The sequence below is a fragment of the Aeromonas sp. genome (assembly GCF_051657805.1).
Lineage (GTDB): Bacteria > Pseudomonadota > Gammaproteobacteria > Enterobacterales > Aeromonadaceae > Aeromonas.
Map to the genome: position 1 here is coordinate 230,686 of NZ_JBOFLJ010000021.1, position 57,671 is coordinate 288,356.

The 57,671-nt window shown below is 62.2% G+C and carries 49 protein-coding genes, 1 tRNA gene and 1 pseudogene (2 of these 51 only partly in view); 22 read left to right on the forward strand and 29 right to left on the reverse strand.

From position 1 onward, the window contains the following. From ycfP to ACRCYW_RS08300, 4 genes are all read right to left on the reverse strand, one after another. A protein-coding gene (gene ycfP / locus ACRCYW_RS08285) for an alpha/beta hydrolase YcfP (RefSeq protein ID WP_438549637.1) crosses the window boundary here: on the reverse strand, positions 1–154 show its start. The gene continues 386 nt to the left of window position 1, outside the view; 154 of the gene's 540 nt are visible here — the first part of the coding sequence; the start codon lies at positions 152–154; the stop codon falls past the left edge of the window. 294 nt (positions 155–448) lie between these two features. Beyond that, a complete protein-coding gene (locus ACRCYW_RS08290; protein ID WP_438549638.1) occupies positions 449–2,257 on the reverse strand; it encodes a M3 family oligoendopeptidase in 1,809 nt (602 codons plus the stop codon). Between the two features lie 134 nt (positions 2,258–2,391). Then, positions 2,392–4,170 carry a M3 family oligoendopeptidase gene (locus ACRCYW_RS08295; RefSeq protein WP_438549639.1) on the reverse strand — a complete coding sequence of 593 codons (1,779 nt, stop codon included), beginning with the start codon at positions 4,168–4,170 and terminating at the stop codon, positions 2,392–2,394. Positions 4,171–4,314: 144 nt separating this feature from the next. Then, positions 4,315–5,226 carry a DUF808 domain-containing protein gene (locus tag ACRCYW_RS08300; protein WP_438549640.1) on the reverse strand — a complete coding sequence of 304 codons (912 nt, stop codon included), beginning with the start codon at positions 5,224–5,226 and terminating at the stop codon, positions 4,315–4,317. Positions 5,227–5,436: 210 nt separating this feature from the next. Between ACRCYW_RS08300 and ACRCYW_RS08305 the strand changes: the two genes are divergently transcribed. Next, positions 5,437–6,039: a DUF924 family protein gene (locus ACRCYW_RS08305; protein WP_438549641.1), complete on the forward strand. Its 603-nt coding sequence runs from the start codon at positions 5,437–5,439 to the stop codon at positions 6,037–6,039. A gap of 73 nt (positions 6,040–6,112) precedes the next feature. On the opposite strand, the gene secF is transcribed toward ACRCYW_RS08305, so the two are convergent. From secF to hinT, 9 genes are all read right to left on the reverse strand, one after another. Further along, a complete protein-coding gene (gene secF / locus ACRCYW_RS08310) occupies positions 6,113–7,030 on the reverse strand; it encodes a protein translocase subunit SecF (protein WP_438549642.1) in 918 nt (305 codons plus the stop codon). Positions 7,031–7,133: 103 nt separating this feature from the next. After that, the gene (gene secD / locus ACRCYW_RS08315) at positions 7,134–8,936 is read right to left on the reverse strand and encodes a protein translocase subunit SecD (RefSeq protein ID WP_438549643.1); all 1,803 of its coding nucleotides are present in this window, start codon (positions 8,934–8,936) and stop codon (positions 7,134–7,136) included. 146 nt (positions 8,937–9,082) lie between these two features. Further along, positions 9,083–9,550, reverse strand: coding sequence for a hypothetical protein (locus ACRCYW_RS08320; RefSeq protein WP_438549644.1), 468 nt, complete (start codon positions 9,548–9,550; stop codon positions 9,083–9,085). 68 nt (positions 9,551–9,618) lie between these two features. After that, positions 9,619–10,479, reverse strand: coding sequence for a DUF6279 family lipoprotein (locus tag ACRCYW_RS08325; protein WP_438549645.1), 861 nt, complete (start codon positions 10,477–10,479; stop codon positions 9,619–9,621). A gap of 93 nt (positions 10,480–10,572) precedes the next feature. After that, positions 10,573–11,457, reverse strand: coding sequence for a phosphotransferase (locus ACRCYW_RS08330; protein WP_438549646.1), 885 nt, complete (start codon positions 11,455–11,457; stop codon positions 10,573–10,575). Further along, the gene (gene lpoB, locus ACRCYW_RS08335) at positions 11,447–12,043 is read right to left on the reverse strand and encodes a penicillin-binding protein activator LpoB (protein ID WP_438549647.1); all 597 of its coding nucleotides are present in this window, start codon (positions 12,041–12,043) and stop codon (positions 11,447–11,449) included. Before lpoB ends, ACRCYW_RS08330 begins: the two co-directional genes overlap by 11 nt. Continuing rightward, positions 12,043–12,444 (reverse strand): YcfL family protein, encoded by a 402-nt coding sequence (locus tag ACRCYW_RS08340; RefSeq protein ID WP_438549763.1) that lies wholly within the window; start codon positions 12,442–12,444, stop codon positions 12,043–12,045. The genes lpoB and ACRCYW_RS08340 overlap by 1 nt, the downstream gene beginning before the upstream one ends. Positions 12,445–12,516: 72 nt before the next feature. After that, complete coding sequence (locus ACRCYW_RS08345; protein WP_438549764.1) at positions 12,517–13,938, reverse strand: COG3014 family protein; 1,422 nt, start codon at positions 13,936–13,938, stop codon at positions 12,517–12,519. Next, complete coding sequence (gene hinT, locus ACRCYW_RS08350) at positions 13,938–14,288, reverse strand: purine nucleoside phosphoramidase (RefSeq protein ID WP_033129807.1); 351 nt, start codon at positions 14,286–14,288, stop codon at positions 13,938–13,940. Before hinT ends, ACRCYW_RS08345 begins: the two co-directional genes overlap by 1 nt. A 256-nt stretch (positions 14,289–14,544) precedes the next feature. On the opposite strand from hinT, the gene ACRCYW_RS08355 reads away from it, so the two are divergent. After that, on the forward strand, positions 14,545–16,557 hold the full coding sequence (locus ACRCYW_RS08355; RefSeq protein ID WP_438549648.1) for a methyl-accepting chemotaxis protein: 2,013 nt from the start codon (positions 14,545–14,547) through the stop codon (positions 16,555–16,557). 158 nt (positions 16,558–16,715) lie between these two features. Next, positions 16,716–17,348 carry a LysE family translocator gene (locus tag ACRCYW_RS08360; protein WP_438549649.1) on the forward strand — a complete coding sequence of 211 codons (633 nt, stop codon included), beginning with the start codon at positions 16,716–16,718 and terminating at the stop codon, positions 17,346–17,348. A 74-nt stretch (positions 17,349–17,422) separates the two neighbouring features. On the opposite strand, the gene ACRCYW_RS08365 is transcribed toward ACRCYW_RS08360, so the two are convergent. Continuing rightward, positions 17,423–18,298, reverse strand: coding sequence for a 6-carboxytetrahydropterin synthase (locus tag ACRCYW_RS08365; RefSeq protein ID WP_438549650.1), 876 nt, complete (start codon positions 18,296–18,298; stop codon positions 17,423–17,425). Between the two features lie 79 nt (positions 18,299–18,377). Here ACRCYW_RS08365 and ACRCYW_RS08370 point away from each other — a divergent pair, with 79 nt between their 5' ends. The 4 genes from ACRCYW_RS08370 to ACRCYW_RS08385 all read left to right on the forward strand — a co-directional run bounded on the left by ACRCYW_RS08370 (position 18,378) and on the right by ACRCYW_RS08385 (position 22,206). Next, complete coding sequence (locus tag ACRCYW_RS08370) at positions 18,378–19,721, forward strand: dihydroorotase (protein ID WP_438549651.1); 1,344 nt, start codon at positions 18,378–18,380, stop codon at positions 19,719–19,721. Positions 19,722–20,073: 352 nt separating this feature from the next. Further along, positions 20,074–20,150 (forward strand) — tRNA-Pro (locus ACRCYW_RS08375). Positions 20,151–20,271: 121 nt separating this feature from the next. Then, entirely contained in the window at positions 20,272–20,748 is a 477-nt protein-coding gene (locus ACRCYW_RS08380; RefSeq protein ID WP_438549652.1) for a CC0125/CC1285 family lipoprotein, read from the forward strand. 198 nt (positions 20,749–20,946) lie between these two features. Beyond that, positions 20,947–22,206 carry a dicarboxylate/amino acid:cation symporter gene (locus tag ACRCYW_RS08385; protein WP_438549653.1) on the forward strand — a complete coding sequence of 420 codons (1,260 nt, stop codon included), beginning with the start codon at positions 20,947–20,949 and terminating at the stop codon, positions 22,204–22,206. A 55-nt stretch (positions 22,207–22,261) separates the two neighbouring features. Here the strand turns inward: ACRCYW_RS08385 and ACRCYW_RS08390 are convergent, their stop codons facing one another. Beyond that, a complete protein-coding gene (locus ACRCYW_RS08390) occupies positions 22,262–22,708 on the reverse strand; it encodes a methyltransferase family protein (protein WP_438549654.1) in 447 nt (148 codons plus the stop codon). 173 nt (positions 22,709–22,881) lie between these two features. Here ACRCYW_RS08390 and alr point away from each other — a divergent pair, with 173 nt between their 5' ends. Then, positions 22,882–24,108, forward strand: coding sequence for an alanine racemase (gene alr, locus ACRCYW_RS08395; RefSeq protein WP_438549655.1), 1,227 nt, complete (start codon positions 22,882–22,884; stop codon positions 24,106–24,108). Positions 24,109–24,165: 57 nt separating this feature from the next. Here the strand turns inward: alr and ACRCYW_RS08400 are convergent, their stop codons facing one another. From ACRCYW_RS08400 to ACRCYW_RS08430, 7 genes are all read right to left on the reverse strand, one after another. Next, positions 24,166–25,122 (reverse strand): TerC family protein, encoded by a 957-nt coding sequence (locus ACRCYW_RS08400; protein ID WP_438549656.1) that lies wholly within the window; start codon positions 25,120–25,122, stop codon positions 24,166–24,168. Positions 25,123–25,411: 289 nt separating this feature from the next. Further along, on the reverse strand, positions 25,412–26,407 hold the full coding sequence (gene oppF / locus ACRCYW_RS08405) for a murein tripeptide/oligopeptide ABC transporter ATP binding protein OppF (protein WP_349921833.1): 996 nt from the start codon (positions 26,405–26,407) through the stop codon (positions 25,412–25,414). Further along, positions 26,408–27,403, reverse strand: coding sequence for an ABC transporter ATP-binding protein (locus ACRCYW_RS08410; protein ID WP_438549657.1), 996 nt, complete (start codon positions 27,401–27,403; stop codon positions 26,408–26,410). 54 nt (positions 27,404–27,457) lie between these two features. After that, positions 27,458–28,369 (reverse strand): oligopeptide ABC transporter permease OppC, encoded by a 912-nt coding sequence (gene oppC / locus ACRCYW_RS08415; protein ID WP_438549658.1) that lies wholly within the window; start codon positions 28,367–28,369, stop codon positions 27,458–27,460. 14 nt (positions 28,370–28,383) lie between these two features. After that, positions 28,384–29,304, reverse strand: coding sequence for an oligopeptide ABC transporter permease OppB (oppB, locus tag ACRCYW_RS08420; protein WP_438549659.1), 921 nt, complete (start codon positions 29,302–29,304; stop codon positions 28,384–28,386). 97 nt (positions 29,305–29,401) lie between these two features. Then, positions 29,402–31,021 carry an ABC transporter substrate-binding protein gene (locus ACRCYW_RS08425; RefSeq protein ID WP_438549660.1) on the reverse strand — a complete coding sequence of 540 codons (1,620 nt, stop codon included), beginning with the start codon at positions 31,019–31,021 and terminating at the stop codon, positions 29,402–29,404. A gap of 279 nt (positions 31,022–31,300) precedes the next feature. After that, on the reverse strand, positions 31,301–31,936 hold the full coding sequence (locus ACRCYW_RS08430) for a YchE family NAAT transporter (RefSeq protein ID WP_438549661.1): 636 nt from the start codon (positions 31,934–31,936) through the stop codon (positions 31,301–31,303). 1,014 nt (positions 31,937–32,950) lie between these two features. Between ACRCYW_RS08430 and adhE the strand changes: the two genes are divergently transcribed. The 5 genes from adhE (at position 32,951) to ACRCYW_RS08455 (ending at position 41,304) form a co-directional block, all read left to right on the forward strand. Next, a complete protein-coding gene (gene adhE, locus ACRCYW_RS08435) occupies positions 32,951–35,626 on the forward strand; it encodes a bifunctional acetaldehyde-CoA/alcohol dehydrogenase (RefSeq protein WP_438549662.1) in 2,676 nt (891 codons plus the stop codon). A gap of 110 nt (positions 35,627–35,736) precedes the next feature. Continuing rightward, positions 35,737–36,969 carry an HD-GYP domain-containing protein gene (locus tag ACRCYW_RS08440; RefSeq protein ID WP_438549663.1) on the forward strand — a complete coding sequence of 411 codons (1,233 nt, stop codon included), beginning with the start codon at positions 35,737–35,739 and terminating at the stop codon, positions 36,967–36,969. Positions 36,970–37,322: 353 nt separating this feature from the next. Further along, positions 37,323–39,014 (forward strand): LytS/YhcK type 5TM receptor domain-containing protein, encoded by a 1,692-nt coding sequence (locus ACRCYW_RS08445; RefSeq protein WP_438549664.1) that lies wholly within the window; start codon positions 37,323–37,325, stop codon positions 39,012–39,014. Beyond that, positions 39,011–39,715 carry a two-component system response regulator BtsR gene (gene btsR, locus ACRCYW_RS08450; protein WP_438549665.1) on the forward strand — a complete coding sequence of 235 codons (705 nt, stop codon included), beginning with the start codon at positions 39,011–39,013 and terminating at the stop codon, positions 39,713–39,715. The genes ACRCYW_RS08445 and btsR overlap by 4 nt, the downstream gene beginning before the upstream one ends. 164 nt (positions 39,716–39,879) lie before the next feature. Further along, a complete protein-coding gene (locus ACRCYW_RS08455) occupies positions 39,880–41,304 on the forward strand; it encodes a carbon starvation CstA family protein (protein WP_438549666.1) in 1,425 nt (474 codons plus the stop codon). Between the two features lie 64 nt (positions 41,305–41,368). On the opposite strand, the gene ACRCYW_RS08460 is transcribed toward ACRCYW_RS08455, so the two are convergent. After that, positions 41,369–43,027, reverse strand: coding sequence for a mechanosensitive ion channel family protein (locus ACRCYW_RS08460; RefSeq protein ID WP_438549667.1), 1,659 nt, complete (start codon positions 43,025–43,027; stop codon positions 41,369–41,371). A 223-nt stretch (positions 43,028–43,250) separates the two neighbouring features. Here ACRCYW_RS08460 and ACRCYW_RS08465 point away from each other — a divergent pair, with 223 nt between their 5' ends. From ACRCYW_RS08465 to ACRCYW_RS08485, 5 genes are all read left to right on the forward strand, one after another. Next, on the forward strand, positions 43,251–43,583 hold the full coding sequence (locus ACRCYW_RS08465) for a DUF3302 domain-containing protein (protein WP_438549668.1): 333 nt from the start codon (positions 43,251–43,253) through the stop codon (positions 43,581–43,583). 10 nt (positions 43,584–43,593) lie between these two features. Continuing rightward, positions 43,594–44,631, forward strand: a complete 1,038-nt coding sequence (locus ACRCYW_RS08470; protein ID WP_438549669.1) for an HlyD family secretion protein — start codon at positions 43,594–43,596, stop codon at positions 44,629–44,631. Between the two features lie 160 nt (positions 44,632–44,791). After that, on the forward strand, positions 44,792–46,552 hold the full coding sequence (locus tag ACRCYW_RS08475; RefSeq protein WP_438549670.1) for a DEAD/DEAH box helicase: 1,761 nt from the start codon (positions 44,792–44,794) through the stop codon (positions 46,550–46,552). Between the two features lie 85 nt (positions 46,553–46,637). After that, a complete protein-coding gene (gene dacB / locus ACRCYW_RS08480) occupies positions 46,638–48,092 on the forward strand; it encodes a D-alanyl-D-alanine carboxypeptidase/D-alanyl-D-alanine endopeptidase (RefSeq protein WP_438549671.1) in 1,455 nt (484 codons plus the stop codon). 254 nt (positions 48,093–48,346) lie between these two features. Further along, positions 48,347–48,604: a GrxA family glutaredoxin gene (locus tag ACRCYW_RS08485; RefSeq protein ID WP_349921817.1), complete on the forward strand. Its 258-nt coding sequence runs from the start codon at positions 48,347–48,349 to the stop codon at positions 48,602–48,604. Between the two features lie 63 nt (positions 48,605–48,667). Here ACRCYW_RS08485 and ACRCYW_RS08490 read toward each other — a convergent pair whose 3' ends face one another. Further along, positions 48,668–48,877, reverse strand: coding sequence for a DUF1653 domain-containing protein (locus ACRCYW_RS08490; RefSeq protein WP_438549672.1), 210 nt, complete (start codon positions 48,875–48,877; stop codon positions 48,668–48,670). Positions 48,878–49,223: 346 nt separating this feature from the next. On the opposite strand from ACRCYW_RS08490, the gene ACRCYW_RS08495 reads away from it, so the two are divergent. Further along, entirely contained in the window at positions 49,224–50,438 is a 1,215-nt protein-coding gene (locus ACRCYW_RS08495; protein WP_438549673.1) for a pyridoxal phosphate-dependent aminotransferase, read from the forward strand. Positions 50,439–50,498: 60 nt separating this feature from the next. Here the strand turns inward: ACRCYW_RS08495 and ACRCYW_RS08500 are convergent, their stop codons facing one another. From ACRCYW_RS08500 to ACRCYW_RS08520, 5 genes are all read right to left on the reverse strand, one after another. Beyond that, the gene (locus ACRCYW_RS08500; protein WP_438549674.1) at positions 50,499–51,974 is read right to left on the reverse strand and encodes a YfcC family protein; all 1,476 of its coding nucleotides are present in this window, start codon (positions 51,972–51,974) and stop codon (positions 50,499–50,501) included. Between the two features lie 161 nt (positions 51,975–52,135). Next, positions 52,136–53,329: an enoyl-ACP reductase FabV gene (fabV, locus tag ACRCYW_RS08505; RefSeq protein WP_438549675.1), complete on the reverse strand. Its 1,194-nt coding sequence runs from the start codon at positions 53,327–53,329 to the stop codon at positions 52,136–52,138. Between the two features lie 330 nt (positions 53,330–53,659). Beyond that, positions 53,660–54,082 carry an arsenate reductase (glutaredoxin) gene (gene arsC / locus ACRCYW_RS08510; RefSeq protein WP_438549676.1) on the reverse strand — a complete coding sequence of 141 codons (423 nt, stop codon included), beginning with the start codon at positions 54,080–54,082 and terminating at the stop codon, positions 53,660–53,662. A 35-nt stretch (positions 54,083–54,117) separates the two neighbouring features. Beyond that, positions 54,118–55,182 carry an ACR3 family arsenite efflux transporter gene (gene arsB, locus ACRCYW_RS08515; protein ID WP_438549677.1) on the reverse strand — a complete coding sequence of 355 codons (1,065 nt, stop codon included), beginning with the start codon at positions 55,180–55,182 and terminating at the stop codon, positions 54,118–54,120. A 34-nt stretch (positions 55,183–55,216) separates the two neighbouring features. Then, positions 55,217–55,573 (reverse strand): ArsR/SmtB family transcription factor, encoded by a 357-nt coding sequence (locus tag ACRCYW_RS08520; protein ID WP_438549678.1) that lies wholly within the window; start codon positions 55,571–55,573, stop codon positions 55,217–55,219. A 312-nt stretch (positions 55,574–55,885) separates the two neighbouring features. Here ACRCYW_RS08520 and ACRCYW_RS08525 point away from each other — a divergent pair, with 312 nt between their 5' ends. From ACRCYW_RS08525 to ACRCYW_RS08535, 3 genes and pseudogenes are all read left to right on the forward strand, one after another. Beyond that, positions 55,886–56,338, forward strand: coding sequence for a DUF4124 domain-containing protein (locus tag ACRCYW_RS08525; RefSeq protein ID WP_438549679.1), 453 nt, complete (start codon positions 55,886–55,888; stop codon positions 56,336–56,338). Positions 56,339–56,818: 480 nt separating this feature from the next. Beyond that, positions 56,819–57,526: pseudogene (locus tag ACRCYW_RS08530) on the forward strand (PAS domain-containing protein); the annotation flags it as partial. 141 nt (positions 57,527–57,667) lie between these two features. After that, on the forward strand, positions 57,668–57,671 hold the 5' end (the start) of the coding sequence (locus tag ACRCYW_RS08535) for a methyl-accepting chemotaxis protein (RefSeq protein WP_438549765.1). It continues 395 nt past the right edge of the window; the window shows 4 of its 399 coding nt (coding positions 1–4); the start codon lies at positions 57,668–57,670; the stop codon falls past the right edge of the window.

A 57,671-nucleotide genomic window follows, 5' to 3' on the forward strand; every position in this document is an offset into this window, starting at 1 on the left:
TCTTCACCTCCTTGAGCAGGTGACTCATGTCGTGGCGGGGGTGAACCGTGCTGTAGTGCACGAAACGCACATCATCATCGATAAACTGCAACTGCAGCACTTTCTCATGATTGCCAGGGCTGGTGGCATCAAAACCATGCAGATAGATGATCATGGGTAAGACCTCGGAAACTGTGTCGGTTCTATCGAAACTACTCCAGCGGCGGGGCCCGGCGCCACCAAAACATCCAACTTTCTTGCTTTGGATCACGCCCGCTGCCGCCGGAAAAACCGTTTTCCTCCGGATCCGGCCAGACGAGGTGCAACAAAGCGCCACCCTGTCCCGCCTCTCCAGACGAAGATCCCGCCAGAGGGCGGTATCGCGCTCACTCCCCCAGAGTCAGTTCGATGCACTCGATCACATCAGTCATCGGGAACAGATCCCGGCCCAAAGACGGATCCTGTTCACTCAACCCAGGGCCTGCTCGAAGCGCGTCACGGCCTCCTCGACCAGGGCCAGACTCCCTTGCCAAAACGCCGCCTCCCGGATGTCCTGTCCCAGGTGCTTCTCCACCAGGGCCTCGGCGCTCATGCGGCCGGTATCCCGCAGCAGGGCGCGGTAGGCCTGGGCGATGTCCGTTTCCCCTGCGGCCTTGCGCGCCATCAGCTGGTGATAGACCCCCAGGCTGAACAGGTAGCCGAACAGATACGGATAGTTGTAGAAGCCGAAGCCCGCGATGGAAAAGTGCGCCTTGGCGGCCCAGAACAGGGGGTGATAACGCTCCAGGCTCCCCTCGTACCAGCGGCCCCAGGCCTCGTCGGTCAGGGCGCTGAGCCTGGCAGCCGACACATAGCCCCCCTTGCGCTCCGCCACCAGGGCCTGCTCAAAGTCGAAGCGGGCCGGGATGTTGACCAAGAAGGTGGCGGCCCCGTCCGCCTCGGCCCAGGCGATGGCCAGCTGCTCCTCCTGGCTCTGCGCCTGCTCGAACAGGGCGCGGCGCACCAGGGTCTCGGCGAAGATGGAGGCGGTCTCGGCGAGCGTCATGGGATAGCTGCGCTGGCTCATGGGCAGATCGCGAATGAGCCAGTTGTGCCAGGCGTGGCCAAGCTCGTGAGCGAGCGTGATGACGTTGTCCATGGTGCCCGCATAGGTGATGAAGACCCGCGGCTCCACCGGGGAGGCAAACTTGGTGCAGTAGGCACCGGTGCGCCGGTTCGGGGTGGGGGCGGCGTCAATCCAACCCTTTTCCGCCATCATGCGGGCAAAGGTCCCCATCTCGGGATCGAAGGCGGCGAAGGCCCGGGCGATGAGTTCGATGGCCTCCTCGAAGGGGATGGCGCGGCTACTGGTCGCGGGGGGCGGTGCGAACAAGTCCTCCGGCCCCGGCGCAGCAATGCCAAGCCTGCCAGCCATCAGCGTCAGCGCCCGTTGACCCAGGCCACGGGCTTGGTAGGTTTCGGCCATCAGGGTATCCAGGGTGGCGCGCTCTATGTGGCTCTGGTGGCAGGAAAGGTCCAGGGCATCGAGCAGGCGCGTCTTGCCGCGTTGGCGCGCCAGCTCGAGGCGCCAGCCATTGAGGGCATTCAAGATGGCGGCCACCGTCTCCTGCTCCCCCGCCCAGCCGTCGCTGATGGCATCGAACGCCTCCCGGCGCAGGGCCCTGTCCGGGCTCGACAGCAGGTTGCTCGCCTGTGCCAACCCCATCTCGCGGCCGGCTATGGTCAGGCGAATTTTGCCCACCAGATCGTTGTAGAGGTTGCCCCAGCCGTGCAGGCCGTCGGTGCCAAGGCCTATCACCAGCTGCTCCGCCGCCACCGGCAGGCGCTGATCCTGCAGCCGCCGCTCGTGGCGCAGACGATAATCCTCCTCGCCGAGCAGGGGGTCTTGCATCAGGTGCTCAAACTCGGGCTCAGGCATCCCCAACATCAGTTCCTCCACCGGCGCCAGGGCCTTGAAGAGATCGGCGTTGAGGGCGCGGGCGCGGGAGGCCAGCTGCTTGGCCAGGGGATCCAGAGCATCCTGGCTACCCCTCGAGGCCGCCAGCACCGCCACGTTCCAGCCGATGTCGCGGATGCGCTGGGCACGCAGGCGTACCTCCCGCAGGAAGTCCTGCAGGGCATCCCCCTGATCGCGCACCGCGGCCAGCTGGCCGATGAAGGCATCGAGTTCAGCCAGGCTGGCGCGGGCCAGGCTCATGTCCGCCTCCAACACGCTGCTGTCGAGGGAGGGGTAGATATGCTGGTTTTGCCACTGCTGCGGGTATTGGATGGGTTGCATCGTCGACTCGTGTTGATCCGTTATCAAAAAATGGCGTGACCCGGCGTGCCGGACCACGAATAAAGGGGTTTGGGGGCGCAAGAGGGCGCCCCCTGCTCAGCGGGGACTTACCGGCCAGCCCGGCAGCGGATGGATCACACCAGCCGCTCGAGGCGGCTCACCGCCTCTTCCACCTGGCGCAGGCTCTCCTGCCAGAAGGCAGGCTCGCGAATGTCGATCCCCAGGTGCTTCTCCACCAGATCCTCGGCGCTCATGCGCCCTGTGTCCGTGAGCAGCGCCCGGTAGGCCTCGACGAAGTCGCCGCCGGCCCGCTCCTTCTGGGCATGGAGCCCCAGGCTGAACAGGTAGCCAAACAGATAGGGGTAGTTGTAAAACCCGAACTCGGCGATGGAGAAGTGACCCTTGTTGGCCCAGAACAGCTCGTCGTACTGACAAAGGCTGTCACCATACCACTGCTCCTTGGCGGATTTCATTATGACTCTGAGCTGGCTCGCCCCCACATAGCCCTCTCCCCGCGCCGCCACCAGCGCCCGCTCGAACGCAAAGCGGGACGGAATGTCCAGCAGCATGCTGGCGGCCCGCTCCCCGTCCATCCAGGCGATGTCCCGCCGCTGCTCCCGGGTCTCCATGCGGGCAAGCAGCGCCTCCCGCACCAGGGTCTCGGCAAACAATGAGGCCGTCTCGGCGAGCGTCATGGGGTAGTCCCGCTGCTCCAGCGGCAGCTCCCGCAGCAACCAGCTGTGCCAGGCGTGGCCGAGCTCGTGAGCGAGGGTGATGACGTTGTCCAGGGTGCCCTCGAAGGTCATGAACACCCGAGGCTCGGCGGGATGGGCATACTCGGTGCAATAGGCACCGCTGCGGCGGTTCTCGCTCGGGTTGGCATCGATCCAGCCCCGCTCCGCCATCAGGCGCACGAAGGCCCCCATCTCGGGGTCGAAGTTTTCGAAGGCCTCCGCCACCAGGCGGAGGGCCTCTGCCAGGCTGATGGCGACCGAACTCGTCGCGGGGGGCGGTGCATAGAGATCCCAGGGGGCGAAATCGTCGATCCCCTGGGCGCTCGCCATGGCGCGCAGGGCTCGCCTGCCGAGCTCCTTGTGCGCATCTGCCTCCCCCATCAGGGTCTCCAGGGTGCAGCGCTCGAGGTGCCCCTGATGGCAGGAGACGTCCAGGGCATCGAGCAAGCGCTCCTTGCCGCGCTGGGTGGCGAGCTCGTTGCGCCAGCCGTTGATGGCATTGAGGATGGCCGCCACCGTCTCCTGCTCTGCGGCCCAGGCGGCCTGAATGCCGTGCCAGGCGTGGGCGCGCCGCGCCCTGTCCGGGTGGGAGAGCAGGTTGTCCGCCTGCGCCAGCCCCATGATCTCTCCCTCCACCCGGGGGCTGAGCCTGCCCACCAGGCTGTCGTAGAGATCCCCCCAGGCCTGCAGGCCATCCACTGCCAGCCCCTCGATCAGCTGCTCCGACGCGAGCGAGAGGCGCTGATCCCGCAGGCGGCGGGCGTGGCGAATGTCGTAGGCCAGCTCGAACAGCTCGGGATCCTGCAGCAGCAGCCGCAACTGCGCCTCAGGCACATTTATCCAGAACAGGGTCACGGGCTTGATGAGCTGGGCCAGGCTTGCCTGCAACTGCTGGCCACGGGAGAGCAGCACCTTGGCGGGCTCATCGCGACCATTGCGGCTCAAGCGGTTGTAGCCATAGGTCTGGGCATTCCAGGCCAGCCGCGTCACCTCTTCGGCCTGCCGCCGTATGGTGCGAAGGAGGTGTCGCAGCGCATTGGTATCCCGGGTGGTTGGCAGTTCGTCCAGCAGCGGTTTCAGGCTGCTCAGGATCTGCTGTGCATGGTGGAAACCGGCTTCAACGGCCGGGCAGTCGGGGGCGGCGAAGATGTGATCATCCTGCCAGATGAGTGGCGTCATAACAGTCCTTGTTTGTCTGCGTCCAAATCGGGTGGCGCTGCCTCTGGTGGGCAGTCGCCACCCGATAGTACGAAGGGGGCAGGCCGTTGCCTAGCCCCCATTCTGGTCAACCAACAAGGCGTCTGGCAAATGGTGCGCTGCGCCCTATTTGGCGGGCTTGAGTCGGCTCACCAGCGTCATGGCCAGCACCAGTACCAGGCCTGCCAGCACCCCCACCAGGGCGTTGAGCAGGGTCGGCGTCACGGCGGCCAGTACGGCGCCCACACCGGCCAGGGGAGCCAGGCTCGCGGCCGCCCCTTCGATGAGGTGGTGAACGAAGGGCCAGCCGTGGACCAGGATGCCGCCACCCACCATGAACATGGCGATGGTGCCGACCAGCGCCAGCAAGTGCATCAGCTTGGGGGCCGTCACCAGCAAACCCCGCCCGAACGCGCGACGCAGGGCGCTTGCATCCGGTTTTTGCAGCAGGTGCAGACCGATGTCATCGAGCTTGACGATGAGCCCCACCAGGCCGTATACCCCCACCGTCATCAACAGGGCGATGCCCGCCACCACGGCGATCTGCAGACCGAGGCTCGAGCCCTGTACGGTGCCGAGGGCGATGACGATGATCTCCGCGGACAGGATGAAATCGGTACGAATGGCTCCCTTTATCTTCTGCTGCTCGAAGGCCACCAGATCGTCCGGGATGGGGCCATGGTTCCCCTCCTCGGCCTCATGGGGCAGGAACTTGTGGGCCAGCTTCTCGGCCCCCTCGAAGCAGAGGTAAGCGCCCCCCAGCATCAGCAAGGGGGTGATGAGCCAGGGCACCAGGGCGCTGATGGCGATGGCGGCGGGCACCAGGATGAGCTTGTTGCGAAAGGATCCCTTGGCCACCGCCCACACCACCGGCAGCTCCCGTTCCGCCCGCACCCCGGATACCTGCTCCGCGTTGAGGGCGAGATCGTCCCCCAACACACCGGCGGTCTTCTTCGCCGCCATCTTGGTCATCAACGCCACGTCATCGAGCACGCTGGCAATATCGTCGAGCAGGGCCAACAAACTGGTTCCGGCCATATCAGGTATTCCTCATCTGGGTAGCGAGCAAGCAACCGTCACGAGCACCAGGCAGATCATTGGGATCCGCCAGATAGTACAGGCGAGGGACTTCCTCATTTCGGGCAAAAGATGGCACAGTGTAGCGAGAAGCCGCCGTTTCGGCAGCCCCCATGACAGGGCCAATTGGCCTTGTTTCACCCGCAAGCCCTTCTGGCCCAAGGAGTTTCCATGCAGCCCTGGCAACCTCTGCTCGATTTCTGGTTTGGCGATGACGCCGACGATGTCACCCGCGCCCGGCGCCAATCCTCACTCTGGTGGGGCAAAAGCAGCGAGACCGACGCCCTCATCCAGCGCCGCTTCGGCGAGCTGGCCGAGGCGGCCGCCACCGGCAAGCTCGACGACTGGGCCGAGGTGCCCACCGGGCGTCTCGCCCTCATCCTGCTGCTGGATCAGGTGCCGCGCAACATCCACCGGGGCACCCCGGCCGCCTTCGCCCAGGACGCCAAGGCGCGGGAGCTCTGCCTCAAGGGGCTGGTGCTGGGGGCGGACAAGGGGCTCTCGCCGCTGGGTCGGGTCTTCTTCTACCTGCCGCTGGAGCATGCGGAGTCCGGCGAGCAGCAGGCCAGAAGCGTGGCCCTGTTCGAGGCGCTGGCGGCGGAGCAGGCCAGCGGCGAGGCCCGGGACACCTTCGAGGGCTTCGCGGATTTCGCCCGCCGCCACAGGGTGATCGTCGATCGCTTCGGCCGCTTCCCCCATCGCAACGCCATCCTGGGGCGCCCAGATCAGGGGGAAGAGACCGCCTTCTTGCAGCAGCCAGGCTCGGGATTCTAGCCAGGGGCCATAAGCCAAGGCATAAAAAAACGGGCCAGCTGGCCCGTTTTGCATAGGGAGTGAACGAAGGACGTCAGGCCGCCTCGGCCAGGCTCTCCTCCTCTTTCTTCTGATAGGCCTGGGGCGAGAGCCCCAGCAGCTCCTGCACGGTGGAGGCCACAGTGATGGAGGAGACAGTCCCCACCAGGATGCCGGCGAACAGGGTGAAGGAGAAGCCGTAGAGGGCATCCCCCCCAAACAGCAGCAGGGCCCCCACGGTGAACAATGTGGTGCCCGAGGTGATCATGGTGCGGCTGAAGGTCGCCTTGATGGCCACATCCGAACACTCGTGGATCCCCATCTGGGTACGCGAGCCGAGCAGGTCTCGCAACCGGTCGGAGATGACGATGCTGTCGTTCAGGGAATACCCGATCACCGCCATCAGGCCCGCGATCACGTTGAGGTCAAACTCGATGTTGAACAGCGACAGCAGCCCGATGGCCACCAGGCCGTCGTGCAGCACCGAGACCAGGATGCCGATGGCCTGACGCCACTCGAAACGCATCGCCAGGTAGGCGGAGATGGCCAGGGAGGCCACCAGCACCGCCAGCATCCCCTGCTGGAACAGCTCGGCGCCCACCTGGGGCCCGACGATAGTGGTGCGCAGCAGCTCCACCGGCAGATTCAGCTGCTGGCCCAGCATGGTCGCCAGCTCCTCCGCCGGCCAGGGCAGCTCGTGGGGGGGCAGCTTGATGAGCCACTCGCCGGGCACGCCGGCCGAGCTCAGCTCCACCACCCCGGCCAGGGGGGCACTCAGCAGGGCGTTGAGCTCATGGGCCTCCTTCAGGGTCTGGATCCGAAACTCCAGCAGTATGCCGCCGGTAAAGTCGAGGCCGAGGGAGAGCCCCTTGATGGCCAGCACGGCGATGCTGGCGACGGTCAGCAGCACAGAAATCCACAAACCTATGTAACGCCAGCGGGTCAGACCCATGGCAACGATCATTCTCAGCATTGTTCTTCCCTCGACGGCAGATGGCTCGGGCTTCCCTCGGGGAAGCGGATGGCGCGGAGCAGGCTCGGACGCGCGGCAACGTGGTACACACGATGGCTCATGCTCATACCCTCAGCAGCTTGGCGCGGCTCGCGCCCCACAGGGGATTGATGATGGCGCGCGTGCCCCAGATCCCGGTCACCATGCTGGAGATGAGCCCCAGGATCAGGGTGATGGAGAAGCCCTGCAGCGGCCCCGAGCCGATGGAGTAGAGCACCACGGCGCAGATCAGGGTGGTGAGGTTCGCATCGAAGATGGTCCTGAACGCCGAGCGATAGCCAAAGTCGATGGCATTGGCCAGAGTCCCCCCCTCCCGCAGCCTGTCCTTGATCCGCTCAAAAATCAGCACATGGGTATCCACCGCCATGCCGACGGTGAGCACCAAGCCGGCGATCCCAGGCAGGGTCAGCACGGCCCCCGGCAGCACCGCCAGCATGCCCACCTGCATCAGCAGGTTGCCGATGAGCGCCGTGATGGCGACCCAGCCGAACTTGCGATACCAGGCCATCATGAACAGCATCATGCCGGCCATGCCGAACGCCAGGGCGGTGAAGCCCGCCTCTATGTTCTGAAGACCCAGGGTCGGGCCTATGGAGCGCTCCTCCAGGATCTTCAGCGGTGCGGTCAGGGCGCCGGCCCGCAGCAGCATGGCGAGCTCCTGGGCCTCCGGTACGCTGGCGAGCCCCGTGATGCGGAACTGGTTGCCGAGCGCCGTCTGTATGGTGGCGACGTTGATCACCTCGCTCTGGGCCCGCAGCTTGCCCTGGGCATTGGTCTTGTACTCGGTGAAGACGGTGGCCATGGCGCTGCCCACGTGCTGGCGGCTGAACTGGTTCATCTTGCTGCCACCCAGGCTGTCGAGCACTATGCTCACCTGGGGCTGACCCATCTCCCCCATGCCGGCGCGGGCATCGACGATGTGCTCACCGGTCAGCACCGGCTTGCGGGCCATGCCCACCGCCTGACCGTTGCGATCCGCCATGAAGAAGTGGCTATCCGGCTTGGCCTGATAGAAGGCGAGCGACGCGGTGGCACCTATCACCTCCTTGGCCTGCTTGGGGTTGTGCACCCCGGGCAGCTCGATGCGGATGCCGTCCTGCCCCTGACGCTGGACCGAGGCCTCGACGATGCCGAGTTCGTTGATCCGCTTCTTCAGGATGGAGAGGTTCTGGGTCACGGCGTTGTTGGCCAGCAGGGTACGCTCGGCCTCGCTCATCACCAGTTTCAACTCGTTGCCGCTGCGCTGCTGGGTCCACTGATCCAGCCGGGTACCGGCGGTATCCCGGATGATGGTGAGCCAGGGCCCCTGCTCCATTCCCGCCGGCAGAATGACCCGCACCTCTCCGGTCGCGATCCGCGCCACGTTGGCCCCCCTCAGGTGCGCCTCCCTAAACTGGGTGCGCAGCATGTCCACCAGGTTCTTGGTCTGGTTGTCGATGACGAAGTCGAGATCTACCCCGATGAGCAGCTGGGAGCCACCGCGCAGATCCAGCCCGAGCTTGATGGGGGCGGCGCCGAGCTGGCTTATCCAGGTCGGGGCGTTGGAGTAGAACTCCAGGGTCAGGGCCGCGCTCTCGAAGCCCTGCTGCTCCAGCAGCTGCTTGGCCCGCTGCTGATCGGCCTGGCTCTCGAACACCAGCTCCACCCGCTCCCGTTGCTGCACCTCCTTGAGCAAGGGGATCTTGTGCTGCTCGAACAGGGTGCGCTGGGCCTCGGTCAGGGTGCGCTGGCCGTGCAGGCCGAGGGAAGGCTGCTCACCGAAGAAGGTGGGCAGGGAATAAAACGTGAAGGTGAACAACATGAGCAGCAGCAGGGCGTACTGCCACAGGCTCATGCGGTTCAGGATGAGATGACTCTTTTTTCTCATGAAATCGGCCTCTGTCAGGCGAAAGCGACGGATGTGACCACGCACACCGCGTAAAAAAACGAAACAAGACAGCCTAACCGTTCAGTAACACTGAACAGTTACGGAGAGACGATGAGGCGACAGATGGCAGTCTGACCCCATCGGAGTCAGGCGAGGAAACTCTGGGAGAAGCGGTATTGCAGGTGTCGGCGCTGCAAGCGCCGGCTATGCAGGGTGGCGAAGTGATGCCGGAAACTCTGCTTGGGGTAATGGAGGGCGAGGTGGAGCAGCAGGCCGCACAGCAGCAACAAGATGGCCTGCTGGGACCAGCTCTGCACCAGCTCGTAGACCACCTTGCCCGGGGCGTTGTCACTGCGCAGTGAGTGTTCGAGGCGCAGCAGGTGAGTCTGGTTGGTGCCGACAAACTTGACCACGCCGTCATCGCTCTGGCTGGCAAGGTGCGCGATCTGGCTCTGCTCGCTGCCCTGCTGCGCCGCGGACAGGGCGACGCCCCCCACCGGCAGGGTAGAGAACAGCAGGGTGAGCGCAATGAGCAGTGCCATCGCGGCCAGTTTCACTTTATCCAAACGACTCAAACAGTTAATTCCTGAGTAACAGAGGGGGCAAGCTACCACAGCGCCCCCATAAGGACAAGGGCGGCAGGCCTTGCAGCCTGCCGCCCTCGTGGGGTGGATGAGGATGATCAACGGCCCCGGGTCATCTCCTCGAAGTCCTCGGCATAGTCCTTGAGCAGGGTGTAGAGGTGTGCCCGCTGGGAGAGATCCATGGACTGGCTGAGATCGCTGAGCCACTTGATGGTGCGCTGGCGGGACTGATCGGTGTAACCGGTGAAGCGGCCATCCATCAGGCCATCCCCCTGCTGCAGCAAGCGGGTCAACTCCTTGCCGAAGTCCGGGCTCTGGCGCTGCTTCATCAGCCTGTCCAGCTCCTTGGTCCAGGCCCCCTGAAACTCGAGCCAGGGGCCCATCATCTCGTATTGCCACTCGGCCCACTGGGCGACGAGCGGGGCCTGGGCCGGCTTGACCTTGCCAATCCAGAACACCAGCCGCTCGTTCATCTTGTCCCTGAAACCCTTGAGCATTTCTTCTTTCGACTCGGTGGCAAAGTCGTGCTGACGCTCCTGCTGGCGCTTCACCCTGTCCCCCATGAAGTGGGCCACCTGAGCGTCCGTCAGGGTGCGGGCGAGGCGCACGGTGCGGGGAATGGCGTTCTCCAGGGTGCGGGTCAGGCTGGCCTGGGTCTTGTCCAGATGCAGGGAGACCTGCTCCGGGGTCATGGGGCTCGCCACCGCCCTGGCCAGGGCGTCGAGATCCCTGGCGTAGATGGGCAGCTCGTGCTGACGATGCCAGGCCATCAACCCCTTCACCTCGGTATCCAGCAGCTTCTTCTGGCTGCGATCCAGAGAGAAGTAGTCGTCCAGCTGCCAGACGATGGCGGAGTCGAGCCAGTAGTAGATGACCCGGGTGGCGCAGCCCGTCAGCAGCAGGCAGAGCAGCAGCAGGCTCCAGCTACGGGGTTGACGCCATGAGAGGGTGGTTCGCATGCATGCCTCCAATCGTTGAGAAACTAGCGTCGTGCAGGGCTTGTTGTTCGGCTGTGGCACCGGGGGCCATCCGCCGCAATCCAGAGGCCAGCGCTATTCCAGGCGCTGGCGGTTCTTGTCGATCAGGGCCTGATAGTCGGGCCCTGTCTGCTGTTCGGCCATCAAGAGTCCCCACAGCAGGCCGATGTAATCGACCCATGGCAGGAAGGCTTCGGCTTGAAATCCCTTGCCATTGAGCAGCTTATGAGCAGCTTCCCTGCCTTCAAGATAGCAGTTCTCCAACTGGCGCTGCTGTTCTTCGCACCAGTCGTGAGTGCGCACTATGCTGGCGAGCTCGAAGCCAGGATGACCGGCGGCGCCGTACTCCCAGTCGATGACCCAGGGCTTGGGTCCCAACAAGTTAGCCGGATTGAGATCGTGATGACAAGGGAGCCAGCAGTCGTCCGGCTCCCGGCTCGCGAGCAGAGCCCGCTCAAGGGCCGGCAGCCAGCCCGGCACCTGGGCCAGGCGGTCGCGATACCCCTTCGCATGGGCCCGCACCGCCATCACCACCTTGGGCACTGGCAGGCGATGCATGCGGCCGAGCACCTCGGCCAGCAGCCTGGGTTGCTCGTCCGGCGGTGGGGGGGACAAGGCCCAGTTTGGCTCGTCGCACCAGTCCAGCAACATCAGGCCAGAGGCCGGATCGCTGTGATGACAGGGCAAGGCGATGCCCTGCCCCATGGCGCCCCGGTAGAGCTGCCACTCGGTGGCACGGTCGATGCCGAGGCGCACCGGATCCGGGTGACCGCGGCGCAAGAAACCGCTCCGCCCAGAGGGCAGGGTCAGCCGGTAGTTGCAGTTGGTGAGCCCCTCCCCCAGGGGCTCGAGGCGCCCCTGACACCAGGGGGCCGGCAGGCTGGCGAGCAGGGAGAGCTCGGCGAGATCGCCCCGCAGATCCTTCGCACCGTCCCACCCCTGAGACGACTTACCAGCCAAAGGTGGAGGTCTTCGCCTGCTTGCGGATCTCTTTCTGATCGGCCCAGAGCAGCTCGCCGTTTTCCAGATCCATCAGGTTCATGGTCATCTGGTAGTAGACGTCCTTCACCTTGCCGTTGTCCTTGACGATGCTGGCGAGGTTGCCATAGACCATGTAGCGGGCGCCGGTCTGCTTGCCGAGGCGCACCATGGTCGCGGGATCCACGATACCGCTGCCCTGCTGGTACTCGAGCTGCTGCTTGACCGCACTCACCTTGCTCATGTCGACGAAGCGGAACTTGCCGGAGCGCAGCAGCTTGGTGCGCAGGGTATCTGTGATGGCCTCGGTGTCGATGTGCTCCGAGGTCTTGTTGCGGATGGAGTCCATGAACATCACGGGACGGCCCCCCGAGGTGATCTCGCTGGTGGCCGGCGAGCCCAGCATGGAGTCCGCCATCTTGTCGGCGATGGCCTGCAGATCGCTTGAGCCGTAATCCACTGTCACCGTCTCGGTTTCGGTCGGATCGCCATAGCTGACGGTGGTGCTGGAACAGCCGCCGAGCAGCAGGGCGCCACTCAAGGCAAGCAGGGCAGGATTCATTTTCATCAGTTCGATTCCTCAATCACTTCGCGTACATAGACCCTGTAACCCTGGGCGCTCTCATTGGGTGCCAGGGCTGACAGGGTACGGCTCTGGTGGCCGTGGAGCTTGATGGGGGTCCAGCCGCGGCCATCGCTGGCCACCTCCTGGCCGCTGCCATCGTACCAGTAGAACAGGTATTGCAGGTGGTTGTCCCCGGACCGGGTGTTGGCCAGGATCACGTTGACCTGCAGCAGACCGTTCTGCTGGCGGCGGCTCTGTTCGGTCAGGGCCGCGTCCAGGGAGCCGTTATGGGTCTCCAGGGTAGCCACGCCCCCCGCCGGCGCATAGAGGGCCACGCCGGAGGTATTGGTGCTGCAGGCGGACAGCAGCAGTGTCAGGCCCAGGGCCGCCATATGGGCTTTCATCATCGTCACCTCACGCTATGTGTCACTCCCCGAGGGGAGCCTTGGTTATCCGGGGTGGGGACTCGCAGCCCCCTAGATGGGCATCACCCGGGTGCTCAGGCCAGCGCCTAGGCGCTGCACCCACACCAGGGTGGTGCGCCCGCCGTGAACGGTGAGCGGTAACTGGCGCATGGCGCTGCCCGCCCCCAGGGTGAGGATCACCTCCCCCGGCGGCACCATGGCCTGCCAGCTGCTCGCCTCGGCAGGCAACGTCAGCCAGCTGCGGGTATCGGCCCGCTCGGACAGGGCATTGAAGATCCCCACCACCAGGTTGCCCACATCCCCTCCCTCCTTGGCGGCGGAACGCCTGAGCTGCTCCTTGGCCAGCAGGCGCAAGGCCTGGCGGGTCAACATGCCGGGCAGTCGCTCCTGCAGATCCTTGGCGGCCAGCGCCTCGAGCCGCACCAGGGAGCTGGTCTGCTGGTGGCGATTGCCGAGGGTCACGCTGAGCGGGCCCGTGGTCGCGGCCCTATTGTCGTAATAGGGCACCGCCACCGTAAAGGTGCGAAAATCCCCTCCCGAGGTGGCGATAGGCAGCGGCAGGAAGAATTCCCGCCGCGCCGGGATCAGCCCATCTTCGAACAGCACCACCAGCTGGCCCTGGTTTTTCTCCAGCGGCGGTGCCTTGCGTCCCAGCTTCTTCTCGGTCTCGCGCAGCTCGTCCGGGGAGCCGCGCAGCACCGCCAGGCGCAGCAGGGCATCCTGCAGGCTCTGGTTGTCCGGCGCTATCTGGTAGCCGCGCTGGTAGTCCACCCAGGCGTCGTTGAGATCCCCGCTCCCCTCGTAGAGCACCCCGGAGAGGTAGAAGGTGTAAGCATTCTGGAAACCGTTTTTCACCTTACCCACCAGCCGGTCGAGATCGGGTACCCCGCGCGACACCAGCTGGCGCATCCGGGCCTCGTCGCCCGTCTCTGCCGCCTCTGCCCTGGCCGCTCGCACCTCGTCGGCCCGGGTCTTGAGGGCCCGCTCCTGCACCTGATTGGCCCGGCGCACCTCCACCAGGGCGCCTTCGGCGTCCCCCCGTTGCAGGTAATTGAGGGCCAGATAGTGGTGCAGCATGGTACGCTCGTAGTCCGGCGCCAGATATCCCAGGGTCTGATCGTTGGTGAGCAGGCTGCCCGCCTGGGCCAGACCGCGGCTCAGCCGGTATCGGGCCTGCTCGTCTTCCCAGGCGAGGCTGCTGTCGGCGGCGGCGAAGGCCTGCTTGCTGTTTGCATCCTGACCGGCGAGCCAGGCGATGCGCCCCTGCTCCAGCCTGTCCAGCACATAGGTGTCGTCCCCCGGCGTCGACTCACGCACCTCGGGCAAGGCTTCTGCGGCCTTGCCCTGCAGCAGCAGGTTGCGCTGGGGCACCATCTGATCGGAGTAGGAGACGAAGAGATCCTGCCAATGGGAGGCGCAGCCCCCCAGCAGCAGACCGGCCAACAGCAGGCCGGTCAGGGCAACGGGGCGTATCACAGGCTGAGCAGGGGTCCCAGGGGCTGGCCACCGACCAGGTGCATGTGGATGTGGTAGACCTCCTGCCCGCCATGGCGGTTGCAGTTCATGATGAGGCGATAGCCGTTCTCGGCGATCCCGGCCTCGCTCGCCAGCTTGCGCGCCACGGTGAACATGCGGCCGAGCGCCAGCTCATGGTCCGGCTCCACGTCGTTGACCGTGGGGATCAGCACGTTGGGCACGATCAGGATGTGGGTCTTGGCCTTGGGCTGGATGTCGCGAAACGCGGTCACCAGATCGTCTTGATAAAGGATGTCGGCGGGGATCTCCTTGCGGATGATTTTGCTGAAAATGGTTTCTTGCGCCATGGGTAACTCCTTTATATGAAAAAGAAAATTTTACACAAACCTCAAGCGAATCCCAAAAACGCCGCCGAGGCCCGCCAAGTGTGACACAAGCCGATATTTGACACAGCCGTTGTCCCAATCACTTCAGTTATTGTTAAGAATACCGATAGTCAGGGAGACGTCCTCCGTACCAGAGGCATGGCCACCCAGGGCATGCAGGGTACCAAAGGGACGGGGTACTCAGGCAAGGGACTTTTGCATAGACAGCGGGACAATAATGAAACAAACAATGTCAGACCTCTCCATCTTACAGAGAGTCTATTTGGGCTTTGCCATCCTGGTCGCCGTCATGGTCGCCAGCGCGGCACTGACCTTTCGCGGCCAGAGTGAGCTCAATGGGGCCCTGGATCAGGTAACCCAGCAATCCATGCCTCTGGTGATCGCCAGCAGCCAGACCCAGATAAGCCTCCTCAGCGCCAACAAGTGGCTCACCGACGTGCTGACCGAGCAGGATCCCAAGCTGTTGCCGGGGGAAGTGGCCGAACTGCAACAGGCCAAGGCCCAGGTCGACAAGACGCTCTCGGCCCTCAAGGCCCAGGTGGCGGCCCACCCGGAGCTGCAAGGGGAGATGGCGGCCCTGACCAAGCTGGCGGGGGACTACCTGCAGCTCACCCAGACCCTGCCCACCGAACACGAGGCCCTGCTCACCCGGCTGCACAAGGTCAATCAGGCCAAGGGACAGTTTCAGGTCAGCCTGCCCCAGTTCAAGAAGAACCTGGGTGACATGATGGTCTCCATCGACGACAGCTTCATCAAGATGCTGTCTGAGACCCTGACCACCAAGCTCTCCGCCATCGAGCTCTCCACCATGGATGCCCTGAACCAGAGCATCCCGGCCCCCATCGAGGGTGCCCTCAAGCGCAACAAGATGCAGATCGAGAGCTTCAACAGCACCATCAAGGATCTGCAGGGTGAGCTCCAGGACTTCGACAACAACATGGGCCACTACGTCCATGGGTTCGTGCGCGACACCACGGGCAACGAAGGGGTGCTCGCCCAATACCTGGCGCTGATGAAGCAGCAGCAGGCCATGCGCGAGCAAAGCAAGCAGGCGAGCCAGCTCATCCTCGCCATCCAGAACAAGCTGGAGGGGATCACCGCCCAGAGCCAGCAGTTGATGAACGCCAGCATCCAGGCCTCGGATCGGGTACAGACCCAGAGCACTCTCACCCAGGCCATCAGCATCGTCATCGCCATCCTGGTCGCCATCCTGGTGGCCTACACCCTCGGCAAGGCCATCCGCCGCCCACTGAAAGAATTGCTGCGGGTGCTGACCGAGGTGACCCAGGGGGACATGACCCAGCGGGTCGGCTTCCGGAGCCAGAACGAGTTCGGCCAGCTCGGCAGCCAGATCAACCTGCTGATCCAGCAGATGGGGGACGTGCTGCGCCAGCTCTCCCAGGCCTCCAACCAGCTCAACAGCGCCGCCCATGACAACCGCCACACCACGGAGTCGGTGCGCGCGGATCTCGAGAAGCAGCGCCAGGAGACCGCCTCGGTGGCCGCCGCCATGACCCAGATGGAAGCCTCGGTACGGGAGGTGGCCCAGGCCGCCAACCAGACCCTGGAGCGGGTGATGGATGTGGAGAAGGCCTCGGAAGTGGGTCGCAAGGTGATGGCCGGCAACATCACCACCACCCATCAGCTGGCGGGCAAGCTGCAGCAGACCGGCGCCGTCATCGGCGACGTGAGTGCCATGAGCGGCCAGATAGGCAATATCCTCGACGTCATCCGCGGCATCGCCGAGCAGACCAATCTGCTGGCCCTGAATGCCGCCATCGAGGCGGCCCGCGCCGGCGAGCAGGGCCGCGGCTTCGCTGTGGTGGCGGACGAGGTGCGCAACCTGGCCGGTCGCACCGCCCAGTCCACCAGCGAGATCCAGCAGATGATCGAGAATCTGCAGCAGGGGGTCGCCCGGGCGGTCAACGTCATGGAGGAGTGCTCCCGGGAGATGGACAGCTGCATGGATCAGAGCTCCCAGGCCAACAACGCCATGGAAGAGGTACAGGGCATAGTGGTGCTCATCAGCGACATGTCGAGCCAGATAGCCTCCGCCGCCGAGCAGCAGCAGGCCACCAGCGCCGACATCGCCACCAACCTCAACCGCATCTCCGACATCTCGGATCTCAACTATCAGGGCATAGAGCGGGTGGCCGAGACCAGCCAGCAACTCGACTCCCTGGCCGAGCAGCAGGAGGGGCTGGTGCAGCGCTTCCGGCTGAGCGCCTAAGGGCCGCGTCAACCACAGTTTCCGAGGGGCCTGCCGGCCCCTTTTTATTGCCGCCCCGGCTTAAGATGAAAGCCTGATCTGCATCACGGACAGCCGTCCGCCCCTGGGCCAGCATAGCCATATGCCTCCTCCGTCACCCCAGCCTCCAGGATGTCCCCATGATCTCCCTTAGCCAGTTGCTGCTGTTTGCCGGCGCCTCCCTGCTGATGGCCCTGACCCCGGGCCCCAACATGATCTACCTGCTCTCCCGCTCCCTCTGCCAGGGACGGATGGCGGGCCTCATGTCATGGGGCGGCGTGGTGCTCGGCTTCAGCGTCCACATGCTGTGCGCCGCCGTCGGCCTGACCGCCCTCTTCATGGCGATCCCCATGGGCTATGAGCTGCTGAAAGTCGCCGGCGCCCTCTACCTGCTGTGGATGGCCTGGCAGGGCATACGGCCGGGATCCCGCTCGCCGTTCGAACCATCGACCCTACCGGTCCACTCCCCCGGCCGGCTGTTTCTGATGGGGCTGCTCACCAGCGTGCTCAACCCCAAGGTGGCCATCTTCTACCTCTCGGTGCTGCCCCAGTTCATCAGCCCGCAGGCGGGATCCGTGCTCGGGCAGAGCCTGCAGCTCGGCACAGTGCAACTGCTTATCAGCGCCGCCGTCAACCTGGGGGTAGCGCTCTCTGCCGCCCATATCTCGGGCTGGTTTGCCCGCCATCGGCTCTGGCTCGCGGTGCAGCGCTATCTGATGGCAACGGTATTGGGCTTGCTTGCCGTCCGCCTGCTGGCCCAGGGCCGCAGTTAAGGCCTAGGGGCCGCCACACAGGCAATAAAAAGGCTCCCATCGGGAGCCTTTTACCATGAACAGGAGATACCAGATCAGGCGTAGGCGATGGCGCCCTTGCCGACCCCCTCATAGGCCACGATCTTCACGAACTTGTCACCCACCTGCTTCTTCACCTCGCGGGCGATGTAGTGGGCCAGCAGCTCTATGGTGGTGTCGGTGTCGATCATCTCCACCTCCGCCGCCGGCATGGCCAGCTGGAACAGCCCCTGGGGCGCCACGTACTTGAAGCCGAGGTGATGTTCACCCAGCTGGGCCTTGGCAAGATCGCTTAGAGCCAGCGCAGACAGGGCCACCTGGTCTTCCTGAGTGCCGAGGTAGATGTCGTTCCAGCGCTCGGCCCAGTTCAGCTCCAGCTCCTCGTCCCGCTCCCCATCCACGGAGATCTCGATGGGGGAACGGTGACCGTGGGCGATGCGCTGGCAGTTGCCGTCGTGCTTCTTCAGGCCATGGCTGTAGTGGTAGAAGGCGCCGTCGAGGCGCTCCTGGCGCAGGGTCAGCGACAAGTCCTTGATATTGCCTGGCAAGCGGGTGGCCAGCACCCCCAGCAGGTAACGGGTCACCGATTCTTTGTCCACCTGGGGGGCGGGAATGAAGGCAAACGCCTGGGCCGGACAGCGCAAATGGATGGAGCGGTGGGGGCGCAGCAGATCCACGGTGCACTCGCCATCATCAAGCTCTGCTATCTGCACCAGGCCGCAGCCGGTCGGCACCAGCAGCTTGTGATCCACCTCTTCGTCTATGATGGACTTGATGAGCTTCTTCACCCGGCCAAAGTCCAGCAGCATGCTCATCTCGTTGAGCTCACCGCTCATTTCGATGTCGACCAGCCAGCTCTCCCCTACCATGCCACGGCGTTCACACAGATAGCTGGAGTCGATAACGGTCAAATCTCTTACAAATAACTTCATCACTCAGACCTTGCTACAGAGAAAGTGCAGTTTGGGATATTATGACCCCGGATTATCGGCAAAGGAACTGGAACCCCCCATGAACAAATTGCTTATCAAGAACGCCACCCTGGTCAACGAAGGTCGCATCTATGCCTCAGACGTGCTGATCGAGGGGGAAAGGATAGCCCGCATCGCCCCGGACATCAGCGCCCCGGATGCCGTGGTGATCGATGCGGCGGGCCGTCACCTCATCCCAGGGATGATCGATGACCAGGTCCACTTCCGGGAGCCCGGCCTGACTCACAAGGGCACCATCGCCAGCGAATCCCGGGCCGCCGTGGCCGGTGGCACCACCAGCTTCATGGAAATGCCCAACGTCAATCCCCAGACCACCACCATCGATGTCCTCGAAGCCAAATACCAGATAGCCGCCAACTCCGCCGCCGCCAACTACAGCTTCTACCTGGGTGCCACCAACGACAACCTGGAAGAGATCAAGAAGCTCGATCCCAAGCAGTCCTGCGGCATCAAGATCTTCATGGGGGCCTCCACCGGCAACATGCTGGTGGACAACCAGGAGACCCTGGCGGCCATCTTCCGCGAGAGCCCGGTGATGATAGTCACCCACTGCGAGGACACCCCGTCCATCAAGGTGCTGGAAGACGAGGCCCGCACCAAGTGGGGCGAGGATGTGCCCATGCGCGAGCACGGCCGCATCCGCAGCGCCGATGCCTGCTACAAATCCTCCAGCATGGCGGTGGGGCTGGCTAAGAAGTACGGCGCCAAGCTGCACGTGCTGCACCTGACCACGGCGAAGGAGCTGTCGCTCTTCACCGCCACCCCGGATCTGAAGGATCTCAAAGACAAGAACATCACCGCCGAGGTGTGCGTGCACCACCTCTTCTTCAACGAGGCGGACTACGACACCCTGGGCAGCCAGATCAAGTGCAACCCGGCGGTGAAGAGCGCGGCGGATCAACATGCCCTGCTGGATGCGGTACGCAACGACGTGCTGGACATCATCGCCACCGACCACGCCCCCCACACCTGGGAAGAGAAGCAGAACAGCTACTTCAAGGCGCCGTCCGGCGTGCCCCTGGTACAGCACTCCCTGCAGGCCCTGCTGGAGCTCTATCACAACGGCGTCTTCAGTCTGGAGACCATCGTCAAGAAGACCTCCCACGCGGTGGCCGAGCGCTTCCAGGTGCAGGATCGCGGCTACATCCGCGAGGGTTACTTCGCCGACCTGGTGCTGCTGGATCTCGGCAAGCCCTATGTGGTCAACGACAGCAACCTGCTCTACCTGTGCGGCTGGTCACCGTTCAACGGCTATCGCTTCCAGAGCACCATAGAGATGACCCTGGTCAACGGCCAGATCGCCTGGCAAAACGGTCAGGTCACCGACAAGGTACTGGGCAAACGCCTGACCTTCAACCGCTGATATGAGAGGTTAACCGCTTCCAGAGCGCCATCCTTGAGATGACCCTGGTCAACGGCCAGATCGCCTGGCAGAACGGTCAGGTCACCGACAAGGTGCTGGGCAAGCGGCTGACCTTCAACCGCTGATCCTCCCCTCTGCAGGATGCGTTCTCACTGCGCCAGACGGCCACCCACAGGGTGGCCGTTTTTTTGGCCGGCGAACCATGAAAAACGGCGCCACCCAGGGAAACTGGTCGCACTTTGATCCGAAGTTGCTCGCAAAGCAGGCGAACGATCGCGAAGTGCGGTTTCCCCTGTTGACAGGGCGTGGGCATCTCCATAAACTCAGCCCCCGTCAGCCGAGCTGACTCCGTCGGTGTGTAGCGCAGCCAGGTAGCGCATCTGCATGGGGTGTAGAGGGTCGGAGGTTCGAATCCTCTCACACCGACCAAATTCCCCGAGAAAGGCCTTGTCAGACGACAAGGCCTTTTCTTTTTATGGCTCATGGCCGGATTGTCTCTCCCCGCCCGTTGTGCTGTAGTGATGGCCTGTCTCCCTCTCGGGTCTGTCTGATGTCGCTCCCCCGCTCTTCCCTCCTTGGCCTCGCCCTGTGCGGCCTGTTGCTTGTCCAGCTCGGTGGCTGCGCCACCGCCTATGACAGCGAGAAATCCTTCTGGAACGGCCAGACCGGCTTCTCCCAGACCCAGCTTGGGCCAGCGAAGTGGCAGCTGGAGTTCGTAGGCAACGATCTGGTGGACAGGGAGCTCGCTCGCAAATACGTGCTCAAGCGGGCGGGCGAGATGGCGCTGGCGCAGGGTTACAAGTGGGTGAACGTGCAGGCGCTGACCATGGCACGGGACGCCGTCAGGGTCAGCCCGATGCGCCCCCAGTTCGGTTTCGATGAGTACGAACCCGATACCTTCATGGACGAGATGCACGTGGAGCACCGTATCTCGGCCCTGCTGACCTTCTCCCTCGGCCAGACCCCCTCGAACGATCAGAGCCTGGAAGCTGTTTATCTCGCAAACATAAAAATAAACAGTGATTAATATAAGCAAAATGCAAGATCCATATCACATACACCTAATAACAACATAAAGTTCGGTTATAAGCCGCTGGATTTCCCCCTCGCGATTAGGCATGCTGCCAGCACACCGGCTGTCAGGATTCCATGGCCCGGATCACAAAAACGGACTAAGGTGGCACCCTTGCTGCCTGCACTGCACACATAGACACTGGGATTCCCCATGAAAATGAACAAGTTGACGGTAGCCATTCTTATCGCGATGCTGCTTGGCATTGCCACTGGCCAGGGCTACCGCCTGTTGGCGCCCGCAGAGGCCGCCGATTTTGCCAGTAACATCACCATCTTGACCGACATCTTCCTGCGTCTGATCAAGATGATCATCGCCCCCCTGGTGTTCACCACGCTCGTGGTCGGCATCGCCAAGATGGGCGACACCCGCACCGTGGGTCGCATCGGCGCCAAGACCCTGGCCTGGTTCATGCTGGCCTCACTCATGTCCCTGACCCTGGGTCTGGTGATGGTCACTCTGCTGCAACCGGGTGTGGGCCTCTCCCTCTCCCTGCCCGATGACACCGCGACCTCGGGCGTCGCGGCGGGGGCCATCACCCTCAAGGACTTCGTCACCCACGCCATTCCGAAGAGCGTGATCGAGGCCATGGCCACCAACGAGATCCTGCAGATCGTGGTCTTCTCCCTGTTCTTCGGCCTGGCCGCCGCCGCCCTCGGCGATCTGGCCAGACCCGTGGTCACCCTGATGGCCAGCACCGCCGAGATCATGCTGAAAGTCACCGGCTACGTGATGAACTTCGCCCCCTTCGCGGTGTTCGGCGCCATCTCCGCCATGGTGGCGAAGGAGGGTCTCGGCATCCTGGTGACCTATGGCAGCTTCATGGCCCAGTTCTACCTGGCCCTGGCCTGCCTCTGGCTGCTGCTGATCGCCATGGGCAGCCTGTTCATCCGTCGCCGCATCCTGACCCTGCTCGCCATGATCCGCGAGCCCATACTGCTCGCTTTCTCCACCGCCAGCTCCGAGGCCGCCTACCCCAAGACCCTGGACAGACTGGAGAAATTTGGCTGTGACAAGCGCATCGCCAGCTTCGTGCTGCCCATGGGTTACTCCTTCAACCTGGACGGCTCCATGATGTACTGCACCTTCGCTGTCATGTTCATCGCCCAGGCCTATGGCATCGAGCTCAGCATGGCCCAGCAGATCACCATGCTGCTGCTGCTGATGGTCACCTCCAAGGGGATGGCCGGGGTGCCGCGCGCCTCCCTGGTGGTGATCGCCGCCACCCTGAACCAGTTCCACATCCCGGAAGCCGGCATACTGCTGCTGCTCGGCATCGACCACTTCCTCGACATGGGCCGCTCCGCCACCAACGTGCTGGGCAACGCCATCGCCGCCAGCGTGGTGGCCAAGACCGAAGACAGCCTGGGGGAGACCCAGCCCCAGAGCGAGGGCGAACTCGCCAAGGCGTGACAATCACCCCCATGAAAAAAGGCCCGCAACTGCGGGCCTTTTTGTTGTTCGCCTCTCAGCACCAGCGCCGCACCCGGCGGCAGTACTGCAGGTAGGCGACCCCGAAGCGGGCGCGCAGTGCCCGCTCCTCCGGCAGGATCTGGAAGCGGGTGAGCCAGCCAAACAGCAGCAGAGGGCCGAGCCAGACGGCGATCCCGCCGAGATAACAGGCCAGCGCCATCAGCCAGCACAGGAGCCCCAGGTACATGGGGTTGCGGCTGATGCGATAGACCCCCTGGGTCACCAGCACCCGGCTCTGTTGCAGCCGGATGGGATTGACAGTGGTGCGCTGGTGGGCGAAGTGCAGCAAGGCTCCGCCCCCGAGCAGAGCGCCTGCCAGCAGCAGAGCCGTGGCCAGGATCAGCAAAACTCCGGAGCCCCTGCCCTCCCCGCCCCCCAGCCACATGGCGAGGGCGATGACGACAAACAGCAACAAAGGTGGGACACGCAGCTCGAAACGCATATTTTCTTCCTGCAAAAAGTGCCACGAATGGCGCCAATGAGATACACTCGCATCGCCGGTGGCTGGGTAAAAAGTTAAAGAGATCATCTACATAGAAGCAACAGCCCAGCAACACCGCCTCTCGCGTCTGAACCCAGACCTCCTCAACAGGAACAATAAGAAGGTATCATCCCATGCACAAGAAAACCCTGCTCGCTACCCTGGTATTCGGCCTGCTGGCCGGCCAGGCGGTCGCCGCCCCCTACCTGCCGCTGGCCAGCGACACCCGCAACGGCCAGGAGCAGACCGCCGCCAACGCCTGGCTGGAAGTGGATCTGGGCGCGTTTGAGCACAACATCCAGACCCTCAAGGATCGCCTCGGTGACAAGGGTCCGCAGATCTGCGCCATCATGAAGGCGGACGCCTACGGTCACGGCATCGATCTGCTGGTGCCCTCCGTGGTCAAGGCGGGCATCCCCTGCATCGGCATCGCCAGCAACGAAGAGGCCCGCGTGGCCCGTGAGAAGGGCTTCGAAGGCCGGCTGATGCGGGTCCGTGCCGCCACCCCGACCGAGGTGGAGCAGGCCCTGCCCTACAAGCTGGAAGAGCTGATCGGCAGCCTGGAGAGTGCCAAGGGCATCTCCGACATCGCCCTGCGCCACAACACCAAGGTGCCGGTCCACATCGGTCTGAACTCCGCCGGCATGAGCCGCAACGGCATCGACCTGCGCCAGTCTGGTGCCAAGGACGAGGCCCTGGCCATGCTCAAGCTGCCGGGTATCACCCCGGTCGGCATCATGACCCACTTCCCGGTGGAGGAGAAAGAGGACGTCAAGCTGGGTCTGGCCCAGTTCAAACTGGACAGCCAGTGGCTGCTGGAGGCGGGCAAGCTGGATCGCAGCAAGATCACCATCCACGCCGCCAACTCCTTCGCCACCCTGGAAGTGCCTGACGCCTACTTCGACATGGTGCGCCCGGGCGGCCTGCTGTACGGCGATTCCATCCCCTCCTACACCGAGTACAAGCGCGTGATGGCGTTCAAGACCCAGGTCGCCTCGGTGAACCACTACCCGGCCGGCAACACCGTCGGCTATGACCGCACCTTCACCCTCAAACGCGACTCCCTGCTGGCGAACCTGCCGCTCGGCTACTCCGACGGCTATCGTCGCGCGCTCAGCAACAAGGCCTATGTGCTGATCCAGGGTCAGAAGGTACCCGTGGTTGGCAAGACCTCCATGAACACCATCATGGTGGACGTGACGGATCTGAAGGGGGTGAAACCCGGTGACGAGGTGGTGCTGTTCGGCCGCCAGGGTGAGGCCGAGGTGAAGCAGGCGGATCTGGAAGAGTACAATGGCGCCCTGCTGGCGGACATGTACACCATCTGGGGCTACACCAACCCCAAGAAGATCAAGCGCTGATAGCGGATCTGAAACAAGAAAGGGCTCCCGCGGGAGCCCTTTTCAGTGGTTTGGCAATCAAGCCGTTTTCACGCCTTCTTTCTTGCGCGTGACCCAGAGGCTGAGCCCCATGGAGGCGATCAGGATCAGCGCGACCACACCCAGCGCGATGCCGGTGGGTATCTTGAAGATATCCAGCAGCAGCATCTTGACCCCGATGAACATCAGGATCAGCGCCAGGCCGTATTTCAGCAGGGCAAAGCGCTCCGCCACACCCGCCAGCAGGAAGTACATGGCGCGCAGGCCCATGATGGCGAAGATGTTGGAGGTCAGCACGATGAAGGGATCCGTGGTCACCGCGAAGATGGCCGGGATGCTGTCCACCGCGAAGATGAGGTCGCTCACCTCCACCAGCACCAGAATGAGCAAGAGCGGCGTGGCGTAACGCACCCCATCGCGCCAGACGAAGAAGTTCTCCCCTTCCAGATTCTCGGTCACCTTGAAGCGACGGCGCATCCAGCCCAGCAGCGGGTTGTTGGCCAAGTCCGGCTCCTTGTCGGCGGCCCACAGCATCTTGACCCCGGTCAGCAGCAGGAAGGCGCCGAACAGGTAGAGGATCCAGTGGAACTGCTCGATGAGCCAGCTGCCGGCGAACACCATGCCGGCCCGCATGACAATGGCACCCAGTACCCCGTACAGCAGCACCCGGCGCTGCAGCTCGGCCGGAATGGCGAAGTAGCCGAACAGCATCAGCCAGACGAAGACGTTATCCACCGCCAGCGCCTTCTCGATGAGGTAGCCGGTGAGGAACTCCAGCCCCTTCTGGTTCGCGATTTCACGGCCGGCGCTGTGATCCAGCCAGAGCCAGATGGCCAGGTTGAACAACAGGGCCACGCTCACCCAGATGAGGGACCAGATCCCCGCCTCTTTCAGCGACACCTTGTGCGCCTTGCCACCGCCGACGAAGCGTATGTCAATCCATAACAGGACCAGCACTATGCTGAAGAAACCGGTCCACATCCACCATTCACCCATTTTTCACCTCTCCAAAAACGACAAAACCCACGACCGAGAGGCGTGGGTTTGCGTTTGGAGCAGATACACCTTGCCTCTCGGCAAGGTCTCACTTACAGCGATCCAATCGCTGCCCGGCTGCCGGGTCCACTGCATACATGCGTGCACCGTAATGACGACAAACCGGCGAGAAGTTACTCCCCTTGTTGCGCGGATGATAGCAACCCTGAAAGATAACGCCAAGGGGCATCTTCTGCCCTTTGCAAAATAAAAGGGGCGCCACCTGGGCGCCCCTTGTCATGGATCACGATCAGAGCGGATCCACCTTGAGGCAGGAGACAGCGTGATCGAAGTTCCCCTCCAGCATGGGCCGGGTCTTGGCGCACTCCGGGCCCGCCACCGGGCAGCGGGTACGGAACACGCAACCGGACGGCGGATTCATGGGGGACGGCAGATCCCCCTCTAGGATCTGGATGACCTTGCTGCGCTCCAAGTCAGGATCCGGGATGGGCACCGCCGACATCAGCGCCTTGGTGTAGGGGTGCAGGGGGTTCGCGAAGATCTCCTGGCGGGTGCCGAGCTCTACCGCATTGCCCAGGTACATCACCAACACCCGGTCCGAGATGTGTTTGACCACGGAGAGGTCATGGGCGATGAAGATGAGGGACAGCCCCATCTCCTTTTGCAGGGATTTCAGCAGGTTCACCACCTGAGCCTGGATGGAGACATCCAGCGCCGAGACCGGCTCGTCACAGATGATCATCTTGGGTTCCAGGATCAGCGCCCGGGCGATGCCGATACGCTGACACTGACCGCCGGAGAACTCGTGCGGGTAGCGGTTTACCAGGTTTGGCAAGAGCCCCACCTTGGTCATCATGGCACGCACCTTCTCCTTCACCTCCTCCTTGGAGAGCTTGGGATAGAAGGTGATGAGGGGCTCGGCGATGATGTCACCGATTGTCATACGCGGGTTCAGGGAGGCCAGCGGGTCCTGGAAGATCATCTGGATCTCCTTGCGCTTCTCCCGCAGCGCCCCCTGCTCCAGCTTGGTCAGGTCCTGACCCAGCCACACAACCTTGCCGTCGGTGGCCGGCACCAGACCGATGAGGGCCCGGGCGAAGGTGGACTTGCCACAACCGGACTCACCCACCACGCCGAGGGTCTCCCCCTCGTACAGGCGCAGGGTCACCCCGTCCACCGCCTTCAGGGCGGAGGGTTTGGCCCAAGGCCAGGCCTTGTCACTCTTGATGCTGAAGTGGACCTTGAGGTCGGACACTTCCAGCAGCAGTTTCTTGTCGGTACCCATTTAGTTGGCCCCCTTGGCGATGACACCCGCATTCATGACATCCGATTCCCAGTGGCAGGCCCGTGCCCGACCATCGCCGAACGGCGTGAGGATCGGGGACTGCTTGCCGCAGATCTCGTGCGCCCGGTGGCAACGCTCCTGGAAGGGGCAGCCGGTGGGCAGACGCAGCAGGTTGGGCGGGTTGCCAGGGATGGTGGGCAACACCTCCCCCTCGGTGTCGAGGCGGGGGATGGCGCGCAGCAGGCCCTCGGTATAGGGGTGGCTCGGGCGGTAGAAGATATCGTTGACCTTGCCGTACTCCATGGTGCGGCCGGCATACATCACCAGCACCTTGTCGCAGATACCGGCGACGACACCGAGGTCATGGGTGATCATGATGATGGCGGTGTTGAACTCGCGCTTGAGTTCGTTCATCAGGGTCATGATCTGGGCCTGCACCGTCACGTCCAGGGCCGTGGTCGGCTCGTCGGCGATGAGCAGTTGCGGCCGGCACAGCAGTGCCATGGCGATCATCACCCGCTGGCGCATGCCGCCCGAGAACTCGTGCGGATACATGTTCATCCGCTTGCGGGCCTCGGGGATCTTCACCGCGTCCAGCATGCGGACCGACTCCTCGAACGCCGCCGCCTTGCTCATCCCCTTGTGCAGCATCAGCACTTCCATCAGCTGATCCTTCACCTTCATGTAAGGGTTCAGCGAGGTCATGGGGTCCTGGAAGATCATGGCGATCTTCTCGGAGCGAATAAGGTTCAGCTTGGACTCCGGCAGGTTCAGGATCTCGTCACCCTGAAACTTGGCGGAACCGGTGATGACGCCGTTCTTGGCGAGCAGCCCCATGATGGCGAAGGCGGTCTGGGACTTGCCAGAGCCGGATTCGCCGACGATGCCGAGGGTCTCGCCCGCGGCCAGAGAAAAGTTGAGGTCGTTGACGGCCACCACATTGCCATCCGGGGTCTTGAACTCGACCCGCAGATCTTTCACATCCAGTAATTTCATAAAGACTCCTTATCCGTCTTCCGCGGCTCTCTAAACGATCCTGAGGGGTTGTTTTTATCGATCTTTTGGATCGAGAGCGTCGCGCAGACCATCCCCGAGGAAGTTGAAGCAAAACAGGGTCACCACCATGAAACCGGCGGGGAACAAGAGTTGCCAGATGGCCACTTCCATCGCTTTGGAGCCTTCATCCAGCAGGGCACCCCAGCTGGTCATGGGTTCCTGCACGCCGAGTCCGAGGAAACTCAGGAAGGATTCGAACATGATCATGCCCGGCACCAGCAAGGTGGCGTAGACGGCCACGATACCGAGCACGTTAGGCACTATGTGACGGGTGATGATCTTCCACTTGGAGACGCCACAGACGTGGGCCGCCTCGATGAACTCCTTGCTCTTGAGGCTCAGGGTCTGGCCGCGCACTATCCGCGCCATGTCGAGCCAGCTCACCGCGCCGATGGCGAGGAAGATCAGCGCCAGGTTCCTGCCAAAGAAGGTCACCAGCATGATCACGAAGAACATGAAGGGGAAGGCGTTGAGGATCTCGAGGACCCGCATCATCAGGCTGTCGACCCGACCGCCGATGAAGCCGGAGGCGGCTCCATAGAGGGTGCCGATGATGACGGCCACCAGGGCCCCCATGATGCCGACCATGAGCGAGATGCGACCGCCCAGCAGGGTACGCACGAACAGGTCGCGCCCCAGGCTGTCGGTGCCGAACCAGTGGCCGGTTTCCATGTCCGGCGCGGTCTGCATGGCACCCCAGTCCGGATCGTCGAAGGTGTACTGGGACAGGTGCGGGCCGACGATCACCGCCAGACCGATGATGGTCAGGATGATGAGGCTGGTCAGTGCCGCCTTGTTGCGCAGGAAACGGCGACGGGCATCCTTCCACAGGGAGCGACCTTCCACCACTTCCACTTTCTGGGCGAACGCCTCGACGGCTTCGCGCTTTTCAGTTGTGACTACCATGATGTACTCCCGACTTAGTAACGGATCTTGGGGTCGATGACGGCATAGAGGATATCGACCACGGCGTTAAAGGTGATGGTGAGGGCGCCGACCAGAATGGTCAGACCGAGCACCATGGAGTAATCACGGTTGAGGGCACCGTTGACGAACAGCTGACCGATCCCCGGCAGGCCGAAGATGGTCTCGATGACCACGGAGCCTGTGATGATGCCCACGAAGGCCGGCCCCAGGTAGGAGACAACCGGCAACATGGCCGGACGCAGGGCATGTTTCAGGATGATGTGACGCAGGGGCAGGCCCTTGGCACGGGCGGTGCGGATGAAGTTGGAATTCATGGTCTCGATCATGCTGCCGCGCATGATGCGGGAGATGGCCGAGATGTAGTACATCATCATGCCGAATACCGGCAACACCATGAACTGGGCCCCGCCCCCCTGCCAGCCACCGGCCGGGAACCAGCCGAGATAGATGCTGAAGAAGAGCACCAGCAAGGGCGCCAGCACGAAGCCCGGGATCACCACCCCGGCCATGGCCGACGACATCAGCAGATAGTCGATGAGGGTATTCTGTTTGAGGGCCGCTATGGTGCCAAAGGTCACCCCCAGGGTCACCGCCAGCAGGAAGGCGACCGAGCCAATCTTGGCGGAGACAGGCAGCGCCTGGCTCACCAGATCGTTGACGGTGAAATCCTTGTACTTGAAGGAGGGACCGAGGTCGCCCTGGACCAGATTGCCCAGATAGGTCAGATATTGCACGCCGATGGGCTTGTCCAGACCGTATTTGGCCTCGATGTTGGCCAAGACTTCCGGCGGCAGGGAGCGTTCGCTGGTGAAGGGGTTGCCCGGGGCGAAACGCATCATGAAGAAGGAGACGGTGATCAAGACCAGCAGAGTCGGGATCGCTTCCAGTAGACGTTTAAAGATAAATTTCAACATAGACATTTCCTGTCCTGTACTGCTTCCAAAGGGTCGCGGTTGTAATATAAGGCCCGCCATCCGGCGGGCCTGCTTGTTATGCGACTTGTTTCTTTACTCAGTGAGCAATGATGTACATGTCTTTGCTGTAGAGGTTGTCCAGCGGGTTGGCCGGGTAGCCGCCTACATAGGGCTTGACCATGCGGGAGGTCACGTACTGGTAGATGGGGGCGATCGGCATGTCCTTGGCCAGGATGTCTTCCGCCTGGACATAGAGCTTGTTGCGCGCCTCGGCATCCACCTGGTTACGGGACTCGCTCATCAGCTTGTCGAACTCGGTGTTGGAGTACTTGCCGTCGTTGTTGCCGTGGGTGGTCTGCATCAGATCCAGCATGGAGGAGGCTTCGTTATAGTCCGCGATCCAGCCGGCGCGACCCACGTCGAAGTTACCCTGCTTCTTGGTTTCCAGGTAAGTCTTCCACTCCTGGTTCACCAGGCTCACCTGAACACCCAACTTCTTCCACATGGAGGCGACGGCCACGGCCACCTTCTTGTGGTTGTCGTCTGTGTTGTAGAGCAGCTCGAACTTGAGCGGCTTGCCCGGGCCGTAACCGGCTTCGGTCAACAGCTCTTTCGCCTTGGCATCGCGCTCGGCCTGGGTCAGCTTGGACCAGGCCGGTGCCACCGGCTTGAAGCCGTCCACGAAATCGGGGACCAGGGTGTAGCCCGGGGTCTCACCCTTGCCCATCACCTTGTCGGCGATCACGTTGCGATCGATGGCATAGGAGAGCGCGGTACGCACCCGCACGTCGTCAAACGGCTTGTGCTTGAAGTTGTACTGGTAGTAGTAAGTCCCTACGTAGCCGCTGACCTGCACCTCTTTGGGCAGCTCTTTCTTCATCTGCTTGAAGCGCTCGATGGGCATGTTGTAGGTGAGATCCACTTCACCGGCCAGGTAGCGGTTCAGCTCGGCGTTGGTGGACTGGATCGGCAGATAGGTCACCTTGTTGATGACGGTCTTGGCGTTGTCCCAGTAGTTGGGGTTGCGCTCGACATCCACACGCTCGTTGACCACCCAATCCTTCAGCACGTAGGCGCCGTTGGACACCATGTTGCCGGGCTGGGTCCACTTGTCACCAAACTTCTCGATCACCTTCTTCGGCACCGGGTAGGTGGTGGTGTGGGAGAGCATGCTGACGAAATAGGGAACCGCCTTCTCCAGCTGCACCTCGAAGGTGTGATCGTCCATCGCCTTCACACCCAGGGTGTCAGACGGCTTCTTGCCAGCGATGATATCGGTGGCGTTGACTATGGTCGGGATCTCCATGTACCAGGAGTAGGGAGAGGCAGTCTTGGGGTCGACCGCACGCTTGAAGGCGAACTCGAAATCGTGGGCGGTGACCGGATCCCCGTTGGACCACTTGGCGTCTTTGCGCAGGTGGAACACGAAGTGTTTGTTGTCCTTGGTTTCCCAGGACTCGGCCACGCCAGGCAGGGTCTCGCCTTTGGGGCCGGAGGTGACGAGACCTTCGAACAGGTCACGCAGGATATTGGATTCTACCGTTCCTTCGGTCTTGTGCGGATCCAGAGTTGCGGGCTCGGATCCATTGCCTTTCACCAGTTGCTGAACGTCTGCCAGCTTGGTACCTGCGGGCACATCGGCGGCTTGTGCCGCACCGATGCCACCAAACAATGCTGCCACCAAGAGGGTATTAATAATTGTTTTTTTATGAGTCATTTCCATACTCCAACAAGAACATTCCATGCATTTGTCCATCCGCGAGATAAACACCTCGCAGCCAGCATAATTCCCTGTGATTTCTGATAATGCAATAGATATCATCAGGGGAACCGCTTCGTAATGGTTAAAAAAACAGCTTTAACCCCATTTATCAGCATTTAAATACTTTGAGATGGGTGTTTTTCGTACAAAGCCGCTCGATTCTAGAAAATGACTCACAAAAAAGAAACAAAAAAAGCCGGTCACGGGGACCGGCTTTGACAAAGGGGAGCTGAGTCACATCAATCCGGGGAAGACCCCTTTGATGCCGGCCACCATGATCTCGATGCCGAGGGACATCATGATGAGACCCATGATCCGGGTGACCACGTTGATGCCGGTGTTGCCCATCAGCTTGAACAGCAGGGGAGCGGCGCGGAAGATGAGCCAGGAGCAGTAGGCGAAGGCCACTACCACCAGGAACATGCCGGCCATCTGTGGCAGGGTCTTCTGGCTGGCATAGACAATAGAGGAAGAGATGGCGCCGGGGCCGGCCATCAGTGGCAGGGCCAGGGGCACCACGGCAATGGATTCACGGGCTGCCAGCTCCCCCTTCTCCTGTTTGTTGTGCTTCACCTCCCCGAGCTTGCCCTGCAGCATGGACCAGGCGATCAGGGTGATGAGCGAGCCGCCGGCGATGCGAAACGACGCAAGCGATATGCCGAAACCGTCGAGGATCAGCTGCCCCATGCACATGGAAACCATCAGGATGACCATCACGGCGATGTGGGCCGTGGTGTTGGTCTTGCGCCGCTCCTCCGGCTGCATGTGGCCGGTCAGGCTGACGAACACCGGCAACAGACCCAGCGGGTTGATGATGGCGAACAGACCAACGAAAAATTTCAGGTATAAAGAGAAGTCAATTGCTGCCATAGGCGTCATCCAGAACCAATTCGGGCCACAGTGGCCATCCCAACCAAACTGGGCGTAAATTTACACCATGGTTTTTCCCTTCACCAATCAAATAATCTCACCCTTTCCGTGGCTTTTCAGTTAGTTCCTCTAATGTATCGACAAAAATCAACATATCGGGTTGTTAAAGCCAACACCGTCGAATTAACATTTCGGTCAACCCCGTTGGCGCTTTATGCTGCCGTTATCGACCCCTGCGACATTTCCCTTCACCTCAGCCGCATTTCCCGGATGAAAACTTGAGCTGATAACAAGGTATTCACGATCACCTACTGCCCGTTCTCTGGCCGTCCACCCGCTCGTTAACCCTGCGGCCAGGTCGCCATCTGTTCCGACAATATCCCCCCTGCCGCTATGGCCCCCTGCTTGCCGGCAAGGGCTCGAGCCAACCCTAAGTCGGTCAAACCGGGTCGCAGCCGGTGGCCACCGGTCCCTCTCTCCTGATCCACGAAAGCGCTTCCTAGGCGCAGCAAGATGCCCATCCCCGTCGATGCCCTGCCCCAGCATAAAAGTCGCCAGGGGGTCGGGGCGTAAGGTCTTTTCTGATGGAAAGCAACGGGATCCGGCCCACTATTCGATGGCTGCCTTCCCTCGGGCAAGCGCCTCAGGGCCGCCTCTTCATGCCCGTTTACCGCCATGAGCACCAGTGTCCACATCGACTCTTAATCTATAAACCACTGAAATGTAATTAATTAATCGTGGATTTATCGAAACCCGCCCCCTCGGCTCCCTGTCCCACTCGCCGACGGTCGCGACCGTCCTACATCTTTGAAACAAAATTTCTTTTGTTCTTTTGTTACATATGATCCAGATCAAGTTTTTCTGGCGCGACCCCGCTCATAATCGAGTCAGAAAGCAGTTTACTAAGACATGTAAATACCCCGTTATGGTGATTCTCTCCTTGACAGGGCGGCTATAATTGCCGGGCATTGCCAAGGTCTTACTAAACAGTTTTCAATTCATCAGGAGATAAACATGGCAGTAACCAATTTGGCTGAACTGGATGCACTGGTTGCCCGCGTCAAAGAAGCACAGCGTGAATTCGCCAGCTTCTCGCAAGAGCAGGTAGACAAGGTCTTCCGTGCCGCCGCCCTGGCCGCCAGCAACGCCCGTATCCCCCTGGCCCAGATGGCCGTGGCCGAATCCGGTATGGGTATCATCGAAGACAAGGTTATCAAGAACCACTTCGCCTCCGAATACATCTACAACGCTTATAAAGACGAGAAGACCTGCGGCATCCTGAGCCAGGACGACGAGATGGGTACCATCACCATCGCCGAGCCGGTAGGCATCATCTGCGGTATCGTTCCGACCACCAACCCGACTTCTACCGCCATCTTCAAGGCCCTCATCTCCCTGAAGACTCGCAACGCCATCATCTTCTCCCCGCACCCCCGCGCCAAGAATTCCACCAATACCGCTGCCAAGCTGGTACTGGATGCTGCCATTGCCGCCGGTGCGCCGAAGAACATCATCGGCTGGATCGACCAACCGTCCGTCGAGCTGTCCAACGCCCTGATGCGTCACGACGACATCAACCTGATCCTGGCCACCGGTGGCCCGGGCATGGTGAAGGCCGCTTACTCCTCCGGCAAACCCGCCATCGGCGTGGGTGCGGGCAACGTGCCCATCGTCATCGACGAGACTGCCGATGTGAAGCGCGCCGTCGCCTCCATCTTGATGTCCAAGACCTTCGACAACGGTGTGGTCTGTGCCTCCGAGCAAGCCGTCATCGTGGTTGACTCCATCTACAACCAGGTCAAGGAGCGCTTCTCCACCCACGCCGGTTACATCCTCTCCAAGGACGAAGCCGACAAGGTGCGCAAGGTGCTGCTGATCAACGGCGCCCTGAACGCCGACATCGTGGGTCAACCGGCCACCAAGATCGCTGCCATGGCGGGTGTGACCGTACCGGCTACCACCAAGATCCTCATCGGTGAAGGTCTGGAACTGTGCGCCGAAGACGAATTCGCCCACGAGAAGCTCTCCCCGACCCTGGGCATGTTCCGCGCCAAGAACTTCGAAGAAGCCGTCGAGATGGCCTGTGACATGGTCAACATCGGTGGTATCGGCCACACCTCCGGTCTGTACACCGACCAGGATCGCAACGCCGACCGCATCAAGTACTTCGGCGACAAGATGAAGACCGCCCGTATCCTGATCAACACCCCGTCCACTCAGGGTGGTATCGGTGACCTGTACAACTTCGCACTCGCCCCGTCCCTGACCCTGGGTTGCGGCTCCTGGAGTGGTAACTCCATCTCCGAGAACGTCGGTCCCAAGCACTTGATCAACAAGAAGACAGTCGCAAAACGGGCAGAAAATATGCTGTGGCACAAACTTCCGAAATCCATCTACTTCCGTCGTGGTTCCCTGCCGATCGCCCTGGGCGACCTGGAAGGCAAGAAGCGCGCCCTGGTCGTCACCGACCGCTTCCTGTTCAACAACGGCTATGCTGACGAAGTGGTTCGTCTGCTCAAGAAGCTGAACATGGAAGTGGAAGTGTTCTACGAAGTGGAAGCCGACCCGACTCTGTCCGTGGTACGCAAGGGCGCCGAGATGGCGAACTCCTTCAAGCCGGACGTGATCGTCGCCCTGGGCGGTGGTTCACCCATGGATGCGGCCAAGATCATGTGGGTCATGTACGAGCACCCGAACACAGCGTTCGAAGACCTCGCCATGCGCTTCATGGACATCCGCAAGCGTATCTACAAGTTCCCGAAAATGGGCGTGAAGGCCGAGCTGGTCTGCATCACCACCACGTCCGGTACCGGTTCTGAAGTGACCCCGTTTGCGGTCGTGACCGACGACGCCACCGGCATGAAGTACCCGCTGGCCGACTACGAGCTGACTCCGAACATGGCCATCGTCGACGCCAACCTGGTCATGGGTATGCCCAAGTCCCTGTGCGCCTTCGGCGGTATCGATGCGGTCACCCACGCCATGGAAGCCTATGTGTCCGTGCTGGCCAACGAGTACTCCGACGGTCAGGCGCTGCAAGCCCTGAAACTGCTGAAGGAATACCTGCCGTCCAGCTACATCAACGGTGCCAACGACCCGGTTGCCCGCGAGAAGGTGCACAACGCCGCCACCATCGCCGGTATCGCGTTCGCCAACGCCTTCCTGGGTGTCTGCCACTCCATGGCCCACAAACTGGGTGCCGAGTTCCACATCCCCCACGGCCTGGCCAATGCCCTGCTGATCAGCAACGTCATCCGCTACAACGCGAACGACAACCCGACCAAGCAGACCGCGTTCTCCCAGTACGACCGTCCGCAGGCTCGTCGTCGTTACGCCGAAGTGGCTGACCACCTGGGTCTGACCGCCGCCAGCGACCGCACCGCGGCCAAGATCGAGAAGCTGCTGACCTGGCTGGACGAGCTGAAGGCTACCCTGGGTATCCCGGCCTCCATCCGTGAAGCCGGCGTGAACGAGGCGGACTTCCTGGCCAAGGTTGACCAGCTGGCCCTGGAAGCCTTCGATGACCAGTGCACCGGCGCCAACCCGCGCTACCCGCTGATCACCGAGCTGAAAGCCATCCTGATGGACACCTACTACGGCCGTCCCTTCACCGAGGAAGCCCCTGCCGCCGCACCGGTTGCCGCCAAAGTGGAAGCCAAGGTAGACAGCAAGAAGAAATCCAAGGCCTGATAACCGGGTCTGAGGAAAAAAGCCCGCGCAGATGCGCGGGCTTTTTTATTTGTCTATCTGTTTAATTTTGCTAGCTTATTGGTAGGCAAACACGACACCAGAGCGAGCATATGGCGCTGATCCAAGCCTCCATCGAACAGTTAAGAGTCGGCCACTACATCCATCTCCCCACGGGCTGGACCAGCCACCCTTTCATGTTCAATGCCTTCAAGATCCGCGACCAGCAACAACTCGACGTCCTCCGCCACCTCGAACTCAGCCTGCTGATGGTGGATCCCGACAAGAGCGACCTGCCCCTCGAACCCCTGCTCCGCGCCGAACATGCCCAGACTATTCCAGTCGAACCCAAGCAGGAGATGCCCCTGCCGGGCGCCCCTGCCTTCGATGAGAAGGCCTTTCGCAAGTCCCTTCGCGCCGCCGACAAGGCGTTCGGCCAGTCCATGTCCGAGCTGCGCGACGCCCTCGGCGCCCTGAATCTCAAGCCCGACGAGGGGCTGGCCAACACCCTGCAGATAGTGCGCAACGCCGCCGCCCGTCTGGTCGAGCACCAGGGGCCCCTCGGCCTGCACCTGATCCGCAGCCAGCACACGGACATATTGCTGCAGCACAGCCTGAACGTGGCCTTCATCGCCATGTTGATGGCCCGGGAGCTGGAGATGAGCCCCATCGAGATCGAGGAGGCGGGGCTGGCCGGGCTCATCCACGACATCGGCGAGCTCAGGATCCCGGGCCAGATCACCCAGAAGCGGGGAGATCTCAGCCGCGCCGAGCAGAATTTTCTCAACATGCATCCCCAGTACGGGCTGGAGATGCTCAACCAGTTGCAGGCCTTTGAACCCAGGATCCGCGAGGTGGCCCACCTGCATCACGAGCGCCTCGACGGCAGCGGCTTCCCCCTCGGCATCAAGGGCGGGGAGATACCGCCCCTCCCCCGCCTCATCGGCCTGGTTGATTACTATGACGAACTGCTGCACCCCCGCAGCAGCGCCAACCCGGCGGCACCGAGCCAGGCCATCGCCCAGCTCTACAAACTCTCCCAGAAGAAGTTCGACCAGGATCTGGTCCGGTTGCTGATCAAGGTGCTGGGGGTCTATCCCCCCGGCTCCCTGGTGCGGCTCGATGACGACTCCGTCGCCCTGGTGCTCTCCACCGAGCCCACCATGCCCCTCAAGCCCAAGGTGCTGCCCTATGTCAGAGCCCAGCGACCGGAAGGGGTGGCCATGCTCGATCTGCGGGAAGACGAGCGCAGCATAGTCGCCACCCTGCGTCAGGAGGATCTCGATGAGGGGCAGCGCCCCTTCTTCAACCTGACTCGGCGCTTCTGTTACTATTTCGCATTCTGAGTTATCCCCAGAAGCTGGGGATAACTCATTGGACAAACCTGAATAATTGCCAGACGCCCCTTAAAATCGTTCCCTATCGGGGCTGAATAAAAAACGCCCAGCTATAAAGCCGGGCGGAGCATGCCACCTCCGTGTGGCGTATCCTGCGGATACATTCATGCACCCACCAGCAATATCAATCTCGTGCCGATTACACAAATATCAATTTAACATGCTGATTTTATGTGGTTTTACTCAGCCGTTCTGGCACACTGCGCCGCGCCGCCCCACCACGACACCGGATGAAGCGAGATCGGGATCACAAAACGCCGTGAGGGCCTGATAGTCCTGTTTGGCTTTAAGGAACGTTTTTTATGCAGTTAGTCCTCTCCCTGCTCCAGCAGATGAGTGTCAGCCTGGTCATCGCCTACCTCTTCTCCAAGAGTCCCCTGCTGCGCCCCCTCGCCAACTACTCAGTCCGGCTGCCCCACAAGATCCTGATATACGTCATCTTCTCCTCCTTCTGCATCCTCGGCACCTATGTGGGGCTCGACATCGACGATGCCATCGCCAACACCCGCGCCGTCGGCGCCGTGCTGGGGGGCTTGCTGGGAGGGCCTCTGGTGGGTTTTCTGGTGGGGCTGACCGGCGGTCTGCATCGCTATACCCTGGGTGGCTTCACCGATCTCGCCTGCACCATCTCCACCACCTGCGAGGGCCTGCTGGGGGGCCTGGTGCACTGGCGGCTGATGCGGGCCAACCGGGTGGAGGATCTGTTCAAGCCGAGGATCGCCTTCTTCACCACCCTCTATGCCGAGATGCTGCAGATGATCATCATCCTCTTGGTCGCCACCCCGTTCGACAAGTCCCTGCTGCTGGTGCGCACCATCGCCACCCCCATGATCCTCGCCAACTCCTGCGGTGCGGCGCTGTTCATCAGCATGATCCGCGATCAGCAGCAGATGTACGAGAAGTTCTCCCGGGTCTTCTCCGCCAAGGCCCTCACCATCGCCAACCGCACCGTCGGCATCATGACCCAGGGCTTCACCGTCGAGGCGAGCCAGAAGATCGCCCACATAGTGCAGGAAGAGACGGGGGTCGGCGCCGTCGCCATCACGGACACCGACAAGATCCTCGCCTTCATCGGCATCGGCGAGGATCACCACAAGCCCGGTACCCCCATCACCTCCGCCATCACCCAGCAGGCCATCGCCCAGAACCGGGTGCTGTTTGCCGATGGCAACCGCCAGCCCTATCGCTGCACCATCTCCCCCTCCTGCCAACTCGGCTCAGTGCTGGTGATCCCGCTGCAGGGGGACAAGGGGGTGATCGGCACCATCAAGCTCTATGAGCCCAAGAAGCGGCTCTTCCTCAAGATCAACCACACCCTGGGAGAGGGGATCGCCAACCTGCTGTCACAGCAGCTGTTGAGCGGGCGGCTGGAGCAGCAGCAGCGGCTGCTGGTGCAATCCGAGCTCAAGTTGATCCAGGCTCAGATCAACCCCCACTTCCTGTTCAACACCCTCAACACCATCAGCGCCATCACACGGCGTGAGCCCGAGCGTGCGCGCCAGCTGCTGCTTCACCTCTCCCGCTTCTTTCGCAAAAACCTCAAACGCCAGGATGGGCTGGTCACCCTGCAGGAGGAGCTGGAGCACTGCCAATCCTACCTGGAGATAGAGCAGGCCCGCTTCGGGGAGCGCCTCAGCGTGCAAAACGAGATCCCGCCCCATCTGGGGGAGTTGAAGCTGCCGAGCTTCACCCTGCAGCCCCTCATCGAGAATGCCATCAAGCACGGCATCTGCTCCTTGCTGGAGCAGGGAAAAATCCGTCTCTTCGTGGAGGAACAGGAGGAGAAGGTCATCCTCTGTGTGGAGGACAACGCCGGCGCCTGGCAGGCCGGCGCCGGCGGAGATGGGCTTGGCATGAGCATCGTCGACCGCCGCCTCAAGAGCGCCTTCGGCGAGCGTTTCGGCATCCAGGTCGCGTGCGAGCCTGAGCAGTGGACCCGAGTCAGTTTCACCCTGCCCAAGACCCCCGAATGCCTTACCAAGGAGATGACATGATCCGCGTTATCCTCGTCGATGACGAACCCTATGCCCGTGCAGAGCTGGCGGAGCTGATCGCCCCCGAGGCCGACATCGAGATCCTGGGCATGGCGGCCAATGCCATCGAGGCGTTGCCCCTCATCCAGTCACTCAAGCCGGATGTGGTCTTCCTCGACATCCAGATGCCGAAGCTGAGCGGCATGGATCTGGTCGCCATGCTGGATCCCCTGCCCCGCATCGTCTTCGTCACCGCCTTCGATGACTACGCCATCCAGGCGTTCGAAGAGAACGCGTTCGACTACCTGCTCAAACCGGTGGAGCCTGCCCGCCTCGCCAAGACCCTGGGGCGGTTGCGGCAGGATCTCAGCCCCTTGCCGGTGACGGCGCTGGCCCCGACCATACGCCACATCCCGGGCTACCTGCACAACAGGGTCAGGCTGCTGCCCATCGAGCAGGTGGAGTACGCCTTCTCGGATCTCGGTGGCGTGCACGTGGCCTGCCAGGGGGAGCAGTTCCACACCCAGCTCACCCTGAAATCCCTGGAGGAGAAGACCCCGCTGCTGCGCTGCCACCGCCAGTATCTGGTGGCCCCCGCCGCCATCTTCGAGATCCGGCTGCTGGATAACCAGCTGGCGGAAATAGTCACCCCGAGTGGCGCCAGGGTGCCGGTCAGCCGCCGCTATCTCAAGGCGCTCAAGGACGAGCTGGGCCTGGAATAGGTGACTCTTTCGGCATCAGATAGAGAAGGGGACTGTGCGCAGGATCACATCCCATCGCCGCTCGCACCGCCATGGCGCCGCTCACGACCTTTACCTGCCGTTAACAGGAGACACCCCCTAGACTCGCCGCGCACACCAAAAAATAACAATGCTGGAGCGTAGCAATGATCTGGTTCTTCCTCTGTGTCGGCCTGCTGGTGGCAGGCTATTTCACCTACGGTAAATTCATCGAGCGGCTGTTTGGCCCCAAACCCGAGCTGGCGACCCCCGCCATCACCATGGCCGACGGCGTGGACTACGTGCCCATGTCGGACAAGAAGGTCTACCTGGTGCAACTGCTCAACATCGCCGGGGTCGGCCCCATCTTCGGCCCCATCCTGGGTGCCCTCTACGGCCCGGTCGCCATGCTCTGGATAGTGTTTGGCTGCATCTTCGCCGGCGCCGTCCACGACTACTTCTCCGGCATGCTGTCGGTGCGCGCCAAGGGCGCCTCGGTACCGACCGTGGTCGGTGAGCACCTGGGTACCGCCGCCAAGCACTTCATGAACCTGTTTGCCGTGGTGCTCTTGATGCTGGTGGGCGTGGTGTTCGTGCTGAGCCCGGCGGGTCTGCTGGCCAACCTCACCGCCACCGATCTGGTCTACTGGATAGCCGCGATCTTTGCCTACTATATTCTGGCTACCATAGTCCCCATCGATAAGATCATCGGCCGCTTCTACCCCATCTTCGGCGCCCTGCTGGTGTTTATGTCGGTCGGCCTCATCATCGGCCTCATGGTCTCCGGCAAGGGCTTCTACAACACCGGGATGGAGTTCTCCAACCTGCACCCCACCGAGCTGCCGCTCTGGCCGCTCTTGTTCATCACCATCGCCTGTGGTGCCGTCTCCGGCTTCCACGCCACCCAGTCCCCGCTGATGGCGCGCTGCATGCAAAACGAGAAGTCCGGCCGCTTCATCTTCTACGGCGCCATGATAGGTGAAGGCATCATAGCCCTCATCTGGTGCACCCTGGGTCTCTCCTTCTACGACAGCACCGAAGCGCTCAACGCCACCCTGGCGAATGGCGGCCCGGCGGCCGTGGTACACGAAGTCTCCACCAGTCTGCTCGGCACCGTCGGCGGCATCCTGGCCATCCTCGGCGTGGTGATCCTGCCCATCACCTCGGGTGACACCGCGTTTCGCAGCGCCCGCCTCATCATCGCCGACTTCCTGAGGTTGACCCAGAAGCCCATGGCGAAGCGCCTGCTCATCGCCATCCCGATGTTTGTGCTGGGTTTCATCATCTCCAAGGCGGAATTCGGGGTGATCTGGCGCTACTTCGGCTGGGCCAACCAGACCACGGCCGTCATCATGCTGTGGGCCGCCGCCGCCTACCTCATCAAGGAGGGCAAGCTGCACTGGGTCTGCACCATTCCCGCCATCTTCATGACCGCCGTGGTGATCACCTACCTAGCCAACGCCCCCATCGGCTTCGGGCTGGCGATGAACACCTCCACCATCATCGGGCTGGTGGCCACCGCCCTCATCACCCTGGCCTTCCTGGTCAAGTTCAGACCCTCCCGTCTGACCCAGGCCGAGGAGCGTGGATAACCCTTCCTCCTGAAAAACAAGAGGCCCGGCATCGCTGCCGGGCCTCTTCCATTTCTGTCCTCCTCTATCCCTGACTGTCCGAACCCGATCCGCCCCTTGGCGGCTGGGGCGGCGCCTCGGCGGGAGCCTGATACCAGTGCGCCTTCGCCACCAGCACCGCCTGCTCCGGCTGGGCGATGAAGTTGGGGGACATGATCTGCACCCCGAACTCGTTGAACACATCCTGGATATGGCCGTGCAGCTCGGTCTTGACCGGCGCCGGCAGCAGATCCCCCTTCATGCGCACCTGCAGCTCGTACTCCACATACCAGTCCTGCAGGTTGAGCTGACGCACCAGGGGCGGCTCATCCTGATTGATGAGCTGGCAGCGCCTGGCCGCCAGCTCCAGCATGGCGTGCACCTGACGCCAGGGGGTGTCGTAGCCTATGGTCACCTTGGTCAGCAGGGCCACCCCCTTGGCACCCGCCAGCCGGGTGAGGTTGGTGACCCGGCCACCGACCACCACCGCATTGGGCAGGGTCACCTCGTGCTCCTGACGGGTGACCAGCTTGGTGGAGAGGGCGTTGAGCTCGGTCACCATGCCCTCCACATCCCCTATCTGCACCAGATCCCCTGGCCGTAAGGCGCGGGAGTAGATGAGCACCAGACCGCTCATGGCATGGTTCATCACGCCGGCTGAGCCGAGCGTCACCATCAGGCCGAAGAAGACGCTGATCCCCTTGAACGCATCGGAGTCGGCCCCCGGCAGATAGGGGTAGGCCACCGCCAGGGCGAACAGCCAGATCACCACGGAGAGCAATCGCCGGGTCGCGCCTATGGTCTCCGCATGCAACCCCTGCAGCCTGAACTGCCCTCGTTCGATGCGATCGAACAGGATGGCCAGCATCCGGATGAAGAAGCGGGTGATGACGATGATGAGGAGTACGGTCACCAGCCCCGGCATGGCGGCGATGATCCCCTCCAGCATGTCGGCGCACAGGGCAAACAGGGAGTCTCCGAGGCGATCGCTCCAGGCCCGGGTCTGGGGGAAGAGCCCGAGCACATAGGTGAGCCAGCCGTAGGTGATCCCGAAGATCAGCAGCAAGACCAGCAGGCTCAGCAGCCTGGCCTCCACATTGCCCGCCACCTGGCGCCACTGGTGGGGGATCAGCCCCTTTTGCAGCAACAGCCGGTTGGCGAGCCATTTCTTGACGCGCCTGAGCCCCCTTTGCAGCAACCAGACCAGCGCAAAGAAGAGCAGGCTCACTAGCAGCGTCTTGCCGACGGCCTTGAGCAAATAGGGGGCCGAGTGCAGTTCGAGATACTTGATGCGCACCCCGTCGAGCCGGTTTTTGACGCGTTCGGCCGCCTGATCCAGGGTCAGCTCGTCGAATTCATCAAGATCCCCCGCCAGCAGCACCAGAATGCGCTTGCCGTTGGCCAGGAACTCCCGGCTGTCCTGGCCGTGTCGGGTGCCCTGCGCCACTGTCACCGGCGATATGAGGTCGCTGGGTGCCATCCGCTGGATCCGCTCATGGGCCAGCCGTACCCTGGCCGCCCCATCCAGGCTGCCATATTTTGCCGGCAGCATGACGATGGGCTCGTGGAGCAGGATCAGGGTCTGGGCCAACTCCTGCGCATTGGGCTCCATCCTGGGCTCGGCCGTCCAGCCAACGCGGGCTAACAACAGGCAGATCAGCAACAGACCAAGCCGCCATCCCTCACTACAGCGCCATTTGTTCATCAGGCTCACCTCTCCCTGGGCCCCCGCACGGGCATCCATTGCAGTTTGATTTTATCTAACCAAATCAATTTTGTGCGATAAATGAGCAACCGATGAACCATGGCTGTACCAGCACACCAACTCTCTGATTGCAGTCTTGCGCCGACGTAATATGCTGTCATCATGGCCGGATGCCTCGATTCGACAATCGGGGCATTTTTAGCGACTCAGATGGGAGAAATCGATGGTACTTGACTACATAGCCCTGGGCATTCTGGTGTTTGTCGTCTTGGTCATGTTCTACGGGATCATCGTCATTCACGATATTCCGTACGAAATAGCCAAGCATCGTAATCACCCCCACCAGGACGCCATACATGTGGCCGGCTGGGTGAGCCTGTTCACCCTGCACGTGCTCTGGCCATTCCTCTGGATCTGGGCCACCGTCTATCGCCCGGATCGGGGCTGGGGCTTCAGCCAGCGCCTGCAAAAAGACGAAGATGAGCTCAACGCGCTCAGACAAGAAGTAGCCGCCTTGCAAGCCCGCATGAACACGCTCGAACAGACTGACAAATAGGTAACTCTCCATGGACCTGCTACTGATCCTCACCTATACCGCCATCTGTATAGGCATTTTCAAGATCTTCAAGATCCCGCTCAACAAGTGGACCGTGCCGACCGCCGTGCTCGGTGGCGTCTTCATCATCGGGGCCCTCATCACCCTGATGAACTACAACCACCCCTATTCGGAGCTGGCACGCAACTACTACGTCTCCACCCCCATAGTGCCGCTGGTCAAGGGCCGCGTCAGCGAGGTGCCGGTCAAGGCCAACCAGCCGGTCAAGAAGGGGGACGTGCTGTTCCGTCTCGATGCGGTGCCCTTCCAGGAGCGCGTCGCCAGCCTGACCGCACGGCTCGCCTCCAACACTGATTTCCTGAAAGCCCTGGATGCCCGGCTGCGCTCCGCCAGTCTGGACCGGGATCGCGCCCTGGAGCTGGTGCGTCGCGGCATCGGCAAGCAGCGTGATCTGGACGTGACCCAGGCCAACGTGGACGATATCGTCGCCCAGATTGACCAGCAGAAGGCGTCGCTGGATGATCTCACCGCCCAGCTCAACATCGCCAAGTACGAGCTCGAGCAGACCGTGGTCTATGCCCCCACAGACGGTCACGTGGTGCAGTTGGCCCTGCGCCCTGGCATGATCGCCGCCCCCTTCATGTATCGCCCCGTGATGACCTTCATCAACGAGGACGCCAACTCCTACGTCGGCTGGTTCTGGCAGAACAGCATGCAGCGCCTGAAGGCGGGGGATGAGGCCGAAGTGGTGCTGGACGGCATCCCCGGCCGCATCTTCAAGGCCAGGGTGCAGTCGGTGATCCCCGCCATGGCACCGGGTAACATCCAGGCCCAGGCCGGTCTCATCGACCAGACCACGGCCCAGGTACCGGGTCGATTGCCCATCATCCTCGAGATCACCGACCCCGAGTGGGCCAAGTATCAGGTGATCGCGGGCTCCAGCGGCCAGGCCGCCATCTACACCGAGCATGTCCACCACGTGGCCATCATGCGCAAGATCCTGATGCGTATGGGTAGCTGGCTCAACTACCTGTTCCCCTTCCACTAAGACAGATTGTTGTGACAACGGGCCGGCATCTGCCGGCCCGTTTTATTTGCACAGAAAACTGCCCTCGATTTCCTACCTCTCCGGCCACTGCCTCCCCTCACGCTGCATTTTGATGGCAAGATCCCTATAATGGCGCCACCTTGCACCAGTTCGCCGCCTCATGTTCGTTCTCAGACCCTATCAGACCGACGCCGTCAACGCCGTCATCCAGCACTTTCGCCGCCACCCGGATCCCGCCGTGGTGGTGCTGCCCACCGGGGCCGGCAAGAGCCTGGTCATCGCCGAGCTGGCGCGCAAGGCCCGTGGCCGGGTGCTGGTGCTGGCCCACGTCAAGGAGCTGGTGGAGCAGAACCACGCCAAGTACGAAGCCTGGGGGCTCAAGGCCGATATCTTCGCCGCCGGGCTGGATCGCAAGGAGGCCAGGGCGCAGGTGGTGTTCGGCTCGGTGCAATCCGTGGCCCGCAACCTGGCGGCGTTCGATGGCGCCTTCTCCCTGCTCATCATCGACGAGTGTCATCGCGTCTCCCTTGAAGATGACAGCCAGTACCATCAGGTGATCGCCCATCTCAAGGCCGGCAATCCGGCCCTCAAGATCCTCGGCCTCACCGCCACCCCCTACCGGCTGGGCTTGGGCTGGATCTACCGGCGCCACTATCACGGCATGGTCAAGAGCCACGGGGAGCGACTGTTCGGGGATTGCGTGTTCGAGTTGCCCCTTCGCTTCATGGTCAAGAATGGCTACCTGACGCCACCGCGTCTGGTCGATGCCCCCATAGTCCACTACGACTTCAGCCGGCTCGTCCCCCGCGAGAACGGCCTGTTCAGCGAGGCGGACCTCAACGGCGAACTCAGGCGCCAGCAGCGGGTCACCCCCCACATCATCGGCCAGGTGATGGACTATGCGGCCAAGCGGCAGGGGGTGATGATCTTCGCCGCCACCGTGGAGCACGCCCGGGAGATCCACGGCCTGCTCCAGAGCAAGGGGGAACAGGCCGCCCTTATCACGGGGGAGACCCCGGGGCCGGAGCGCGACGCCCTGATCCAGGCGTTCAAGGGACGGGAGCTCAAGTTCCTGGTCAACGTGGCGGTACTCACCACGGGCTTCGATGCCCCCCACGTGGATCTCATCGTGATGCTGAGGCCCACCGAGTCGGTGTCGCTCTACCAGCAGATCGTCGGCCGGGGCCTGCGCCTCTCCCCCGGCAAGGAGGATTGCCTGGTGCTCGACTACGCCGGCAACAACTTCAACCTGTTCGCCCCCGAGGTGGGCGAGCCTCGCCCCCACGCCGGCACGGAGCCGGTGCAGGTGCCCTGCCCCGCCTGCGGTTTTGCCAACATCTTCTGGGGCAAGACGGACGAGGATGGCAAGGTGATCGAACACTACGGCCGCCGCTGTCAGGGGCTGTTCGAGGATGACGAGGGGAACCGGGAGGAGTGCGATTACCGTTTTCGCGCCAAGAGCTGTCCCGCCTGCGGCGCCGAGAACGACATCGCCGCCCGTCGTTGCCAGTCCTGCGATCAGCTGCTGGTGGATCCGGACGACAAGCTGAAAGAGGCCCTCAATCTCAAGGACTGCATGGTGATCCGCTGCGCCGGCCTGAGCCTCGTCAGCGGCCGCGGCAAACAGGGGGAGCGGCTGGAGGTGACCTACCACGACGAGGACGGCCTGACCCTGGTGGAATACTTCGGCTTTCACTCGAGCGGTGCACGGCGCTTGTTTCAACAGCGCTTTGTGCGTCATCATTGGCCCGCCCCGGGCCTTGAGCCCGAATTCACCACCCTGGAGAGCGTGCTGGTCGCCGAGAGCCGGTTCCGCCACCCGGACTTCGTCATCGCCCGCAAATCCGGGCGCTTCTGGCAGGTGAAGGAGAAAATTTTTGACTATCAGGGCCGCTATCGCACCGCCGATACCCTCGGCTGATGGCACCCTGGCAGGTGAAATACCGGTTTTGATTATCGGGGATGGCGCGAGATGCCTGGCCCCTTTCGTTCAGTTTGAGGATCTTATGCGGCTGTTGATTGGTTTTTATGCTCTGTTCGCCACGCTCTTTGCGGCGCTCTTTTCCCTCCAGGCCCATGCCTCCCCGCTGACCCCCCCCAAGGGAGGCCAGTACGCCGTCATCGTCCAGGGCAACAACGGGGTGGAATTTGCGAGCCACGCCGACGACATGATAGCTCCCGCCTCCACCATGAAGGTGCTCACCGCCCTGGCCGCCCGCCTCGAGCTAGGCGCCGATTTCCGCTTCGCCACCGACATCCAGGCCCAGGCCGGTGCCAAGCAAGGGGATGCCATCAACGGTGATATCTGGATCAACTTCGTCGGCGACCCCACTCTGTCGCGCATGGATCTGGTCGCCCTGTTCAAGCAGCTCGGCGTGACCCGCATCAAGGGCAACGTCTACGTCAACACCGGCGCCTACAACGGCTACGAGCGCGGCAATGGCTGGTCATGGGGGGATCAGACCCTCTGCTTCGCGGCCCCGGTCTCCTCTGTCATCATCGACAAGAACTGCGCCTACGGCACCGTCACCGCCACCCAGATTGGCAAACCCGCTGTGGGCAACGTCGCCACCGGCGTGCCCATCGGCATAGGTGCCGACAACGTGGAGGTGATGAGCTATGGGGACATGGCGCGCCAGTTCTGCGCCCTGGAAGTAGACATGGCCAAGGGCAACTTCTATGAGCTCAAGGGCTGCATCACCCCGAACAAGGAGCCGCAAGGCTTGCGCTTTGCCATCCACGACGTGGAAGCCTGGGGCTGGGACAACATCCGCTGGGCCATGAACCGCGCCAGCATCAGCCACGACGGCCTGCTGCGAGTCACCCATCAGGCCCCGGTGGGTGCACAGACCCTGGCCACCCACTACTCCGTCTCCCTGCCGGTCATGCTCTCCAAGATGCTGAAGAAATCGGACAACCTCTACGCCGATACCTTCCTCAAAACCGTCGGCCGTCACTACTACAACAAGCCGGGCAGCTATCGCAGCGGCACCATGGCGGTGCGCGCCATCCTGACCAAGAACGGCATCGATCTGGGTAACGCCACCCTGGCAGACGGCTCCGGCCTCTCCGCCCACAACCTCATCAGCGCCCGCCAGATGCTGTCGGTACTGAACTTCATCCAGAAGAACGACGCCCAGCTCGACTTCATCAAGCTGCTGCCAAGCTCCCAGGTGGACGGTACCCTGGCCTGGCGCCGCAGCGTCACCGCCCCCATGATGAAGAACAAGGTGCACGCCAAGACCGGCACCATCACGGGCACCTCCAACCTGGCGGGCTTCATCGATACCGCAGGCGGTCAACGCAAGGCTTTCGTGGTGTTCCAGCGCGGCCTCTCCCAGGATCCGGCCACCCACGAGCGCTACCGCGCCAGCAAGGCCCCCTGGCCCTGGACAGTGTTCGAGAAAGGCATTCTGGAGAGCATCTACCAGCAGCAGCCCATCCAGATCGCCGAGCAATAAACAGCCTTGAGCAGAGGAGTCGCCTTGCCCGCAAGGCGGCTCCATGCCACGAACGGTGTTCGAGAAAGGCATTCTGGAGAGCATCTACCAGCAGCAGCCCATTCAGATTGCCGAGCAATAAACAGTCTTTAGCAGGGCTGATCCATCGAATATGGCGAATGGCCGTATCGGCCATTTCCACTTTGACTGGCCATGAGGCGGGACTATGCTGTGGCCAGTTTCACCTCAAGGGCCTCACTTAACGGAGAGAAAAGATGTTTGTAGAAATTTTTGGTCGCCCCGGTTGCCCCTATTGTGTCCGTGCCAAGCAGATCGCCGAGCAACTGACCGAGGATCGCGATGACTTCGAGTTCCGCTACGTGGACATCAACGCCGAAGGGCTCACCAAGGACGATCTGGCCGCCAAGGCGGGCAAGCCGGTCACCACTGTGCCGCAGATCTTCCTGGACGAGCAGCACATCGGCGGCTGCACCGACTTCGAAGCCTATGCCAGAGCCAATCTGGGGCTCTGATCCGAACGGTTGCACAGCAAAAAGGCGCCTGATGGCGCCTTTTTTACGGGTCGATGCGTGGGCTCACGGCAGCGGCGTAAAGCGGCTCACCACCTGTCCCTGGTGCTCTATCCACTCCATGAACATGGCGACGGGTCTGGCATAGACGGCGCCATCCTGCTCGGATTGATAGATGACCAGCTGCTCCTGGGTCTCGGTATGAAGGGCCAGGGTGAGCACCCGATAGAGGCCCCCCTTGAAGTGACGATAACGGCCGGGTGCCGGTGCTTGCATGACAACGCCTCTATGATGGATGAGAGTACCCCGTTCAGGGGGGCGGCGGGACGCCGGGCGCCCTTTTTCAGACCAGCCAATCGTGCCAGATGGGCCGCTTATTTCAATACACCGCAGTGGCTTTCTGGGGTCATTCCCAATCTTTCACTACCTGGTGCGTAAACGGGCAAAACATCCTGCTGAATTTAACGAGTTGGCAACACTGTTTCTGGGCCAAATATCAGGGATTTATTCCATAAATTAGATTGTTCTAGCATTCAATTCTGTGAAGAATAGGGGTAGAAATATTTGATACTAAAAAACGCTTTCTGCCAACGCGCCCCCAGGGGAAGGAATCACGCTCACCATGTTCACTATCGACAAGTCGCACAAGCTCGACGATGTCTGCTATGACATTCGCGGCCCGGTGCATAAAGAAGCTCGCCGTCTCGAAGACGAAGGCCACCGCATTCTCAAGCTCAATATCGGCAACCTGGCCTCCTTCGGTTTCGAAGCGCCGGAGGAGCTCATCAAGGATGTGATCCTCAACATGCCCCACAGCCAGGGCTACTGCGACTCCAAGGGGCTTTTCTCCGCCCGCAAGGCGGTGATGCAGTACTACCAGCAGAAGGGGATGCGCAAGGTCGATATCGACGACATCTACATCGGCAACGGCGCGAGCGAGCTCATCGTGATGGCCATGCAGGCGCTGCTCAACAACGGCGACGAGATGCTGGTACCCTCCCCCGACTACCCGCTCTGGACCGCGGCGGTGACCCTCTCCGGCGGCCATGCGGTGCACTATCGCTGCGACGAAGGGGCCGACTGGTATCCGGATCTGGACGACATCCGCGCCCGCATCACCCCGCGCACCCGTGGCCTGGTGCTGATCAACCCGAACAACCCGACCGGCGCCGTCTACGGCAGCGAGTTCCTGCTGGAGCTTATCGAGATCGCCCGCCAGCACAACCTCATCATCTTCGCCGACGAGATCTACGACAAGATCCTCTACGACGACATCGCCCACACCAGCGTCTGCACCCTGTGTGACGATGTGATGGTGGTGACCTTCAACGGCCTCTCCAAGGCGTACCGCGCCTGCGGCTTCCGCCAGGGCTGGATGGTCATCACAGGGCCCAAGGGGCGCGCCCGTGGCTACATCGAGGGGCTGGAGATGCTGGCTTCCATGCGACTGTGCTCCAACGTGCCCATGCAGCACGCCATCCAGGCGGCTCTCGGCGGCTATCAAAGCATCAACGAGCTTATCCTGCCGGGCGGCCGGTTGCGCCGTCAGCGGGACAAGGCCTGGGAGCTCTTGAACGAGATCCCCGGGGTCTCCTGCGTCAAGCCCAAGGGGGCGCTCTACATGTTCCCGCGCCTGGATCCCAAGGTGTATGACATCCGCGACGATCAGAAGATGGTGTTCGACCTGCTGCAGCAAGAGAAATTGCTGCTGGTACAGGGGACCGGCTTCAACTGGCCCGCACCGGATCACTTCCGGCTGGTGTTCCTGCCCCGGGAAGAGGAGCTGGAAGAGGCCATCGGCCGCTTCGCCCGCTTCCTCAAGGGCTACAAGCAGTAAGCACGGCTCATGAAAAAGGCTCCCGCGGGAGCCTTTTTGTTGCCTCTCTTTCGGGCGCCATCAGCCGTGCAGCAGGGCCCCGGCCACCAGCACTCCCATGGTGATGAGGGCCACCCCGACGATGAATGGCAAGACCCAGCGCACGAAGCGATCGTAGGGGATCTTGGCGAGCGCCAGCCCGGCCACCAGGTGCGCGGCGGTGGGCGCGAACAGGTTGATCCAGCCGGAGGCGGACTGATAGGCGGTGATCACCAGATCCCGTGAGATGCCGGAGAAGTCCGCGAGCGGCCCCATCAGCGGCATGGAGACGGTCGCCAGCCCCGAGGTGGAGGGAATAAAGAAGCTCAGGATGATGTGCACCAGATAGGCCATCAGGATGAACACAGACGACGACAGGCCGGTCACCAGCCCCTCCGCCCAGTGCAATATGGTGTCGATGATGACCCCCTGCTCCATCACCACATAGATGCCGCGGGCCACCGCCACCACCAGCGCCACCCCGATGAGATCCCGGGCCCCGTTCAGGAAGGTGGCCACGTAGTTGGATTCCGGCATCCGGTTGATGAGGGCGATGAGGATGGAGGCGCTGAAGAACAGGGTGGAGAGCTCATCGAACCACCAGCCCAGGGTCGGCAACAGGTCGATCCCCAGATCCGACCAGGGTACCACCGCATAGATCATCAGCAGGAAAGTGGCGAAGAAGACCGCCATGGTGAGCTTCTGCTTGCCGCTGAAGACCCCGTCCCCGCTCTTCATCTGGGCAAACTCGTCATCGTACTGGATATCGGCGAGCACTGAGCTGCTCCTGTCCTGCTGCACCCGCCTGGCGTAGCGCATCACGAACCAAGAGGCGAAGATCACCAGCAGCAGCCACTGAACGACGCGAAGGCCTATCCCATCGCCGATGGGGATGCCGGCAAAGCCGGAGGCGATGCCGGTGGCAAAGGGGTTGACGGTGGAGGCCAGCACCCCGACGCCGGAGCCGAGCAGGATGATCCCCGCCGCCACCATGCGATCGAAGCCTGCCGCCATCATCACCGGCACGATGAGCGCCCAGAAGGCCACCGTCTCCTCCGCCATGCCGAAGGTGGAGCCGCCGAGGGCGAACAGGGCGATCAGCACTGGGATGAGCAGCCGCTCCCGACCGGCGAAGGCACGCACGATTGCGCCCACCCCCGCATCCAGGGCCCCGCTCTGCATGGTCACCGCCAGGAAGCCGCCGATGATGAGCACGAACAGCGCCACATCGGCCGCCTTGTGAAAGCCCTGGATGGGGGCCTTGAGCACCTCGAACACCCCCTGAGGGTGAGCGGGCAGCTCGGTGTAGCTGCCGGGCACCGGCAGCAGGCGCTCGCCGCCGCTGTAATCCGCCACGGCAGCGGCCGCCACGGGCTGCTTGCTGTCGGCGGTGACGTAGTTGTACTTGCCCGCCGGCAGCACCCAGGTGAGGGCCGCCATCAGGGCGATGATGATGAAGAGCAGGGTATAAACGGTGGGGAGCTGGCGCTTCTTTCGCGCCGCTTGGGGGCTGGTCATAGTTTCCCTTCCTCGGCAGAGCCGTCACGTGATCCGATCAGCGCAAGACTAGCGGGTTTGATGAGTCAAAAAGGTGATCGAGAATAATAAAACTCGGTGAAGCCCGATGATTTCCCACAAAAAAAGGGCCCCGCAGGGCCCCCTCTTCATCGCGGTCAGGCTCAGAGCTCGACCACGTCGAAACGCACGTCCGGGTTCACGTCGGCGTCGTAATCCACCTCGTCCAGACCGAAACCGAACAGGCGCAGGAACTCCTGCTTGTAGCCGGTGTAATCGGTGAGCTCGGACAGGTTCTCGGTGGTGATGGACGGCCAGAGATCGCGGCAGGTCTGCTGCACGTCGTCACGCAGCTCCCAATCATCCATGCGGATGCGGGCCTGCTCGTCCAGCGCCAGATCGGCGCCGTACAGACGGGTGCGCATCATGCGATAGATCTGCTCCATGCAGCCCTCGTGGATGCCCTTCTCCTTCATGATCTTGAAGGCCATGGAGATGTAGAGCGGCATCACAGGGATGGCGCTGGAGGCCTGGGTCACCACGGATTTCAGCACGGCCACGTGGGCGGTGCCGCCCTTGGTGGCCAGATCACCGCGGATGGCGCTGGCGGCGCGGTCCAGGTCTTCCTTGGCGCGGCCCAGGGTGCCATGCCAGTAGATGGGCCAAGTCAGATCGGTGCCGATGTAGGAGTAGGCCACGGACTTGGCGCCGTCTGCCAGCACGCCCGCATCGCGCAGGGCCGCCATCCACAGCTCCCAATCCTGACCGCCCATGACGGTGATGGTGTTCGCGATCTCTTCCTCATTCGCCGGCTCGACGGTGGCGGTGATGATCTGATCCTTGTTGGTGTCGATGGCGGTGGTGGTGTAGGTCTCGCCGATGGGCTTCAAGGCAGAGCGCACCACTTCGCCGGTATCCGGCAGCTTGCGTACCGGGGAAGCCAGGGAGTAGACCACCAGATCGATTTGACCGAGATCCTGCTTGATGAGATCGATCACGGTGTCGCGGCATTCGTTGGAGAAGGCATCACCGTTGACACTCTTGGCGTAGAGGCCAGCTTCCTTGGCGGCCTTGTCAAAGGCGGCGGAGTTGTACCAGCCGGCGGTGGCGGGCTTGGTCTCGGTGCCCGCTTTTTCGAAGAAGACGCCAATGGTGGCGGCGCCGGAGCCAAAGGCGGTGGCGATGCGGGAAGCCAGGCCATAACCGGTGGAAGCGCCGATCACCAGTACCTTCTTGGGACCATTCTCGATGGTGCCCTGTGCCTGGGTGTAGGCGATCTGGCGACGGACATTGGCCTCGCAGCCAACCGGGTGGGTGGTGGTGCAGATAAAGCCACGAACCTTGGGTTTGATGATCATGTGTTGTCTCTTATCCGTTTGATGGATGAAATCGGGGCATAAGATACCTCATCTTGCCGCGATTAGGTGCTCTGATGTGTTGAACCCGCGCAAAATAGACGAATGGCCTGCAGCCCGCCGCAAGAAATGAAGAGCCCTTCGGGATAAGACGATGGGCAAACGGGACCGGGATTTTCGATGGCGCCGCCGGTGGAATGCTTGCTCCCCCAGCCATATCGGGATCGCGTAACCAGACAAGGGCCGACATAGCGCCATGCTGGAGGCCCAGCACCATCGCCAGTGGCCCCCCTGGCATGGTGCTATGTGGGTTCGAGAGAGGGAGGTGATGCGCTATTTGATGCGTCTGCCGCTCTCGTCGACGACCCGCTCACCATCCTCCTTGGTGAAGGCCCCTTGCTGCGGGGTCGGCAGGATATCCAGCACCACCTCCGAGGGCCGGCAGAGCCGGGTACCGAGCGGGCTCACGACGATGGGGCGGTTGATGAGGATGGGATGGGCCAGCATGGCCTCGATCAACTCGTCATCGCTACGCACCTCGGCCAGGCCCAGCGTCTCATAGGGCGGCACGTTCTTGCGCAGCAGCTCGCGCACCGGCATGCCCATGGCCGCGATCAAGGCCAGCAGTTCGCTCCGTGACGGCGGAGTCTCCAGATAGTGAATGACATTGGGCTCGATACCCGCATTGCGGATCAGCGCCAGGGTATTGCGGGAGGTGCCGCACTCCGGGTTGTGATAGATGGTGATCGCACTCATGGCGGTTCTCTCGTGATTCAAGTGGATAAAACGGGTTATGAGCGGATGCCGGCTTCATACCAGGGCTTGCTGGCGTTGGCGATGCGCACCACCAGCAGCATGACGGGCACCTCGATCAGTACCCCGACGACGGTGGCCAGCGCAGCGCCGGAGTGGAAGCCAAACAGGCTGATGGCGGCCGCCACCGCCAACTCGAAGAAGTTAGAGGCTCCGATCAGCGCGGAGGGACAGGCGACCGAGTGCTTCTCCCCCACCCTGCGGTTCAACCAGTAGGCCAGCCCCGAGTTGAACAACACCTGGATCAGGATAGGCACCGCCAGCAAGGCGATCACCAGCGGCTGCTCTATGATGGCATTGCCCTGGAAGGCGAACAGCAGCACCAGGGTGAGCAGCAGGGCGGCCACCGACCAGGGCTGAATGCGCGCCATGGCGTTATCGAAGCTAGCCTGACCCTTGCGCAGCAAGACGCTTCGCAGCACCTGGGCGAGAATGACCGGGATGACGATATAGAGCACCACTGAGGTGAGCAGGGTATCCCAGGGCACCACTATGCTGGAAACCCCGAGCAACAGCGCCACCAGCGGAGCAAAGGCAAACACCATGATGAGGTCGTTCACCGCCACCTGGGAGAGGGTGAAGTAGGGATCACCGTGGGTGAGGCGGCTCCAGACAAATACCATGGCGGTGCAGGGGGCGGCGGCCAGCAGGATCAGACCCGCCACATAGCTGTCGAGTTGATCGGCCGGCAGCCAGTCGGCAAACAGGCCCCGGATAAACAACCAGCCGAGGAAGGCCATGGAGAAGGGCTTGACCAGCCAGTTGATGAAGAGGGTGACCCCTATCCCCTTCATATGCCCCTTCACCTGATGGAGGGCGCCGAAGTCGATCTTGAGCAACATGGGGATGATCATCACCCAGATGAGCAGCCCCACCGGCAGGTTGACCCTGGCCACCTCCATGGCACCTATGGCCTTGAAGAGTTCCGGCAGCCCCTGGCCGAGCCCTATGCCCACCAGGATACAGAGCGCCACCCAGGCGGTCAGGTAACGCTCGAAAAAACCGATGGCCAGCGCGGCCTTCTCATCACATACAGCAGACATTTGAACTCCGGTAAGAACACGCTTGGTGAATGGGTTAGGCCTTGGCGCAGCAGGATTGCTCGAGCTGGGTAGAGGGATCGATGCAGCCGATGCCGCAGGCCTCAGGGTGGCCGGCACAGCACTCCTCGGTGAGATAACCGATCAGCTCGACCATCAGGGAAATGTTCGCGCGATAACGCAAGAAGCGACCTTCCTGCGTGACCGACAGCAGTCCGGCATGCAGCATCGCCTTGAGGTGAAACGAGAGAGTATTGGCGGCGAGCCCCAGGCTGCTGGCCAGTTCCCCGGCCACCATGCCATCGGGCCCGGCCTTGACCAGCAGGCGCCAGGCATCCAGCCGGACGCCTGATGAGAGGGATTCGAATACCTTGGTTGCGGCGTCTCTGTTCATGATCTGTCTCCTGGAACAATCATTTCAACTATACAAGAACAGTTGAAATAATGCCACACCCGCCAGCCCGATGGCCGGTGATCACTGGCGAGCCGATCCACCCGGTGGATCTCCGCGTGGCCCTTCGCAGAGGCCGAGGGGATGGTCATCTGAAACCTGAATGATTCAACACCACCCTTTTGCACCGGAATGAGGGCGATTTGGGGTGGGATGAGCCGGGGAAACGACTATTGTTTCAAGTATCCGGTGATGCTGGCGCACAGTCTGCCCAGCCCCTGCCCGAGCGCAGGGTAAAGGTCCAAGGAGGGATCCATGTCACGCACTCTGGTCATCTGTTTCGTCAGCCTGCTCGCCCCGCCACTGGCCCAGGCCGCCGTTTACCAGTGTACCGTCAACGGCAACGTCACCTTCAGCGACATCCCCTGCGCCGGGAATGCCAAGCCCATGGACCTGCGCATCTACACTCCGCCCGCCGAGGCGGTGACCCAGGCCAGCAAGCAGACAGAGGCGATTGAAAAGGATCTCGCCGCCAGCCAGAAGCAGCGCCAGCTGGCCGCCCTTCGCGCGGAGGCCGAGGCCAAGACCCTGAAGATGAACAGCGAGATCACCCGCTACAACGAGCAGTTGACGGGCACCACAGGATCCCAGGCCGATGGGGCCGGCGAGAGACGCTCGGCCGCCGAGATCCAGGCCATGACCCGCCGCCACAAGAGCGAGATGGAGGCCCTTAACCAGCAGATAAAGACCCTGCAGCAACAGAAGTAGCACGACCCGCCGGGTCGGCCTTCGGGACTGAGAATACGAAACTAAAGAGGGGGAGCCAAGGCTCCCCCAATCCCTCCCCCTTCCTCCCAACACGGTGTCTCGAAAGAGGCTTCTGTCACCCCGGCCGGCAGCGCCAGCCCCCCGGCAAGCGAGCGAAGAGGCCGAACCGCCATTTGGGCAATGGTGAGGTGCCCACCATAGTGTTATCCATGGACCAGACAGAAGATGGCGCGGACCGGCCAAAAACGAGTTCATTTGAATACAGATGGGTGAAATTGCAGGATATAAACGAATTAATCCCAAATTAAACGGCGAAATACACAAAAGTTTCATTCACGGCATGTTCAGTTTTATCGGAGATTGCCGCTATTGTTAACAAGCTCAAATAACCGTTATGACCCATTCAAGGATCTCATGGAGGAGTTCCCTATGTTCTGGAATCGCAAGGCAAACCAAGAAGCGAGTGAACAGGTGGCGAAGATGGCGGAGTTGAGCGCCTTCGAGCATGCCATCCAGTCCCAGGTACCCTATATCCAGTTCACCCCGGCAGGCATAGTCACCTTCGTCAACGAGCTGTTCCTGCAGATAGTGGGGTTCAGCCGCGAGGAGGTGATCGGCAAGCATCACAGCACCCTCTGCTTCCCCGAGGACGTCAAGCGCCCCGAGTATGAGAAGCTGTGGCAGGATCTGCGGGGCGGCGCGTTTCGCAGCGGCCGCTTCATCCGCCAGGCCAAATCGGGCAAGGCGGTGTGGCTGGAGGCGACCTACTTCCCCATCGTCGCCGAGGGGCGGGTCGTCCGGGTGGCCAAGGTGGCCTCCGACGTGACCCAGCAGCAGTCGTCCCTCGAACGCACCCAGGCCCTGCTGGCGGCGCTGGACAAGTCCCTCGCCGTCATCGACTTCCAGCCGGATGGCACCGTCATCACAGCCAACCAGAACTTCCTGCGCTGCTTCGGCTATAGGCTGGAGGAGGTAGTCGGCCAGCATCATCGCCTCTTCTGCGATCCCGAGTTTTATCAGAAGAACCCCAACTTCTGGCGGGATCTCGGCTCGGGAGACATCAAGTCCGGCCTCTTCATGCGCCTCGGTCATCGCGGCGAGAAGATCTGGCTGGAGGCGACCTACAACCCCATCTTCAACCACGAAGGCAAGGTGGTCAAAATCATCAAGCTGGCGAGCGACATCACCGAGCGGGTCGAGAAGTCCATCTCCACCCGGGAGGCGGCCCAGAAGGCCTGCACCATCGCCAGCGAGACGGTGGCCAGCGCGGCTCGTGGGCGCGAGGTGATCGACAAGGTGCTGGAGACCTCCCGCCACATCAACACCTCGGTGG

Coding starts and splice junctions, on each gene's coding strand:
- ACRCYW_RS08290 (WP_438549638.1), bottom strand. CDS start 2,257: ATGCAACCCATCCAATACCCGCAGCAGTGGCAAAACCAGCATATCTAC.
- ACRCYW_RS08295 (WP_438549639.1), bottom strand. CDS start 4,170: ATGACGCCACTCATCTGGCAGGATGATCACATCTTCGCCGCCCCCGAC.
- ACRCYW_RS08300 (WP_438549640.1), bottom strand. CDS start 5,226: ATGGCCGGAACCAGTTTGTTGGCCCTGCTCGACGATATTGCCAGCGTG.
- ACRCYW_RS08305 (WP_438549641.1), top strand. CDS start 5,437: ATGCAGCCCTGGCAACCTCTGCTCGATTTCTGGTTTGGCGATGACGCC.
- secF (WP_438549642.1), bottom strand. CDS start 7,030: ATGCTGAGAATGATCGTTGCCATGGGTCTGACCCGCTGGCGTTACATA.
- secD (WP_438549643.1), bottom strand. CDS start 8,936: ATGAGAAAAAAGAGTCATCTCATCCTGAACCGCATGAGCCTGTGGCAG.
- ACRCYW_RS08325 (WP_438549645.1), bottom strand. CDS start 10,479: ATGCGAACCACCCTCTCATGGCGTCAACCCCGTAGCTGGAGCCTGCTG.
- lpoB (WP_438549647.1), bottom strand. CDS start 12,043: ATGAAAATGAATCCTGCCCTGCTTGCCTTGAGTGGCGCCCTGCTGCTC.
- ACRCYW_RS08340 (WP_438549763.1), bottom strand. CDS start 12,444: ATGAAAGCCCATATGGCGGCCCTGGGCCTGACACTGCTGCTGTCCGCC.
- hinT (WP_033129807.1), bottom strand. CDS start 14,288: ATGGCGCAAGAAACCATTTTCAGCAAAATCATCCGCAAGGAGATCCCC.
- ACRCYW_RS08355 (WP_438549648.1), top strand. CDS start 14,545: ATGAAACAAACAATGTCAGACCTCTCCATCTTACAGAGAGTCTATTTG.
- ACRCYW_RS08360 (WP_438549649.1), top strand. CDS start 16,716: ATGATCTCCCTTAGCCAGTTGCTGCTGTTTGCCGGCGCCTCCCTGCTG.
- ACRCYW_RS08365 (WP_438549650.1), bottom strand. CDS start 18,298: ATGAAGTTATTTGTAAGAGATTTGACCGTTATCGACTCCAGCTATCTG.
- ACRCYW_RS08370 (WP_438549651.1), top strand. CDS start 18,378: ATGAACAAATTGCTTATCAAGAACGCCACCCTGGTCAACGAAGGTCGC.
- ACRCYW_RS08380 (WP_438549652.1), top strand. CDS start 20,272: ATGTCGCTCCCCCGCTCTTCCCTCCTTGGCCTCGCCCTGTGCGGCCTG.
- ACRCYW_RS08385 (WP_438549653.1), top strand. CDS start 20,947: ATGAAAATGAACAAGTTGACGGTAGCCATTCTTATCGCGATGCTGCTT.
- ACRCYW_RS08390 (WP_438549654.1), bottom strand. CDS start 22,708: ATGCGTTTCGAGCTGCGTGTCCCACCTTTGTTGCTGTTTGTCGTCATC.
- alr (WP_438549655.1), top strand. CDS start 22,882: ATGCACAAGAAAACCCTGCTCGCTACCCTGGTATTCGGCCTGCTGGCC.
- ACRCYW_RS08400 (WP_438549656.1), bottom strand. CDS start 25,122: ATGGGTGAATGGTGGATGTGGACCGGTTTCTTCAGCATAGTGCTGGTC.
- oppF (WP_349921833.1), bottom strand. CDS start 26,407: ATGGGTACCGACAAGAAACTGCTGCTGGAAGTGTCCGACCTCAAGGTC.
- ACRCYW_RS08410 (WP_438549657.1), bottom strand. CDS start 27,403: ATGAAATTACTGGATGTGAAAGATCTGCGGGTCGAGTTCAAGACCCCG.
- oppC (WP_438549658.1), bottom strand. CDS start 28,369: ATGGTAGTCACAACTGAAAAGCGCGAAGCCGTCGAGGCGTTCGCCCAG.
- oppB (WP_438549659.1), bottom strand. CDS start 29,304: ATGTTGAAATTTATCTTTAAACGTCTACTGGAAGCGATCCCGACTCTG.
- ACRCYW_RS08425 (WP_438549660.1), bottom strand. CDS start 31,021: ATGACTCATAAAAAAACAATTATTAATACCCTCTTGGTGGCAGCATTG.
- ACRCYW_RS08430 (WP_438549661.1), bottom strand. CDS start 31,936: ATGGCAGCAATTGACTTCTCTTTATACCTGAAATTTTTCGTTGGTCTG.
- adhE (WP_438549662.1), top strand. CDS start 32,951: ATGGCAGTAACCAATTTGGCTGAACTGGATGCACTGGTTGCCCGCGTC.
- ACRCYW_RS08440 (WP_438549663.1), top strand. CDS start 35,737: ATGGCGCTGATCCAAGCCTCCATCGAACAGTTAAGAGTCGGCCACTAC.
- ACRCYW_RS08445 (WP_438549664.1), top strand. CDS start 37,323: ATGCAGTTAGTCCTCTCCCTGCTCCAGCAGATGAGTGTCAGCCTGGTC.
- btsR (WP_438549665.1), top strand. CDS start 39,011: ATGATCCGCGTTATCCTCGTCGATGACGAACCCTATGCCCGTGCAGAG.
- ACRCYW_RS08455 (WP_438549666.1), top strand. CDS start 39,880: ATGATCTGGTTCTTCCTCTGTGTCGGCCTGCTGGTGGCAGGCTATTTC.
- ACRCYW_RS08460 (WP_438549667.1), bottom strand. CDS start 43,027: ATGAACAAATGGCGCTGTAGTGAGGGATGGCGGCTTGGTCTGTTGCTG.
- ACRCYW_RS08465 (WP_438549668.1), top strand. CDS start 43,251: ATGGTACTTGACTACATAGCCCTGGGCATTCTGGTGTTTGTCGTCTTG.
- ACRCYW_RS08470 (WP_438549669.1), top strand. CDS start 43,594: ATGGACCTGCTACTGATCCTCACCTATACCGCCATCTGTATAGGCATT.
- ACRCYW_RS08475 (WP_438549670.1), top strand. CDS start 44,792: ATGTTCGTTCTCAGACCCTATCAGACCGACGCCGTCAACGCCGTCATC.
- dacB (WP_438549671.1), top strand. CDS start 46,638: ATGCGGCTGTTGATTGGTTTTTATGCTCTGTTCGCCACGCTCTTTGCG.
- ACRCYW_RS08485 (WP_349921817.1), top strand. CDS start 48,347: ATGTTTGTAGAAATTTTTGGTCGCCCCGGTTGCCCCTATTGTGTCCGT.
- ACRCYW_RS08490 (WP_438549672.1), bottom strand. CDS start 48,877: ATGCAAGCACCGGCACCCGGCCGTTATCGTCACTTCAAGGGGGGCCTC.
- ACRCYW_RS08495 (WP_438549673.1), top strand. CDS start 49,224: ATGTTCACTATCGACAAGTCGCACAAGCTCGACGATGTCTGCTATGAC.
- ACRCYW_RS08500 (WP_438549674.1), bottom strand. CDS start 51,974: ATGACCAGCCCCCAAGCGGCGCGAAAGAAGCGCCAGCTCCCCACCGTT.
- fabV (WP_438549675.1), bottom strand. CDS start 53,329: ATGATCATCAAACCCAAGGTTCGTGGCTTTATCTGCACCACCACCCAC.
- arsC (WP_438549676.1), bottom strand. CDS start 54,082: ATGAGTGCGATCACCATCTATCACAACCCGGAGTGCGGCACCTCCCGC.
- arsB (WP_438549677.1), bottom strand. CDS start 55,182: ATGTCTGCTGTATGTGATGAGAAGGCCGCGCTGGCCATCGGTTTTTTC.
- ACRCYW_RS08520 (WP_438549678.1), bottom strand. CDS start 55,573: ATGAACAGAGACGCCGCAACCAAGGTATTCGAATCCCTCTCATCAGGC.
- ACRCYW_RS08525 (WP_438549679.1), top strand. CDS start 55,886: ATGTCACGCACTCTGGTCATCTGTTTCGTCAGCCTGCTCGCCCCGCCA.